At 69.5% G+C, this 55391-nt stretch carries 58 protein-coding genes, 1 pseudogene and 1 riboswitch (1 of these 60 running past the window's edge); of the genes and pseudogenes, 20 read left to right on the plus strand and 39 right to left on the minus strand.

All coding sequences use genetic code 11. The features are described from left to right. Positions 1-63: 63 nt before the first annotated feature. A complete protein-coding gene (locus ABXJ52_RS05265; protein ID WP_367039623.1) occupies positions 64-516 on the plus strand; it encodes a hypothetical protein in 453 nt (150 codons plus the stop codon). Between the two features lie 139 nt (positions 517-655). Then, positions 656-949, plus strand: a complete 294-nt coding sequence (locus tag ABXJ52_RS05270) for a hypothetical protein (protein ID WP_367039627.1) — start codon at positions 656-658, stop codon at positions 947-949. Here the strand turns inward: ABXJ52_RS05270 and ABXJ52_RS05275 are convergent. Further along, complete coding sequence (locus ABXJ52_RS05275; protein ID WP_367039630.1) at positions 920-1180, minus strand: hypothetical protein; 261 nt, start codon at positions 1178-1180, stop codon at positions 920-922. The two genes, ABXJ52_RS05270 and ABXJ52_RS05275, sit on opposite strands and share 30 nt — an antisense overlap. Before the next feature lie 249 nt (positions 1181-1429). After that, the gene (locus ABXJ52_RS05280) at positions 1430-1990 is read right to left on the minus strand and encodes a hypothetical protein (RefSeq protein ID WP_367039631.1); all 561 of its coding nucleotides are present in this window, start codon (positions 1988-1990) and stop codon (positions 1430-1432) included. Between the two features lie 469 nt (positions 1991-2459). On the opposite strand from ABXJ52_RS05280, the gene ABXJ52_RS05285 reads away from it, so the two are divergent. After that, complete coding sequence (locus ABXJ52_RS05285; protein ID WP_367039632.1) at positions 2460-3401, plus strand: hypothetical protein; 942 nt, start codon at positions 2460-2462, stop codon at positions 3399-3401. 249 nt (positions 3402-3650) lie between these two features. Here the strand turns inward: ABXJ52_RS05285 and ABXJ52_RS05290 are convergent, their stop codons facing one another. The 8 genes and pseudogenes from ABXJ52_RS05290 to ABXJ52_RS05325 form a co-directional block, all read right to left on the minus strand. After that, a complete protein-coding gene (locus tag ABXJ52_RS05290) occupies positions 3651-3986 on the minus strand; it encodes a fic family toxin-antitoxin system, toxin component (RefSeq protein WP_367048819.1) in 336 nt (111 codons plus the stop codon). 315 nt (positions 3987-4301) lie between these two features. Next, a pseudogene (locus ABXJ52_RS05295) lies at positions 4302-5720 on the minus strand (SAV_2336 N-terminal domain-related protein); the annotation flags it as partial. A gap of 3 nt (positions 5721-5723) precedes the next feature. Then, complete coding sequence (locus ABXJ52_RS05300; RefSeq protein WP_367039634.1) at positions 5724-6752, minus strand: MoxR family ATPase; 1029 nt, start codon at positions 6750-6752, stop codon at positions 5724-5726. Then, on the minus strand, positions 6749-9052 hold the full coding sequence (locus tag ABXJ52_RS05305) for a hypothetical protein (protein ID WP_367039637.1): 2304 nt from the start codon (positions 9050-9052) through the stop codon (positions 6749-6751). The genes ABXJ52_RS05300 and ABXJ52_RS05305 overlap by 4 nt, the downstream gene beginning before the upstream one ends. Next, positions 9040-10392, minus strand: coding sequence for a hypothetical protein (locus ABXJ52_RS05310; protein ID WP_367039639.1), 1353 nt, complete (start codon positions 10390-10392; stop codon positions 9040-9042). Before ABXJ52_RS05310 ends, ABXJ52_RS05305 begins: the two co-directional genes overlap by 13 nt. Before the next feature lie 67 nt (positions 10393-10459). Then, positions 10460-10897, minus strand: coding sequence for a hypothetical protein (locus ABXJ52_RS05315; protein ID WP_367039641.1), 438 nt, complete (start codon positions 10895-10897; stop codon positions 10460-10462). A 345-nt stretch (positions 10898-11242) separates the two neighbouring features. Beyond that, positions 11243-11758, minus strand: a complete 516-nt coding sequence (locus tag ABXJ52_RS05320) for a hypothetical protein (RefSeq protein ID WP_367039643.1) — start codon at positions 11756-11758, stop codon at positions 11243-11245. A gap of 157 nt (positions 11759-11915) precedes the next feature. Further along, the gene (locus ABXJ52_RS05325) at positions 11916-12158 is read right to left on the minus strand and encodes a chaplin (RefSeq protein ID WP_367039645.1); all 243 of its coding nucleotides are present in this window, start codon (positions 12156-12158) and stop codon (positions 11916-11918) included. A 240-nt stretch (positions 12159-12398) separates the two neighbouring features. Between ABXJ52_RS05325 and ABXJ52_RS05330 the strand changes: the two genes are divergently transcribed. Continuing rightward, the gene (locus tag ABXJ52_RS05330; RefSeq protein ID WP_367039647.1) at positions 12399-12713 is read left to right on the plus strand and encodes a DUF6401 family natural product biosynthesis protein; all 315 of its coding nucleotides are present in this window, start codon (positions 12399-12401) and stop codon (positions 12711-12713) included. A gap of 56 nt (positions 12714-12769) precedes the next feature. Here ABXJ52_RS05330 and ABXJ52_RS05335 read toward each other — a convergent pair whose 3' ends face one another. Then, complete coding sequence (locus ABXJ52_RS05335) at positions 12770-13624, minus strand: hypothetical protein (protein WP_367039649.1); 855 nt, start codon at positions 13622-13624, stop codon at positions 12770-12772. Between the two features lie 249 nt (positions 13625-13873). Here ABXJ52_RS05335 and ABXJ52_RS05340 point away from each other — a divergent pair, with 249 nt between their 5' ends. The 3 genes from ABXJ52_RS05340 to lnt all read left to right on the plus strand — a co-directional run bounded on the left by ABXJ52_RS05340 (position 13874) and on the right by lnt (position 16936). Further along, on the plus strand, positions 13874-14053 hold the full coding sequence (locus ABXJ52_RS05340; protein ID WP_367039651.1) for a hypothetical protein: 180 nt from the start codon (positions 13874-13876) through the stop codon (positions 14051-14053). Between the two features lie 416 nt (positions 14054-14469). Next, positions 14470-14997: a nuclear transport factor 2 family protein gene (locus ABXJ52_RS05345; RefSeq protein ID WP_367039653.1), complete on the plus strand. Its 528-nt coding sequence runs from the start codon at positions 14470-14472 to the stop codon at positions 14995-14997. Positions 14998-15118: 121 nt separating this feature from the next. Next, positions 15119-16936, plus strand: coding sequence for an apolipoprotein N-acyltransferase (gene lnt / locus ABXJ52_RS05350; protein WP_367039654.1), 1818 nt, complete (start codon positions 15119-15121; stop codon positions 16934-16936). Here the strand turns inward: lnt and ABXJ52_RS05355 are convergent. After that, entirely contained in the window at positions 16860-17765 is a 906-nt protein-coding gene (locus ABXJ52_RS05355; protein ID WP_367048821.1) for a Gfo/Idh/MocA family oxidoreductase, read from the minus strand. The genes lnt and ABXJ52_RS05355 overlap by 77 nt on opposite strands. Before the next feature lie 256 nt (positions 17766-18021). Here ABXJ52_RS05355 and ABXJ52_RS05360 point away from each other — a divergent pair, with 256 nt between their 5' ends. Further along, positions 18022-18480: a hypothetical protein gene (locus ABXJ52_RS05360; RefSeq protein WP_367039656.1), complete on the plus strand. Its 459-nt coding sequence runs from the start codon at positions 18022-18024 to the stop codon at positions 18478-18480. A 53-nt stretch (positions 18481-18533) separates the two neighbouring features. On the opposite strand, the gene ABXJ52_RS05365 is transcribed toward ABXJ52_RS05360, so the two are convergent. From ABXJ52_RS05365 to ABXJ52_RS05395, 7 genes are all read right to left on the minus strand, one after another. After that, positions 18534-19022: a hypothetical protein gene (locus ABXJ52_RS05365; protein WP_367048822.1), complete on the minus strand. Its 489-nt coding sequence runs from the start codon at positions 19020-19022 to the stop codon at positions 18534-18536. Between the two features lie 103 nt (positions 19023-19125). Continuing rightward, on the minus strand, positions 19126-19809 hold the full coding sequence (gene ung, locus ABXJ52_RS05370; RefSeq protein WP_367039658.1) for a uracil-DNA glycosylase: 684 nt from the start codon (positions 19807-19809) through the stop codon (positions 19126-19128). Positions 19810-19902: 93 nt separating this feature from the next. Next, entirely contained in the window at positions 19903-21489 is a 1587-nt protein-coding gene (locus ABXJ52_RS05375) for an ABC transporter substrate-binding protein (RefSeq protein ID WP_367048824.1), read from the minus strand. Between the two features lie 188 nt (positions 21490-21677). Then, a complete protein-coding gene (locus ABXJ52_RS05380) occupies positions 21678-22433 on the minus strand; it encodes an SDR family oxidoreductase (protein WP_367039660.1) in 756 nt (251 codons plus the stop codon). A 24-nt stretch (positions 22434-22457) separates the two neighbouring features. Beyond that, entirely contained in the window at positions 22458-23219 is a 762-nt protein-coding gene (gene fabG, locus ABXJ52_RS05385; protein WP_363213489.1) for a 3-oxoacyl-ACP reductase FabG, read from the minus strand. 135 nt (positions 23220-23354) lie between these two features. Next, positions 23355-23756 carry a DUF3037 domain-containing protein gene (locus ABXJ52_RS05390; RefSeq protein ID WP_367039663.1) on the minus strand — a complete coding sequence of 134 codons (402 nt, stop codon included), beginning with the start codon at positions 23754-23756 and terminating at the stop codon, positions 23355-23357. Beyond that, a complete protein-coding gene (locus ABXJ52_RS05395; RefSeq protein WP_367039665.1) occupies positions 23753-24556 on the minus strand; it encodes a HipA family kinase in 804 nt (267 codons plus the stop codon). The genes ABXJ52_RS05390 and ABXJ52_RS05395 overlap by 4 nt, the downstream gene beginning before the upstream one ends. A 91-nt stretch (positions 24557-24647) precedes the next feature. On the opposite strand from ABXJ52_RS05395, the gene ABXJ52_RS05400 reads away from it, so the two are divergent. Next, positions 24648-25121 carry a Rieske (2Fe-2S) protein gene (locus ABXJ52_RS05400; RefSeq protein ID WP_367039667.1) on the plus strand — a complete coding sequence of 158 codons (474 nt, stop codon included), beginning with the start codon at positions 24648-24650 and terminating at the stop codon, positions 25119-25121. Here ABXJ52_RS05400 and ABXJ52_RS05405 read toward each other — a convergent pair. Continuing rightward, positions 25108-25749: a cysteine hydrolase gene (locus ABXJ52_RS05405; protein ID WP_367039669.1), complete on the minus strand. Its 642-nt coding sequence runs from the start codon at positions 25747-25749 to the stop codon at positions 25108-25110. The two genes, ABXJ52_RS05400 and ABXJ52_RS05405, sit on opposite strands and share 14 nt — an antisense overlap. A gap of 198 nt (positions 25750-25947) precedes the next feature. Between ABXJ52_RS05405 and ABXJ52_RS05410 the strand changes: the two genes are divergently transcribed. Beyond that, positions 25948-26427 carry a pyridoxamine 5'-phosphate oxidase family protein gene (locus ABXJ52_RS05410; protein ID WP_367039671.1) on the plus strand — a complete coding sequence of 160 codons (480 nt, stop codon included), beginning with the start codon at positions 25948-25950 and terminating at the stop codon, positions 26425-26427. A 31-nt stretch (positions 26428-26458) separates the two neighbouring features. On the opposite strand, the gene ABXJ52_RS05415 is transcribed toward ABXJ52_RS05410, so the two are convergent. Then, entirely contained in the window at positions 26459-27361 is a 903-nt protein-coding gene (locus ABXJ52_RS05415; RefSeq protein WP_367039673.1) for a LysR family transcriptional regulator, read from the minus strand. 74 nt (positions 27362-27435) lie between these two features. Here ABXJ52_RS05415 and ABXJ52_RS05420 point away from each other — a divergent pair, with 74 nt between their 5' ends. After that, positions 27436-28521 (plus strand): DMT family transporter, encoded by a 1086-nt coding sequence (locus ABXJ52_RS05420; protein WP_367039675.1) that lies wholly within the window; start codon positions 27436-27438, stop codon positions 28519-28521. On the opposite strand, the gene ABXJ52_RS05425 is transcribed toward ABXJ52_RS05420, so the two are convergent. Then, on the minus strand, positions 28512-29843 hold the full coding sequence (locus ABXJ52_RS05425; RefSeq protein WP_367039677.1) for an aminotransferase class I/II-fold pyridoxal phosphate-dependent enzyme: 1332 nt from the start codon (positions 29841-29843) through the stop codon (positions 28512-28514). The genes ABXJ52_RS05420 and ABXJ52_RS05425 overlap by 10 nt on opposite strands. Before the next feature lie 35 nt (positions 29844-29878). Here ABXJ52_RS05425 and ABXJ52_RS05430 point away from each other — a divergent pair, with 35 nt between their 5' ends. Then, positions 29879-30601, plus strand: coding sequence for a pyridoxamine 5'-phosphate oxidase family protein (locus ABXJ52_RS05430; RefSeq protein ID WP_367039680.1), 723 nt, complete (start codon positions 29879-29881; stop codon positions 30599-30601). Positions 30602-30789: 188 nt separating this feature from the next. Here the strand turns inward: ABXJ52_RS05430 and ABXJ52_RS05435 are convergent, their stop codons facing one another. From ABXJ52_RS05435 to ABXJ52_RS05445, 3 genes are all read right to left on the minus strand, one after another. Beyond that, positions 30790-31743 carry a DMT family transporter gene (locus ABXJ52_RS05435; RefSeq protein ID WP_367039681.1) on the minus strand — a complete coding sequence of 318 codons (954 nt, stop codon included), beginning with the start codon at positions 31741-31743 and terminating at the stop codon, positions 30790-30792. Positions 31744-31980: 237 nt separating this feature from the next. Next, positions 31981-32997 carry an EamA family transporter gene (locus ABXJ52_RS05440; protein WP_367039683.1) on the minus strand — a complete coding sequence of 339 codons (1017 nt, stop codon included), beginning with the start codon at positions 32995-32997 and terminating at the stop codon, positions 31981-31983. A gap of 52 nt (positions 32998-33049) precedes the next feature. Beyond that, the gene (locus ABXJ52_RS05445; protein ID WP_367039685.1) at positions 33050-33682 is read right to left on the minus strand and encodes a Clp protease N-terminal domain-containing protein; all 633 of its coding nucleotides are present in this window, start codon (positions 33680-33682) and stop codon (positions 33050-33052) included. A gap of 197 nt (positions 33683-33879) precedes the next feature. Between ABXJ52_RS05445 and ABXJ52_RS05450 the strand changes: the two genes are divergently transcribed. After that, entirely contained in the window at positions 33880-34068 is a 189-nt protein-coding gene (locus ABXJ52_RS05450) for a hypothetical protein (protein WP_367039686.1), read from the plus strand. Between the two features lie 28 nt (positions 34069-34096). Here ABXJ52_RS05450 and ABXJ52_RS05455 read toward each other — a convergent pair whose 3' ends face one another. Beyond that, a complete protein-coding gene (locus ABXJ52_RS05455) occupies positions 34097-34936 on the minus strand; it encodes a putative protein N(5)-glutamine methyltransferase (RefSeq protein WP_367039688.1) in 840 nt (279 codons plus the stop codon). A 304-nt stretch (positions 34937-35240) separates the two neighbouring features. Here ABXJ52_RS05455 and ABXJ52_RS05460 point away from each other — a divergent pair, with 304 nt between their 5' ends. Next, positions 35241-35669, plus strand: a complete 429-nt coding sequence (locus ABXJ52_RS05460) for an SRPBCC family protein (RefSeq protein ID WP_367039690.1) — start codon at positions 35241-35243, stop codon at positions 35667-35669. Between the two features lie 138 nt (positions 35670-35807). Here ABXJ52_RS05460 and ABXJ52_RS05465 read toward each other — a convergent pair whose 3' ends face one another. Next, positions 35808-36428 (minus strand): PadR family transcriptional regulator, encoded by a 621-nt coding sequence (locus tag ABXJ52_RS05465; protein WP_367039692.1) that lies wholly within the window; start codon positions 36426-36428, stop codon positions 35808-35810. Between the two features lie 159 nt (positions 36429-36587). Here ABXJ52_RS05465 and ABXJ52_RS05470 point away from each other — a divergent pair, with 159 nt between their 5' ends. Then, positions 36588-36992 carry a hypothetical protein gene (locus ABXJ52_RS05470; RefSeq protein WP_367039694.1) on the plus strand — a complete coding sequence of 135 codons (405 nt, stop codon included), beginning with the start codon at positions 36588-36590 and terminating at the stop codon, positions 36990-36992. Positions 36993-37091: 99 nt separating this feature from the next. Beyond that, positions 37092-37913, plus strand: coding sequence for a PhzF family phenazine biosynthesis protein (locus ABXJ52_RS05475; protein WP_367039696.1), 822 nt, complete (start codon positions 37092-37094; stop codon positions 37911-37913). 85 nt (positions 37914-37998) lie between these two features. Here the strand turns inward: ABXJ52_RS05475 and ABXJ52_RS05480 are convergent, their stop codons facing one another. Beyond that, positions 37999-38799, minus strand: coding sequence for a type II CAAX endopeptidase family protein (locus ABXJ52_RS05480; protein ID WP_367039698.1), 801 nt, complete (start codon positions 38797-38799; stop codon positions 37999-38001). Between the two features lie 166 nt (positions 38800-38965). On the opposite strand from ABXJ52_RS05480, the gene ABXJ52_RS05485 reads away from it, so the two are divergent. After that, positions 38966-40738 (plus strand): substrate-binding and VWA domain-containing protein, encoded by a 1773-nt coding sequence (locus tag ABXJ52_RS05485; protein ID WP_367039699.1) that lies wholly within the window; start codon positions 38966-38968, stop codon positions 40736-40738. A gap of 62 nt (positions 40739-40800) precedes the next feature. On the opposite strand, the gene ABXJ52_RS05490 is transcribed toward ABXJ52_RS05485, so the two are convergent. After that, the gene (locus tag ABXJ52_RS05490; RefSeq protein WP_367039701.1) at positions 40801-42318 is read right to left on the minus strand and encodes a glutamate--cysteine ligase; all 1518 of its coding nucleotides are present in this window, start codon (positions 42316-42318) and stop codon (positions 40801-40803) included. 484 nt (positions 42319-42802) lie between these two features. Between ABXJ52_RS05490 and ABXJ52_RS05495 the strand changes: the two genes are divergently transcribed. Then, a complete protein-coding gene (locus ABXJ52_RS05495) occupies positions 42803-43387 on the plus strand; it encodes a hypothetical protein (protein WP_367039703.1) in 585 nt (194 codons plus the stop codon). 304 nt (positions 43388-43691) lie between these two features. Next, positions 43692-43898, plus strand: coding sequence for a DUF5999 family protein (locus ABXJ52_RS05500; RefSeq protein WP_361843540.1), 207 nt, complete (start codon positions 43692-43694; stop codon positions 43896-43898). Between the two features lie 101 nt (positions 43899-43999). Here the strand turns inward: ABXJ52_RS05500 and gcvP are convergent, their stop codons facing one another. Then, positions 44000-46885 (minus strand): aminomethyl-transferring glycine dehydrogenase, encoded by a 2886-nt coding sequence (gcvP, locus tag ABXJ52_RS05505; RefSeq protein ID WP_367039705.1) that lies wholly within the window; start codon positions 46883-46885, stop codon positions 44000-44002. Positions 46886-47082: 197 nt separating this feature from the next. Next, positions 47083-47180, minus strand: a riboswitch (glycine riboswitch). Positions 47181-47324: 144 nt separating this feature from the next. Here gcvP and ABXJ52_RS05510 point away from each other — a divergent pair. Further along, positions 47325-47705, plus strand: a complete 381-nt coding sequence (locus ABXJ52_RS05510) for a PRC-barrel domain-containing protein (protein ID WP_367039707.1) — start codon at positions 47325-47327, stop codon at positions 47703-47705. A 5-nt stretch (positions 47706-47710) separates the two neighbouring features. Here ABXJ52_RS05510 and ABXJ52_RS05515 read toward each other — a convergent pair whose 3' ends face one another. The 9 genes from ABXJ52_RS05515 to ABXJ52_RS05555 form a co-directional block, all read right to left on the minus strand. Beyond that, on the minus strand, positions 47711-49126 hold the full coding sequence (locus ABXJ52_RS05515; protein ID WP_367039709.1) for a DNA polymerase IV: 1416 nt from the start codon (positions 49124-49126) through the stop codon (positions 47711-47713). 72 nt (positions 49127-49198) lie between these two features. Then, positions 49199-49834: a MerR family transcriptional regulator gene (locus ABXJ52_RS05520; protein ID WP_367039711.1), complete on the minus strand. Its 636-nt coding sequence runs from the start codon at positions 49832-49834 to the stop codon at positions 49199-49201. A gap of 171 nt (positions 49835-50005) precedes the next feature. Then, positions 50006-50479, minus strand: coding sequence for a bifunctional nuclease family protein (locus ABXJ52_RS05525; protein ID WP_006123076.1), 474 nt, complete (start codon positions 50477-50479; stop codon positions 50006-50008). 53 nt (positions 50480-50532) lie between these two features. Further along, on the minus strand, positions 50533-51276 hold the full coding sequence (locus ABXJ52_RS05530; protein WP_367039722.1) for a MerR family transcriptional regulator: 744 nt from the start codon (positions 51274-51276) through the stop codon (positions 50533-50535). Positions 51277-51293: 17 nt separating this feature from the next. Next, the gene (locus ABXJ52_RS05535) at positions 51294-52262 is read right to left on the minus strand and encodes an FHA domain-containing protein (protein ID WP_367048826.1); all 969 of its coding nucleotides are present in this window, start codon (positions 52260-52262) and stop codon (positions 51294-51296) included. Positions 52263-52344: 82 nt separating this feature from the next. Then, positions 52345-53220, minus strand: a complete 876-nt coding sequence (locus ABXJ52_RS05540; protein WP_367048827.1) for a DUF881 domain-containing protein — start codon at positions 53218-53220, stop codon at positions 52345-52347. Between the two features lie 5 nt (positions 53221-53225). Next, a complete protein-coding gene (locus ABXJ52_RS05545; RefSeq protein WP_030794354.1) occupies positions 53226-53558 on the minus strand; it encodes a small basic family protein in 333 nt (110 codons plus the stop codon). Further along, positions 53555-54454, minus strand: coding sequence for a DUF881 domain-containing protein (locus ABXJ52_RS05550; protein ID WP_367039725.1), 900 nt, complete (start codon positions 54452-54454; stop codon positions 53555-53557). The genes ABXJ52_RS05545 and ABXJ52_RS05550 overlap by 4 nt, the downstream gene beginning before the upstream one ends. 88 nt (positions 54455-54542) lie before the next feature. Then, positions 54543-55391 carry the final stretch of a mannose-1-phosphate guanyltransferase gene (locus ABXJ52_RS05555; protein ID WP_367039727.1) on the minus strand. It continues 1647 nt past the right edge of the window, so 849 of the gene's 2496 nt are visible here — the last part of the coding sequence; its start codon lies beyond the right edge, outside the window — the gene reads right to left on this strand; its stop codon occupies positions 54543-54545.

The raw sequence follows: 55391 nt of genomic DNA on the forward strand, positions 1-55391 counted from the left end.
CGACCGCCTTAACGTCGGGCCTGCCGGTCCATGAGGGCCGGCCATCGTACAAGGGGGAAGAACGTGACCGTGTCCACCATGCCCGTACTCAAGCACGTCAGGACCGCGGCCACCGTGGTGGCAATCGCGACCGCCGCCACCCTGGCGGGGCCGGCGCCCGATGCGAGCGCGGTCAGTTCGTGCCAACCCTGGTGTTCTCAGACCTGGAACAACAGCGGGCAGGGCTTCTACGCCCTGAAGAACTGGTGCAAGAGCAGTGGAGGCACCGGCAGTTACACCACCAAGAAGCCGACCTGCAACAACCAGAAGAGGAAGTGGCTCGACCCCGGGGAGCGGACCAAGGGCACTCAGGACTGGGACGTCTTCCAGGTGAAGAAGGGACGCTGCTTCAAGGTCGACTTCGAGCTCCAGCCGGGCAGCGACTTCTCGAAGAAGTACAACCGCAAGAACAAGAAGACCATCTACGTCAAGGTCGCCAACAACGCCTTCGCCAAGGTCCGCAGCTCGATTTGCTGACCCGGCCTCGAGCGTCGCAACAGGTACGTGGGCAAAGCGGCTCGCGATGCCTGCGCCGTGCAACCCTGGCAACCGTTGCGCCCGGCAGGACCACGAGCGAGGCCCGCACGCACGACATCCGCACCGCTACGACCCGGCCATGATCCCGGTGCGGCAGACCGTCCCCGCGCATGCGCCCCCTGACATCGTGCAGACCCAGCGCGCCTGGACCCACACCTACAACGCTCTCGCCCAGGCCCCCGCCACCGGCAACACGGCCCTGCGCCGACGGCTCATCGATCTGTCGCGCCGCCTGGTCCAGGATGTGCCCCGCGCCCAGCTCGCCGACCCGCCCCGCCGCACCCGGCCTGGTCAAGCAGGCATGACGAGAGGCGACCTCCCACCCGAAGGCTACGGGCCGCCGTCAGACGCGGCGGAACATACAGATCCGTGAGACCCGCTCACCGGTCAGAGCTTTGCCCTCGGCCGCAGCCATGTTGGTCAGTTGCCAGCCCTGTTGCTCGACAGCCTGGATCTGGTTGGCCATACCGGTCATAGGCGCGGTGGCCTTGCTGTTGGTGTTGGCCTCGATGAACTTGTAGACGAGGACGTAATCGCCCTTGTCCCGCGCCTCGCGGGCACGCTTGCCGGCCTCGGTCGCCTTGGCGTCGTTGATGAACCCCACGGGTACCCCCTGGTGCGTGGTGATGAGAGGGACTCAGGGTGCCGGAGCCTCGTGGTCATCTGCGCGGCTGTCGCTGATCTGTGACATGTAGAAGGCCCGCACAGGGGCGGGCCTGTTCTTTGCGGGCATGACGGATCTGCGGTTCAGTGTGGGATGTGATCGGTCCGAATGCCACCACGGGCGCGCGGTGCCATGGCATGTCGAAGCCCCGCCCGGAACCACCAAGCGGCGCTAATTCGTGTACGGAAGCTACAGCCCCTGCACCGCGATGTCCGTGATCTTCACGGATACCTTCGTGCCGGCCGATGCCGTGCTGAGCATTGTCTGCGTGTAGTCGAGAGTCGTCCCGTCCGACAATTCGCCCGTCTCAATCACCGGCCCGGAATCGTCACCCGAGATCTCGTATGTGATGTCGTACACCGCGTCAGGATCGAGATTCTCAGTCGGGCCGACGTACGACAGGTTCGGCTCCACCGTTAGATTGCAGCCCGCCGAGCCGAAACACTGCCGCTCCGTCGTGCGCAGCGTCATGGTGAAGTCGTCGATGGCCGGCGTCCCGTACGTCGGCTCCACGTCTGCCTCCTCTGCAAGAGCAGTCTCAGCGGCCTCGCTCGAAGTGCTCGATGCGGTGGCGGTGGCCGCCTTGCCGTCGTCCCTGGACTGCACGACAAAGACGCCGGTCGTCACAACTGCTGCGATGACAGCGGCAGCTGCTCCGATGATGACCGTGTTACTGCCTCGCTCCCGCGTTGGCGGTGCAGGCTGCCGGGGTGGGAGTTCAGGCTGTGGTGGTGGCGCGAGATTGCTCATGGATCCCCCTGCGGTTGTGCCCTGTCTGGGCATGATGAGGCCCTATGCAGGGTGCGTGAAGGTGAAGTGTCTGGTTCGTGACAGAGAGGGAAGCTGTGCCGCACCCGGAAGAAGTACAAATGATCACCCCGATACGAAGTCACCAACCCAGATCGCGCCTGCGCGATTGATACGGCCGCGAGCCCTGTAACACCTGCGCTGGAGGCAGATGCCGCACCAGGCGCCCATCTTCAGGTCGCGACCGTACCGGCTCGACTTCTTGGTGGCGCCGGTGGGACGAGGACGATGCGCCGCCGGTCTGCGCGAGCGGCAAGTAGGCGGCGCCGAACAAGCGTTGCCCGGGCTCGCTGCCGTCGGTGTGACCGCCCATCACAGGCGCTTCGCAGCGCAGCTAAGGCTGAGGGTTGTGATCCCTGAGCTTGTCGGACCCGCTGGACGGGTGAGTCATTGGACTGCATGCTCATCGTTTATGGAAGACGCGTCCGAGGCTGAGCCTCAAGAAAATGCTGGTCAGGCGACGCCCCGAAATGCCCGGACACTACGCATCGTTATCGCCCTCGCGGTCTCGGGCGGCGCGGCCGCAATCATCTGGTGGCTAGCAGTCGATCACCCGGATCTGCTGGAGACCGGCGTGGGGGTGGCTCCCTTAGCGGCGGTGGCCGGTGTGGTCATCTCACTCAGGCAGATGTTTGTCGAACGACGCGCTGAGGCGATGCGGATCTCTGTAGGGCGGGAGCGTGTCCGTGAAGCCGAGGAGGGCCTTGAAGCCGCACTACGGCCGGGCGTAACTTTCGATGGCGGTTTGGTGGTTCACGGGGACCTTGTGCTGCCGCATCCCGATGAGCGTGGCGCCGACGAGGGGCGGGGCGCGGAGGGTATCGACCCGGCGGATGCTGCGGACGAGGTCGCTGACCGTCTCCGCTCTGCGGCTACCGGTACGCCCAGACTTACGCTGCCTGAGTTGTGGACGGTGACCCATCGACGCCTGGACCTGTACCACGAGATTGCACTCGGACAGGCTGCGCGCTCGTTCCGCAACGCTCAGGTGGCCATGGTTCTCGGCTTCGTACTCCTTGTCGCCTTCGTGGTCGTCGCCTTGCAGGCCAGCACAACTGCCGGAAGCGTGGTTGCTGGGGGCCTGGGAGCTGTTGCGGCAGGACTGGCTGGTTACGTGAGTCGTACATTCGTGCGCTCCCAAGAGGCTGCGGCCGGGCACTTGCGTGCCTACTTCGATCAGCCGCTGGAATTCTCCCGGTACCTCGCTGCCGAACGGCTCGTCGCCGATTCGAAGCTCAGCGATGAGCAGCGGGCTGGAGTGGTCACGGCTCTGGCTCAGGCGATGATCGCCGGGCCCAACACACCCCCGGACGCAAGTGGTTCACCGAACGGGAACAGTGGAGGCGCCACCTAGAAACCGTACTTGGCTGCATCGCCGATGAATTGATCATGCTGGATCGATCCGTCGAAGAAGCACGCGCCGGGCTGACGGGCTCGACAGCGAGGAGTACGAGCAGCGGGCTTGCTGAATCTGCTGTGACTCTGCCGTGGGGAAGCTGTTTGTTTCCAAGACAGGAAGCCGCACGAGGACGTGTCCGCCTCATGCCGCAGGGCTTCCGAGAAGGGGCTGCGCCTCGACCGGGTCCGTGAGAAGCGTTGGCAGCTATCTGATCCAGCTCTGCAGAGACCCTGTGATCTCGGAGAGAGTTGCTCCCGCTTTGACCATACGGGCGAGATCTCGGACGTGTTCAGGACTGGTGGTGACCTTCAAGCCGCTCGCCACCAGGTAGGAATAGGCGGCTGATAAGGCGAAGCGTGTGTTGTTGCTCTCCAGGGCCGGAACATGGAGCAGCTGCTGCATGAGGACTGCCGCGCGCTCGGCGGGGGTGCGGTATACGGGTGTGTCGAAGATCTTTGCCTGCAAGCGGCTGACTGCAGCCGTCAGTGATCCCCAGTCAGTGACTTGCGGATCCCCGGGCGTGCTCCGCTCGGCGACCATGAGCAGCCAGGCAAGGTCGATGGCGAGTGGGCCCGCTGTTCTGGGCCGGGCTGGCGGTTCGGGTGCTACGGCCGGTTCGGGTGCCACAACCGGTTCGGGTACTGCGGCCGGTTCGACCGCGTCGGCTGAGTCGGATGCTGCTGCGGCCGGTTCGGGGCTTGGAGTGCTGGGACCGGTATCGCGCCCGAGTCGGATCAGCAAGGACTGCCCGACGTGCGCGAAGGGCTGTGGTCGGGACGCAGGCGTGGGTTGCTGAGAGGACGTCATCAGCCAGGCCGGAAAGTCAGGCGAACGACCCACCAGATATTCCATTTGCTCGCCGACACGGCGACTGCACGAGAGCAGTTCGGTCGTGGGAACCATGTCCAGAAGCAGGTCCTTGGCCTCGGCGGTGACGTCGAAGTAGCGATGTCTGATGTCGGCCGACGGCTGCGCCGCATGGGGAAGGGGGGCCAGCAGGCCGCTGAGGAAGACTTCGGCCAAGGCGGAGGTGGGGAGACGGCCGGGGAGACAGGAGTGGACCAGTTGCATGACCGGCATGGTCAAGGGCGCCATCGCTGCGAGGTAGGCGGCGAGCCGTACGGATTGGGGGGAGGCGGTGCGGGTGAAGGCGAGCGGTGCGGTGGCGGGAGGGGTCCGGGTGGTATTGCGGGGTTCCCAGATCCTCAGCGGAACGGGTCGGCCGAGGGTCGTGACCGCGTCAGCCCATGAGGCGAGGCCGGGCGGGGTCAGTTCGAGCACGGGGATGGGGACTGTGGCGGCTTGTGCGACTGCCGACGGCAGGATCGGGTGGGTCACCTGCCAGTCGGTGTTGGGGGCTCCGGCGCGTGGCGTCGTGATGTGCCAGGTCTCTGCCGTTACCCCGGTGCCTGCCCACAAGGAGCGCGGCAGGACATGGATCAACGCGGTGGGTCCTGCGGTGCCCCAGCTCCGCAGGACGGTCTGCATCCGGCCGTCCTGCCAGGCGGGGGCGGTTCCGTCGGTGACCACGATGACCATCGTGCGCCCGGAGGGGTCCGTCACGCACCGCGGGGACAGGGTCTGGGCGCCGTCGCCGGCCCATGGGCGGGTGAGAGAGATGGACCACGGATTTCCGTGGCGCACCTGATGGACTTCGATCTGTCGGAAGGCGCCGCTGCGTTCGAAGAGGGCGCGGAGTTCACCGACATGGCGTTCCCACAGCAGCATCGAGTCCGCGCTGTCGATGATGAGCGCCAGCCGGAGCCAGCGTTCTGGCCGGGGGCGTAGGACGACCTGGGGCATCTGGGTGTCGGCCTGGGCTGCGGCGGTGGCTTCTTCGGCCAGTTCGGTCGCCCAGGTACTGGGAATGCGGCGCTTGAGCGGGTGCAGGGCACGACCGAAGGCAAGGTCGCTGCCGAGAGCTTTCAGTCCGGGGACTCGCAGCTCAAGTTCTCTGCTGTTCCCGCTGGGCCGAGCGCCGGTCAGAGGAACCAGGCCTGCCGGGTGCGTACTTGACTCCGTGCCGGAGGACGAGGGACCTGCAACGTGATTGCTTCTTCGGGACGGTGGGGCGGGCGGGGTGAGGTCACCGGGCTCGGCGGGAGGGCGGCCAGGGGAACGGCAGGCGGCTTGCTGCGCTTTGGCCCATTGCGCGGCCAGTAGGGTGTTCGGGCCCTGTGGCAGGCGGGAGAGCAGCCACAGAGTGTCCAGGAGTTCCTCGTCGCCGAAGGGGACGCCGGCAGTGCTCAGGACCTGTTGCAACTCCCGGAACATCACTCACTCTCCCGCGTTGAGCCTGTGCAGCACGGTCTTCAGCAAACCCTCCGGGTCGTCGAGGCTGAGTCCTCCCAGACGGAGGAACACGGCGTTGAGCAGTTGGTCGGTGGCGAGTTCCCCCACCGCGCGCCGTGCCATGAAGGTCTCCACCAGATCGCCTACGGCGTCCAGTACGTCCTCGCCGAGATGATGACTGATGATTTCCTTGAGCTGCGAGTCGCTGGGATCGGCCAGGTGCAGCGGCAGGCAACGGCGCCGCAAGGCCGGCGGGAAGTCACGCTCGCCGTTGCTGGTGATCACCACGACCGGAAACTGTGTGCAGGTGATGTAGCCGCGCTCCACGGCCGCGCGTCCGCCGTGGTCAGCGGTGAAGACCTCGACGTTGGGTTGCGTTTCGGGCAGGCGGGACAGCTCGGGGATCTCGAAGCTGCCTTCCTCGAACACCGTGAGGAGATCGTTGGGAAGGTCTACGTCTCCCTTGTCGAGTTCGTCGATGAGAAGAACCCGGGGTTTACCTGCCGGCACCAGCGCAGTGCCGAGCGGTCCGAGTCTCACGAAGTCGCCGATGGGCGGTGGCGCCTGGCCGTCGGTACGGGGAAGATTACTTTCCTGGAGGCGGCCGATGGCGTCGTACCGGTAGAGCGCCTCCTGCAGTGTGGAGCGGCTGTTCACCGACCAGCGAAGGACCTTGCCCAGGTCCAGTTCGTCCGCGATGGCCTGGGCCAGTGAGGTCTTGCCGACGCCAGGATGACCGGTGACCAGCAGAGGGCGGCGCAGGTGCAGGGCGGCGTTGACCACTTCGGTCTCGGGGTGCCCGATGACGTAACCGGCCCTGCGATCCGTTGGGGCCCCGCTCTCCCCGTCACGTCGGGCGATTCGGGCGGCACCGAAACGGCGCCAGGGTGGGGCCGCGGGAAAGGAAACGCCGGTACGTTTCTCGCCGGTGCCGCGGAAGATCTGCCATGGGGTCTCGTCGGCCGGGGCGGACGTGTCCCTGCCCTCGGAGTGGGGGTCGGCCTGGCTGGTCATCGCGTACTCGCTTCGTCGCTCGCGGACTGGCGTGGGACTGCCTGGGCATCAGGAATCTGCTGTTCAGGATCGTCAAGGAGGAGAGCCGGCCGCACCGGGTGCCCTACCGGGTCTTCGCAGACTTTCGCCCAGTACCTGCGGACACGTTCGGGCAGCCCAGGAAGCGTGCCTTCGGGGTCGAGCGGCCCGAAATAGGTGTCGCAGACGGCCTCGGATGCGTCGTGATCCCACAGGATGACGGGGTAGCCCAGATAGAGAGCCTGCTGGATCATTCGCGCGCCGTCGTCGCGGCCGGCGCGCACCACCACACGGGCCACGTCGTGATCCTCTTCCAGCCTGCCGTAGGCGCTCTGCCCCCGGGCATGCTCCTGATCGAGGTAGACCACTTTGCCGTCCGCACGGCCGTTCCAGCGTCTTTCCAGCCTGGCGCGGCGGTCGTCTTCGCGCGCGGTGTTGGCCAGCGGGGCGCAGCGCAGTGCTATCCGGCGGCGCACGGCGAGCAGCAGAGGAACAACGTGGTGTGTGTCCGCGCCGTTCCAGGTGTGCACGGGAACGGAGAGCATGTCCCCGGGCTCCAGCACGATTTCCACCACCGGAGCTTGAGCGTCGCTGACCGACAGCGATCTGATGGCGTGTTCGATCAGGTGGACGGCTTGGGCCGGGGCGAGCGGGATTCCGTTGTCGTCGTGCGAGTGCCGGGCGAGTTCCCCCGTACCCGGGTCGGACCACACTACGCAGGTGAACATCTGTGTGGCAGGGTCGGGGTAGATCTGCACCACGACGCGTGGGCTGGTGCGGGATTCCTTGAGCGACTGGGCCCATATGTGGGCGGTCGCGCGAAGTTCGTCGAGAGTCTCGGCATCCACTCCGAGCCGCTGCGCAACCTGCCGGCCCCACGTGTCAAGTTGCCGGCACCATCCGGGATATTGCTCGAAGACTGCGGCAAGGTGCTGGGTGAAGCGGAGGACGGCAGGAGTCGTGCGTCGTCTCCGGTTGGTGTGGCTGTGTCCTCCTGGGTGTTTTTCAAAGTTCTCCATGTGCGCCAAAAGTTGGGCTCCGCCCATCGTGCCGGCGGTATCCAACTGCACTCCGCTCCCACCGGGCATGATGTGCCGGGTGATCGCGGCCACCGTGGCCGGAGACATCTCGGGGGCCCTCATCAGCAGTTCACGCAGGTCTGCGTAGTCACCTACGGACAACAGGCCCGGCGGGACATGGGCGATAGCCAGTGCACGGAACGGCTCCGCGGTCTTGGATTCGCCATCTGTCGACAGCATGGCGATGAGGGTGGCCATCGCGCGGGGGGTGCCCAGCAGCACCTCGGCAAATGCCTTGACGGAGTAGCCCTCGGCGAGTCGAGCGGCCCCGCATGCCCGGGCCACCCGCGCAGCATGCACCTTGAGCTGTCCCCCGTCGGGGAACACTGACTCCAGAACTCCCATGACTTCAAGCCGGGCTGTGGGGTCGACGGGTCGGGCGTAGGTTTCGGTGTCGTCCTCGGTGCCGTCGAGGGTGAGGTAGCGGCAGGTGACCGGGGTCTGCTCGGGGCCGTTTGCCGCGCACCGCTGCTTGAAGTGCTGTTTGACGTCATCGTGCAGTGCAGACAGGTCCGGGTGCAGATCAGCCGCGTTCTGTTCCAGCCACTGCAGCAGCATCGTGGAGAACGCACCGCTCTCGGCCAAGTCGTCCTGCTCTGCTGCCTGCCCGTCGCGGGACGCGTGCAGCAGGAACTGCTGAGCCGTCTGACGGCGCGGTGGCGGAAACGGCACGACGACCGGCGCACTCTCGCCACCGTGCTCCTCCACGAACGTGGCACAGGCATCGAAGAAGAGGACCTGCTGTTCGAATCCGGAAGAGGCCATCTGCGTGAGAGACCGCCGCAGTTCCTCCACATTGAGACAGAGCTTGTCCTCGGCAGAGGCATCGGGATGGAAGAGCAGCCGGCCGTCCTCTCCGAGAACACCGTGACCGCCCCAGTAGACGTACAGCAGACTGCCGACCGCCTGATTGAGATCTTCGATGAAGACACTTCTCACGTCGTTGAGCGAGGCCACCAAGCGGTAGTCGAACCCTGCGCCAGCGGCAGCCGCCTCGAGGGATTCCCGGCTCTCCTCCATCGGAGACAGCAGAAGTCTGATGTTCTGCGGTGGCACCCCTCCACGGTGCAGCCACCGTGCGAAGCGCAGAGCGTCCTTGCCGGCTCCCGGCAGACTCCAATCGCGCGGGGCCCGCGGGTAGCGCTCCAACCCGACGACGACAGCGTGGATGTCGGTGGCCGCAACGTGGTTCAGCCCAGCCATGTGCGGACGGCGTCCCATACCGTGCCGTTGGTCCAGTAGGCGCTGTGCGCGAACGGAAAAGGCTGGCCGTTGCTGACCTCTACGTCACTGGCACGCCCCGGAAACACCTTTGCCGCGCGGTAGGCCAGCAAATCCCACGGATCGTAGATGTTCAGCCAACGGCGCGGGAAGTGTCCTGGCAGCGTCTCAGGGTGTTCAACGGAGATTAGAGCACCGCACTCGTAGAAGAACGGCGCTTGGGATCCGACCGTGATCAGCTGATCGACCCGCCTGCCGAGGTCCTCCATGGCCAGCAGATCCACACACGCCACACCCCCCAGGCTGTGGGCCAGCACCGTGACCGACTCCCCCGGTGCGTGCTCGATCGTCCGCCTGATGAGCTGTCGCACCCCCTCCCCGCGGGCCTGATAGCGGAGGATGTCCCCGGTCATCGGCAGCACTCCGTCGCTGAGGGCGCCACGCTGGTTCGCCGCTCGCCGCGTCAGGGTGCGTAAGGCGGGTTTGACGGCAGCCTGCCGGACCCTGCCAGTTAGTGCCCGGCTCTGTGAAATCAGGTCGGAACTGAGCATGGCGAGCAATGCATCACGGGCCACACCGTCCACCGCGTCGGCTCCGCGTTCGGCCGCTCCCGACAAGGCGATGGCCACGACCGCACGGGCCACCGCATGCCTGTGCTCGTAGCCGTTTTCATCGACCGTAGCCGCAGCGTCACGCAGCTCAGGTGACGCCCGCACTGCGCGCAACGCTTCATCAAGATCATCGAGCAGTCCGTAGCGACGGAAGACCGCCACGGCATCGGTGGAAGGGCGATAGGTCTGGATCGCATCGAAGAACTTCTTGGAGGGCGGAGATACTCCTCGCCGCACGCCCGATGCCGTGGCAGGCCTCAGACCGAGCAGCCGTAACTCATACCCGAAGTCCGCGTAGAGCACTCCCCATACAGCGATGTCCTCGTCATCGGCCTCGGTCTTGCCGCCCCCCGACGTCCTGTAACCAGGAACCGAAGCCCCGCCGCAGACGAACTTCGCGCCCTCTGCCGCCCCCCAGAAACAGCCACGCACCTCGCGGTCGGGCTCGTCGAGTGCGGCCCGTACCACCTCGAGTGTCGCGTTGTACGACGTGGCACGCACCCCCGTGCCGTGTACGAAGACGATCGAACGCTCCATGGATCCCCCGCCCCCACGGGTGATGTCACGCTCAGAAGAGCACCACACCACCGCCTGATCCGATGGTAGCCACTTTGCTACCCGATTCAGCCAACTCCTGCAGTCTCGTTCCTTGGACGGATGATCCAGCTCGTCCTCGTCGGCGATTCGTCGCATGTCTCTGCGTACAGCCATGGGCTACACCCCCCGCGGGCGGGCGAAGGCCCGGCCCCTCACGGGAGAGACCGGGCCGCTGAGTTGCTCAGCACTCCTCGCTGAGCTTCACCGTGGAGAAGTCGACGGTCGTGTCCGTCGGGTGCTCGCCGGCGGCGGGTGACTGTGAGCAGACCTTCCAGCTCCGGTCGAACATCTGCATGCGGTCGGCGCCTGTGGCGTCGGAGGACGTGAGGGAGTAGAACCCCGCCGCCTGTGCCTCGTCTTGGGCTGCCTGGAGTCCCTTGCCGGTCATGTCCGGAAGCGTTGCCGTCTCCGCGTCCGCGTCCGTGCCGACGTCCTCACCCGGGTCCGCCTCTGTGTCCGCGGCGGGGGCGTCGTCGGTCTTGGCCTTCTCGGTCCTGGCCTTCTCGGTCTGCGTCGTGTCCGGGGACGTGGCGTCGGGGCCGCTGTCCTCGGCGGCGCAGCCTGTGAGTGCGAGTAAGCCTGCCGCGGCGAAAGCGGTGATGGTGGTGCGTGTGCGCATGGTCTCCCCTGGGATGTCGTGCTTGAGGAGCATCCTGCGGCATGTGGAGAGGACGTGAAGGGAGAGTCACGAATTCGTGACATACGGGGGGGTGAGCGGGCGAGTCCAGTGTTTCCGGGCATGCCGGGCGCGCGGCTCCCACCGTCTGACTGCGGTTCCCCACCGTCTGGTCGGTCAGGGGCTCGACGGGACCAACCGCCGCCGTGGGCCTCGACGGGCCACCCGCCACCGTGGGTCTCGACGGGGCCAACCGCCGCCGTGGGCGTACACGTCGGCGATGTCATCTGGCGGGCAAGTGGTCGCGAGGTGTCCCCGAGGGCCAGCCCGGCGGACCAGCGGGCCGGTCTACTTCACTTCGCCGGCCCAGTGCTTCCCGTCCTTGTCGAATTCGGGTCGCACCTCCAGGTCAACCTTGTTCAGCTGGCCCCGCGGAACATCGAATGCGAAGTCGGCCGCACCCGAAGACCCGGGCGACACACTGCCCGTGATTCCCGCACCGAGGTCCCCGTCGAAGATCTGCTCGCAGACGACGCCGTCGCTGCCAGACTTCACATACACGCTCATCAGCGCTCCCTGGAACGCCTCATCTGTTCCGTTGTGCACCTTGATTCGCCATTTCACGGCCTGATTGCCGGACTCGTGGCCGATCGAGTACTCGCCGGGCGTGAACTTGCTCGGCTTGGAAACGGTGACCGTGAGGCCGCCGTCCCACTTCTTCGCCTCTCCCCAGGCGCCCGCCTTCTCAGCCGTGGGCGACACCGAAGGTGCTGCCGCCGCCATGCTGCTTCCTGCGCCCAGGAGGCATGCAGTCATCGCGGCGACCGACAGGCGGGCGACCGCGGATGTGCGTATGCCGTTCATACCTTCAGGATCTACCCGCCGTGGGGCTGGGTCGACACGAGTGCGTGGAGGGACCTCGCGGTCGCCGGGCCGGCAGACCTGCCGCGCCCGTGGTCACCCGGGGGAGATCGAAAAGCCCCGCCGCTGACGTGAGCGGCGGGGCCTTGGTGCGAGTGGGTCAGTTGGTCTTGCACTTGTTGCCGGTGGCCGGGTTGAGCAGCCCGATGACGTCGACGGTGTTGCCGCAGAGGTTGAGGCCGAGGTCGACGGGGACCTGGACGGCGTTGCCGCTGAGCACGCCGGGGGAGTTCGCGACGTGGGCGGCAGCGTCCGGGCCGGGGTCCGCTACGGCGGCGCCCGCTCCCCCGAGGACGGCTGTAGCGGTGAGGGCGGTCGCGGCGAAGATCGAGCGCATACGCATGGGGGTACCTCCTGGTGGGGAAACGGATCGTGCGGCTGTGAGGCCTCACCAGTTCGGGAGGCAGATAAAACGATCATGGCCCGGATGCAGGAACGGATTCGCCCGTCAGAGGTACGCGGGTCACTGCCCGGGGCGGCTCGGGCCGACTGAGGGGAACCGCCGCCGGGCCGGGGGGCGCTGTGACCAATGGCATGCCGAAAGACCCTCTTCAGGAGGGTTTGGCCGCCCTACGGTGAAGGGATGTCGCCCCTCGCCCGCATCAGCGCCTCGTACGCCCCGCGCTTCGCCGAGTTCGCTTTCGAGCCCGGTTTCACGGCCGCCGTGGACCAGCACGTAGCGGAACTGCGGGACCGTCTCGAGATGGGCGGGGCCGGACTAGTACCGCCGACGCCGGACGCCGAGCTCCTCTCGGACTACGCCCTGGGATTCCTCGACGCGCTGTCCGAGAACGGATGGCGGGAGCCGGTCGGCCACGACTACGCGGTGTGCCGCCTCACCGCCATCTCCTGGCTGGTGAGGCGGCACGACCTGGTACCGGAGGCCTCCGGGTTTTGAACTGGTCAGATTTGATCTGACCTGACCTGACCTGACCTAGCCTGATCTGGACCCGGTTACATGCCGTCGCGCGTGTCACCACGCGTGTCGCCACGCAGGTGGCTGCCCGTGTCACCGCGCATGTCGCCGCGCATATCGCCGCGCATGTCACTGGCCTCGCGCTCACCGACCGGCTGGTTGGTCATCGCGTCCTGCCGACCGGCCTGGTAGGCACTGACGCTGCCACGGGCCTTGGCCGTCTCCTGCTCCGCGGTGTTCAGCCACCGCTCCCAGCGCTGCCGCATCGGGCCGATGAGGCCACCGCCCACGCCGACGATCAGGATTCCCGCAGCGGCCGCGAGCGCCGCGTACAGAACGGGCTGGGTGACCGTCGTGGCGATACCCGCCTGACCGAGGGCCGCGATCACGCCGAGGGCGACGATGCAGGCCCAGACGATCGTGCCGATGGTCTTCCCGTACGACATCGAGGACAGGGCACTGGTCACGATGTCGCGTACGACGTTGGCCACCGCCATGGCGACGACCATCAGGACGATGGCGACGACGGCGCGCGGGATCCAGGCGACGATGCCGTCGAGCATGTTGGAGACCGGGTTGCTCCCGAAGACGCCGAAGGCGATCTGCAGGGTGATCAGGAGCAGGGCGAAGTAGACGACCTTGCAGACGATCCCCGTCGTGTCGTGCTTGGAGTTCGCGAACATCCGGGAGGCGCCCGCACGTTCCGCGAGCCTCTCGGAGCCGAGCTTGCGCAGCACCCGGTCGAGGACCCGCGCGATCATCTTCGACACGAACCAGCCGATGGCCAGGACGACCAGGAAGCCGATCAGCTTCGGCACGAACTGCGCGACCTTCGACCAGGCGTCGTTGAGGCCCCGCGTGAAGTCCACGGAGAGACTTATGTACTGGGACATGAGTGGTCCTCCACTCGGTGGGCCCCGGCCGCCACTACGGCGTCAGGGCGATGAATCCCCCACGGCGCGCGGCTTCCGGCGCGTCCCTTTTCCCCTGGATATCAGGAGCCACGGCCCGGTACCGCCCGGTGCTGCGCCGTACGGGTGACGGCGCGTGACTGACCGAGCCGTTTGTGCATCTGCTCACTTGGAGGATTTGTTCGGTAGCTGAGAGTTTCGATTGTCGTAGCTATCCCCTAGGCTCTACGCATGCCCTTAACCCCTCAGCCCCGTGGTTCCGTGCGGTCTGCCGCGGAATTGAACGAGCGGATCCGCAGTCTGTGGATGCGCGCCGGAGGACGCCTCTCGGCCGAACAGCGCCGTGAGTACGAACAGTTGGTGACGGAGTGGGCCGCCGCCGTGCGCGCGGAGGTCGTCGAGGCGGCCTAGGCCGTGGCCGTGAACTGCCTCATGCGGGCGCAGGTTTCCACCGTGTCGGTGTGCACGTGTCCTGCCGAGGGCTCCATGGGGGAGCCGCCCCCCGTCCTGAGCGTCCGCGACGACGGCCAGTCGCTCAGCCCTTGCCCTGACGCGCCTTCCGCGCGATGCGGCGCTTCTGGCGGCCCGTCAGATCCTTGCGGTTACCCTGCTGTTTGTACGCCGCGATGCGCTGCTCGTTCTTCACCGGGCCTCCCAGCTCAACGTGTCCGCGCCCTCCACGGACTGCCAACTTGCCCGCATACTAAGGCAGTTGCCACGCGACCGCCCTCCATCGACCGCACGCTACGCGCCGCGTTCCCGCACCCTTTCCGGCACGTTCCTGCACGCCCCTTGGCTGGGGACCCCCCGTGCCCAACACTGACCCGATGACGCAGCGCGTGGAACTCGCCACCGTGATGGACCGGTTGGCCATCGACTCCCTCATCACCGAGTACGCAGTGACCGTCGACGACGGCGACTGGGACGCGTATCGGCGGCTCTTCACCCCGGACGGACGCGCCGACTACAGCTCGGCGGGCGGAATCGACGCAAGCGCCGACGACGTGGCCGGATGGCTGGCCGGGACGATGGAGCTCTTCCCGATGCGGCAGCATCTGATCGTCAACAGGCTGGTCCGGTTCGGGACACTCGAGCAGGACATCGGCGACACCGCGCAGGTCCAGGCCGACTTCGTGAACCCGATGCGCTTCGCCTCGCAGGAGGGCGAGCGCGTCGGCGCAGGCGCCGACGGGGAGGGGCGTGGCACGGGCTCCTCCGCCCCGGACTTCATCTGCGGCGGCCGTTACGCCTTCACGGCGCTGCGCACGCACGAGGGCTGGCGGCTGCGTCAGGTGACCGTGCAGGAGAAGTGGCGCCGGATACAGGAGCGCTCCACGGCCCGTACCCCCGGTTGAGAAGACGCACGGCGGGCGCGCGCAGGCGCCTAGATCGTCAGCGGCGGGCGCACTGTTCTAGATCGTCGGCGGCGCGCACACTGGAGGGACGACCGGCGTCGGGGACCGAGGGAGGCGCTGCATGGATCCACTCAGCGACGGCCGGACCCGGCGTAACCGAGGCCGACGTAACCGAGGCCGACGTGACCGAACCCGGCGTGACCCGAGCCGGCAGTGGCCACGCCCCTCAGCCGCGTCGGCAGCGGGGCTGCTCGCGTCGCCCCGATGGCGCGGCGCTCTGGCCGTCCTCGCCGGGGCGCTGCCCGCCCTCGCCTTTCCCGCCCCCTCGCTGTGGTGGTTCGCCTACGTCGCGCTCGTGCCCTGGATCCTGCTGGCACGCTCGGCGGACACGGGGCGCAGGGCGGCGCTCGACGGTTGGCTCGGCGGCCTCGGGTTCATGGTGGCGGTACATCACTGGCTGCTGCCGAGCCTCCATGTGTTCACCCTCGTCATCGCCGCGCTGCTCGGCCTGTTGTGGGCGCCGTGGGGCTGGCTGGTGCGGCGCCTCATGGGCGGGGCGCCCACCCCGGGGCGGACCGCGGCAGCGCTGGTCGTTCTGCCGTCCGGCTGGCTGATGGTCGAGCTGGTCAGGTCCTGGGAGGGCCTCGGCGGCCCGTGGGGTCTGCTCGGCTCCAGTCAGTGGCAGGTCGAGCCCGCCCTGCGCCTGATGTCGGTGGGCGGCGTATGGCTGGTCAGCGCCCTGATCGTCACCCTGAACACCGCCGTCGCGGCGCTCGTCGCGGCCCGGGCCCGGCAGGCCCGGGTCCCGCTCCCGGCCCGTGCGGCTCGTACGTCACGCCCCTCCCCTACGTCACACCCCTCCCTGACGTCACGCCCATCCCGTACGTCACGCACGGCCGCCGCCAGGGCCGTTCCCGCCACCGCCGGACTCGTGGCGGTGGCCGCGGCCGCCACATCCGCCTGGGCATGGGCGCCGTCGCCCGAGCCCGCGGGCCGGATGCGCGTGGCCGTCGTGCAGCCGGGGGTGATGGACGGGGCCGGCAGCGCCGACAGGCGGCTCGCGCGTGAGGAGGAGCTGACCCGCGGCCTGGCGGGCCAGGACCTGGACCTCGTCGTCTGGGGCGAGAGCAGCGTCGGCTACGACCTCGCGGAGCGACCGGACGTCGCCCGGCGGATAGCCGCGCTGTCCCGGGAGGTCGGCGCCGACGTCCTGGTGAACGTGGACGCCCGCCGCTCCGACAAGACGGGCATCTTCAAGAGCTCCGTCCTCGTGGGCCCCGAGGGCCCGACCGCCGGCGACCGCTACGACAAGATGCGGCTCGTCCCCTTCGGCGAGTACGTTCCCGCACGCTCGCTCCTCGGCTGGGCGACGTCCGTAGGCAAGGCGGCGGGCGAGGACCGCAGGCGCGGGGAGCGTCCGGTGGTGATGAAGGTGGGGGGCGGCCTGAAGGTCGGGCCGCTGGTGTGCTTCGAATCGGCGTTTCCCGACATGAGCCGTCATCTGACGCGCGAGGGCGCCCAGTTGCTGCTCGCGCAGTCGTCCACCTCGACGTTCCAGTCCAGCTGGGCGCCCGAGCAGCACGCCTCGCTCGCGGCGGTGCGGGCCGCCGAGACCGGCCGCCCCATGGTGCACGCCACGCTCACCGGCGTCTCCGCGGTGTACGGCCCGCGGGGCGAGCGGGTCGGAGCGCCGCTCTCCACCTCGGCGAGCAGCACGGCGACGTACGACATTCCGCTGGCCAAGGGCGTCACGCCGTACGTCAGGCTGGGCGACTGGCCCGTGCACGCCGCACTCGGTGTGCTGGCGCTGCTGTGCGCGGCCGAGGGCGTCCGTTCCCTGCGGGGGCCGGCCAGGGGACGGCTCAGGCAGCCTGCTCCTGAGCCGCGCGAACCACACGCTCGCACAGCTCATGGGTCGCCAGCGCATCCCGGGCGCTGAGCACCTTGCCCGCGCGCACGGCGTCGAGGAACGAGAGCACCACCTGCTCGATGCCGCGCTGCCGGGCGACCGACACCCAGTCGCCGCGCCGCCGCACGCTGGGCTGGCCCTTGTGGTCGATGACCTCGGCGAGGTTGAGCACCTGCCGCTTCGTGTCCTGGCCCGACACCTCGAGGATCTCCTCGGTGGAACCGCTCAGCCGGTTCATCACACCGAGCGCGGTGAACCCGTCCCCCGCCAGCTGCAGCACGACATGCTCCATGAGCCCGTCCTGGATGCGGGCGCGCACACCGACGTGGTCGATCGGCCCCGGCGCGAGGAAGCGCAGCGTGTCCACGACGTGGATGAAGTCGTCGAGGACGAGCGTGCGCACGTCCTCGGGCAGACCGACGCGGTTCTTCTGCATCAGGATCAGCTCGCGGGGGTGCTCGACGCACTGCGCGTAGCCAGGCGCGAAGCGGCGGTTGAAGCCGACGGCGAGGCTGACGGAGCGCTCCTCGGCCAGACGCACGAGCCGCTCGGAGTCGGCGAGTTCGTACGCGAGGGGCTTGTCCACATAGGTGGCCACGCCCGCTTCGAGCAGCCGCGTCACGATCTCCGGGTGGGCGGCTGTCGAGGCGTGCACGAAGGCGGCGTCGATGCCCTGGGCGAGCAGCGCGTCCAGGTCGGTGTGGCAGCGCTCGTCCGGGATGTGGTGGACGCCGGCGACGCGGGCGAGGGTCGCGGGCGTGCGCGTCTGCAGGTGCAGCTCGACGCCCGGCAGGGTGGTGAGCACGGGCAGATACGCCTTCTGCGCGATGTCACCGAGTCCGATACAGCCAACCTTCACCACTGTCCTGTTTCTCCTCTACCACAGCACGAGTCCCGCCCCACGCAGCATACTGCCGGGCAAACGGGTGGGTGGGCGGGAGAAGATCCGCCGCGAAGCGGCAGGGCAAACCAGAGTCAACCCGCAGACAACAACCCACCGCCGGGCACCCCAGCACCCCCGCTCCCCCTGCCGGCCAGAGGCACCCTCACCCATGCGGGCCAACTTCCCCCCGTTCCCTCGCCGAAAGCGCCCCTCACCCCGCAGAGTTGCGCGAATGCACCGAACCACGGCCACCGCCGCCACACTCCTGGCCTCCGTGGCGGTCACCGCCCTCTCCGGCTGTGTGAGCGTCGAGCGGCAGCCCGCGCCGGGGCCGTCCGCCGCGAGCGCCCCACCCCCGGCACCCCGCGCCGACGGCGACTCCCGCCCCCGGGTCGTGGAAGCCCCGGCCCGCGAGGCACTGGAGCTCGTGGGGCCGCCCCGCGACCCGGTGCCCCGCGCCACTGGCACCGCACCGACCGTCCCTGCGCCGGAGCGCCCCACGGTGCTCCCCCCGCAGCGCTCGGACCCGCCCCCGCGCCGCCAGGGCCACCGGCCCGAGGCCGCCGCACCGCCCGCTCTGCCCTCCGCGGTCCCCACGAGCGCGGACCTCTGCGCCCTCGGCAAGCAGTACGGCGGCTGGCAGCCCGGCAGCCCCGAAGCAGTCATCTGCCAGGGCGCCTACGGTCATTGACCCCCACTGCGCACGCCCCTCCCCCCCCGGCCCCCGGCCCGCGGCCCGCGGCCTCACTCCACCTCGCTGCCCTCCCCCAGCCGCAGCTCCAGCCTTCCGATGGCCGCTCTGATCCCGTCCCCGTACCCGTCGTCCCCCAGCGCCCCGACCGCCCCTCGCGCCCGCCGGATGTGATTGCGCGCGGCCTCGGGGCGCCCCAGCTTGGCGTAGTCCGCGGCGAGGTTCAGATGCAAGGACGGATAGAAACCGCGGACCGCGATCGAGTCCTGGTGTTCGTGCAGGCGCTCGTCCGTGAGCTCGTCAGCGGCCGACAACGCCCGCAGATCCCAGGCCAGTTCGTCCGAGGGGTCCTCCTGCGTGTCCGCCATGTAGTGCGCGAGCGTGCACCGATGCAGCGGGTCGCCGTCCTCGCCGATCTCCGACCAGAGACCGAGGAAGCGGCCCTGCGCCTCCTCGCGGTCACCCCCGTGGTGCAGCATGACCGCCTGCCCGATCCGGGTCATCATGGCGTCTTCCGCCGCCTGCTCCTGCTGCTCCGCCACCGGGTCCTCCACGCTCGTACGCCCATCGTGCACACCGCTCTCGACGCTATCCGCCCCCACTGACAATCACGGTCAGGCGCGGTCCAGTGTCGATCAGCCGACCTCAGCCCAGGTCGGGAATGCGCCAGTCGATCGGCGCATGCCCCTGCGCCGCCACGGCCGCGTCGATCTGGGTGAAGGGGTGCGAGCCGAAGAACCTCTTCGCGGAGAGCGGCGAGGGGTGTGCGCCCTTCACGACCGCGTGCCGCTCCTCGTCGATGAGCGGCAGCTTCTTCTGGGCGTAGTTGCCCCACAGGACGAAGACGGCGGGGTCGGGGCGGGCGGCCACCGCGCGGATCACCGCGTCGGTGAACTTCTCCCAGCCCTTGCCCTTGTGGGAGTTGGCCTCTCCGGCACGGACCGTGAGCACCGCGTTCAGGAGGAGGACGCCCTGCTGGGCCCACGGCATCAGATAGCCGTTGTCGGGCACGGGGTGGCCGAGCTCCTCCCGCATCTCCTTGTAGATGTTCCGCAGCGAGGGCGGGGTCTTCACGCCGGGGCGCACGGAGAAGCAGAGGCCGTGCCCCTGCCCCTCGCCGTGATATGGGTCCTGACCGAGGACGAGGACCTTGACCTGGTCGTACGGCGTGGCGTCGAGCGCGGCGAAGACTTCGTCACGCGGAGGGTAGACGGGTCCCTTTTCCCGCTCTTCCTCGACGAACTCGGTGAGCTCCTTGAAGTAGGGCTTCTGCAGCTCCTCGCCGAGGACTCCGCGCCAGGACGCGGGCAGCATGGCGATGTCGGTCACGTCAACAACCTCCGGTGTGCGGTCACTTCTCACCACAGAACCTACCGGCGGCCACTGACAATCGACCCGGCGCCCGCTGCCCGCGGCCTCCCGCTACCAGCTGGTCTTGCGCTGCAACTCCCACATCATCATGATCGCCGAGGGGTCCAGGGCCCGTTCGCCGCCCGCGATCTCCTCGCTCGCCATGATGTACTGCTTGCCCTGCCACAGCGGCAGCAGCCGCGCGTCGTCGACCAGGAGCTTCTGGGCCCTTTCGAAGTCGTCGGCCACCGCGCCGCGATCGGCCTCACGGCGCGAGCGCGGCAGCACCTCGTCGGTGATCTCCCGTGACGGGTAAGGCGTGTTGAGCACGTTCTTCGTGCCGACGAACGGCGCGATGAAGTTCTCCGCGTCGGGGAAGTCGGGGAACCAGCCACGGCCGAAGACCGGGTACTCGCGCTTCTTGGTGCCCGCGTCGAACTCGGTCCAGGGGCGGCCCTTGATCGTGATCTTGAAGAGGCCGGAAGCCTCGAGCTGCCGCTTGATCTCCTTGAACTCTCCCTCGGTCGCCGAACCGTAGCGGTCGGTCGTGTACCAGAGGGTGAGCGGCACGGGCTCGTTGATGCCCGCGCTCTTGAGGATGTTCGCGGCCTTGCTGTCGCTGGGGTCCCCGTAGTCGTCGAAGAAGCCCGTGCCGTGGCCGGTGAGCCCCTGGGGGACCATCGAGTACAGCGGCTCGACGGTGTCCTGGTAGATCTTGTGGGCGATGGCCGGGCGGTCGATGACCTGGGCGAAGGCCTGGCGGACCGGCTTCTTCCTGGCCCAGGGGTCATCGGGGTTGAACACCAGGTACCGGATCTCGGTGCCCGAGCCCTCCACGAGCTGGATTCCCTCGCGCGCGTGCTTGTTGGCCTGCATCTCGACGACGTCCTCCGCCGCGAGTCCGCGGAAGGTGACATCGATCTGCTTGTTCTTCAGGGCTTCGACCATCGTGGACGACTTCTTGAAGTAGCGGATCGTGACGGCGTCGTTCTGGCGGTCGGCCGCACCCTCGTAGTGGGGGTTCTTGACCAGTTCCGCCCGCTCACCGGCCTTGTACGACTCCAGGTCGTACGGGCCCGAGCCCGCGATCGAGGTGCCCTCGCGGAGCTTGTCCGCCGGGTACTCGCTGGGGTCGACGATCGACATGGCGGGGGTGGAGAGCACGAAGGGAAAGGTGGCGTCCGGCTTCTTGAGCCGGAACGTGACCGTGCTCTCGCCCTTCGTCTCCACCTTGTCGAGCGACCCGAGCAGACCGGCGGGACCGCCCTCCACGTCGATGCGCCGCATGCGGTCGAAGGTGTACTTGACCGCCTTCGCGTCCAGCGCGTGGCCGTTGGCGAACTTGAGGTCCTCCCGCAGCTCGCAGGTGAAGACCTGGTTCGTGGCATCCGTGAACTTGCAGGAATCGGCCGCGTCCGGCTCCGGCTCGGCCGCCCCGCTGGGGAAGCTCAGAAGCGTCTGGAAGACGTTGCGGTACAGCTCCCAGGAGCTGTCCCAGGCGGCGGCCGGATCGAGGGTGCTCGGGGCACTCATCGTGCCGACGGTGATCTTCTGTTCCTCGTCGGACTCGTCCGACGAGAAGATTCCACATCCCGAGAGGAGGGATATCGTCACCAGCGCAGCGGCCGGCCGCAGGCCCCGGCGGGGCAGACCGGCCAGGTCACGCAGACCCGCCGCCGCCACCAGGCGAACTTCACTGAACACGCGCACGCTCCTCGATCGGCCATGCCATGGGTCGGGAGACAATATCGCAATGCCCCGCCGGGCCAACTGGCGGCGCCGACGGGGCACTTGATGCGCGTGTACGTCCCCTTTGAAGGGCGTACCTGGCGATTACTCGGCCTTCGTCAGCTGACGCCCGCATTGAGGAAGATGCCGCCATCGACCACGAGTGTCTGTCCCGTGACCCAGTCGGACTGGCTCGACGTGAGGAACGCGGCGGCGCCCCCGATGTCCTCGGGCACGCCGAGCCGCCCCAGGGGGTACGCGGCGGCGGCCTCCTCCTCACGGCCCTCGTACAGGGCCTGGGCGAACTTGGTCTTGACCACGGCGGGCGCGATGGAGTTGACGCGCACCTTGGGCGCGAACTCGTGCGCGAGCTGCAGGGTGAGGTTGACCATGGCGGCCTTGCTCATGCCGTACGCGCCGATGAACGGCGAGGGGGCGACGCCCGCCACGGAGGCGATGTTCACGATCGCGCCGCCGTTCTCGCTCTGCCAAGCCTTCCAGGTCTGCTGGGCGAAGCCGAGCGCCGAGATCACGTTGGTCTCGTAGACCTTGCGCGCCACGTTGAGGTCGAGCTCCGCCATCGGACCGAACACCGGGTTCGTACCGGCGTTGTTGATCAGGAAGTCGACCCGCCCGAAGGCCTCCATGGCGCGCTCGACGGCGACCGCCTGGTGGGCCTCGTCGTGGGCCTTGCCCGCGACGCCGATGACGCGGTCGGCGCCGAGCCTCTCGACGGCCTCCTTCAGCGCGTCCTCATTGCGTCCGGTGATGCACACGCGGTCACCGCGGGCGACGAGCGCCTCCGCGACGCCGTAGCCAATGCCGCGGCTCGCGCCCGTGATGAGCGCGGCCTTTCCGCTGTCCTGCACAGTCATCTCCGCATCCCTCCGGGAACAGAACTAGTTGAGCGGGCCGCCGGCCACGTACATGACCTGACCCGAGACGAAGCCCGCGGCGTCGCCCGTGAAGAAGGCGATGGCGTTGGCGATGTCGTCGGGGCGGCCGACGCGCTGCACCGGGATCTGCGTGGCGGCGGCGGCCTGGAAGTCCTCGAAGCCCATGCCGACGCGGTCGGCGGTGGCCTTGGTCATCTCGGTGACGATGAAGCCGGGGGCCACGGAGTTGGCGGTGACGCCGAACTTGCCGAGCTCCTTGGCGAGGGTCTTGGTGAAGCCCTGGAGTCCCGCCTTGGCCGCGGCGTAGTTCACCTGGCCGCGGTTGCCGAGCGCGGAGGACGAGGAGAGGTTCACGATCCGGCCGAACTTGGCGTCCACCATGTGCTTCTGGCAGGCCTTCGACATCAGGAAGGCGCCGCGCAGGTGCACGTTCATGACCGTGTCCCAGTCGCTCGCGCTCATCTTGAACAGGAGGTTGTCGCGGAGCACACCGGCGTTGTTCACGAGGATCGTGGGCGCGCCGAGCTCGTCGGCGATCCGGGCGATGGCCGCCTCGACCTGAGCCTCGTCGGAGACGTCGCAGCCGACGGCGATCGCCTTGCCACCGGCAGCGGTGATCTGCGTGACGGTGTCCTTGCAGGCGGCCTCGTCGAGGTCGATCACCGCGACGGCGCGGCCTTCGGCGGCCAGGCGTACGGCGGTCGCCGCGCCGATGCCTCGCGCTGCTCCGGTCACGACCGCGACGCGCTGCTCAGTGGTGGACATGCTGGTTCTCCTCGCCCTTGGGATGCGGCTCTACGGTACGCCCCGATGGTGAGCGACCGCTTAGTACCTTCAGCTGAACGAGACGCTAGAAGCCCTGGCACCCGGTGTCAACGGCACACTGGGGCCTGTGATTCTTTACCTCACCAGGAGGTCAAGGAGCCGGTCCACCTCCGCGGCGGGATCCGCCGTGAGACCCGTGTGCACCGGCCCCGGCTGTACAACGGTCGAGCGCGGCGCGATCAGCCAGCGAAAACGCCGTCCGGCATCGTCCCGCTCGGCCTGGCCCGCCCCTTCGCCGCCCGCGCAGATCCGCTCGACGGCGCCGAGCGCGGCCCTGATGCCGTCGAGGTCGGCTGCCGGGTCGAGGGCCCGCAGCTTGCTTTCGTCGAGATGCGTGCGGGCGGCCACGAAGGACCTGGCCCGGCAGTAGACCACCACGCCCGCGTTGAACTGCTCGCCGCGCTCCACGCGCGGCACGACGCGCACCAGGGCGTACTCGAAGACGTCCCGCGCGGTCGGTGTCGGCTGCTCGGTCACTTGGTGGCACCCTTCCGCTGCTGCCCGGTCGGGCTCTGCGGCAGCTGGATCCGTTCGTGGATGGTCTCGGCGCGCGCCAGGAGCGCCGTGACATAGGCGCGGCGCACGGCGTCGGGGTCGTCGAAGCCGGGCTCGTCGACCAGCCACGCGTCGGGCACGTCGGCCGCGGCGGCTGTGAGCAGCTCCTGCGTGACGAGCGGGGCGAGCTCCGCGGCGGCCGTGGCGATGTCGGGCCCGAAGGGGGCGAGGGCGTGGTCCGAGGCGTCGTACGGCTTGGCGGCCGCGGTCTCGGCGGTGCGCCAGTTGTGGTGCCAGATCATGCTCGCGCCGTGGTCGATGAGCCACAGGTCGCCGCCGGTCATGAGCATGTTCGGGTTGCGCCAGGAGCGGTCCACGTTGTTGATGAGCGCGTCGAACCACACGACGCGGCCCGCCTCGGCCGTACCGACGTCGTACGCGAGCGGGTCGAAGCCGAGCGCGCCGGAGAGGTACTCCATCCCGAGGTTCACTCCGCCGCTCGACTTGAGCAGCTCCTGCACCTGCTGATCGGGCTCGCCCAGGCCGAGCACCGGGTCGAGCCAGATCTGCGCGAGGCCCGGCACCCGCAGCCCGAGGCCGCGCGCCAGCCGCCCGCAGATCACCTCGGCGACGAGCGTCTTGCGGCCCTGGCCGGCGCCGGTGAACTTCATGACGTACGGCGCGTACGTCCCCCGGCCGTCGACGGCCTCGACGAGGCCGGGGAGCGATCCGCCCTCCCGCAGGGGCGTGACATAGCGGACCGCGGTGACTTCGGTGAGCATCGCCCCAGGTTAATGCCGCTCCGAACTCGGCTCGCGCAAGAAGTGCTTGAGGGCACTGAACACAGCGGCGCGTGGGCTCGTACCACCGGACATGACCATTTCGAAGGAACAGCTGCCCACCCCGTCCCGCCGTTCGGTCGTCACCGCGGCGGGCGTCGTCAGCCTGGCCGCCGCCCTCGCCGCGTGCGGTGAGAGCGACGACGGTTACGGCTCGGACCCGGCCGCGGAGCAGGAGCAGAAACCCGAGGAGGGCGAGGAGGCCGCCGGTGGCGCCGCCGGGGCCGCGCTCGCCAGGACGTCGGAGATCCCGGTGGGCGGCGGCAAGATCTTCAAGAAGGAGGGGGTGGTGGTGACCCAGCCGACGGAGGGTGAGTTCAAGGCCTTCTCGAACCGCTGCACCCACAAGCAGTGTCCGGTGACGAGCATTGAGGGCGGCACCATCAACTGCCCCTGTCACGGCAGCAAGTTCTCCATCGCCGACGGGAGCGTGAAGGCATCCCCCGCGCCGAAACCGCTGCCCGCCGCGGAGATCAAAGTGGACGGCGACTCGATCACGCTGGCCTAGGTCGTTTCCAGGCGCCGAGGACCTCATCGGTGGTGGTGATGGTGGCCACCAGGGCGAGGGTGTTGCGGATCATCGCGGGTGCATAGTCGGAGGGGACTCCCGCGATGGCGTCCGAGGGCACTACGGCGTTGTAGCCCAGGTTCACGGCGTCGAAGACGGCGTTCGGTATCGCCACGTTCGCCGACACACCTGTCACCAGGAGGGTGCGGCGGCCCAGGTTGCGCAGCAGCGGGTCGACGTCCGTGCCCGCGAGGGGCGAGAGCCCGTGCAGCCGCCGTACGACGAGGTCTTCGTCGGCCACTTCGATGGGCGGCGCGATGCGCACGGCCCTGGTCCCCGAGAGCTGCTGCACGGGCAGCCGCCCCGCGGCTCGGAAGAGGCGGGCGTTGCGGTTGGCTCCGCGCCCGTCGGGCCGCCGTTCGGCTACGGCGTGCAGGACCTGGACCCCGGCCTGGTGGGCGGCGGAGACGAGCCGCGCGACATTGGCGAGGCAGCCCGACGAGCGTGCCTCGTCGGCGAGTTCGGGCAGCGCGCTCTCCGTCCCCACCACACCCTGCTGGCATTCGACGGTCAGCAGGGCGGTGGTGGCGGGGTCGAGGAGTTCCCTGAGCTGTTCGTGCGACGGCATCGCTCCCCCTGTCCGGGTCTCTTGGCTCGGCCGGGGCCACCGGCGCCCGGGATGCGCGGAGGTTAGCCGCCATTGCGCCACGGCGGAAGAGGCCGCATGCTTTCCGGGCGCCGCTTTCTGACGCTCAGTCAGGTCGATCGGTCGGTTGGTCGGTTCCAGTGGCGCGCGCCCACCCTTCCCCATGCCGCAGGAGGACCGATGGCCGTCACACAGCGCCGGGGCCGCAGAATCATGATGACGCCGGACGAGCTCGACGCGTACCTCTGCACGGAGCGCACCTGCCGGGTCGCGACCGTGTCCCCGGACGGCGCGCCGCACGTCAGCGCGCTGTGGTTCGCCTGGGACGGCACGTCCTTGTGGCTGTTCTCGATCACCCGCAGCAAGCGCTGGGCCGACCTCCGTGGCGATCAGCGGATCGCCGTCGTGATCGACTCGGGTGTGGAGTACGGGGAGTTGCGGGGCGTGGAACTCTCCGGGACGGCGGTCTTCGTCGCCGAATCACCGCGAATGGGCGAGCCCTGCCCCGAACTCGAAGTCCCTGAGCGCCTTTTCCCCCAGAAGTACTTCGGGATGGACACGATGCCGTACGACGGGAAGCACGCGTGGATCCGGCTCACCCCCGATGCCATCACGTCCTGGGACTTCCGGAAGCTGGCGACACTGCAGGCCCGCCCCTGATCCCATCGGCCCCGGCCCCGGCCCCGCTTCGCTAGCGCAGCCCCGCCCCCGCCACCTGGAGCGCCTCCACCGCCGCCCTGATCGAAGGGCGACGGTCCGCGTCCGCGCGCCACACCACGTACACATGTCGCCGCACCCGGTGGCGCACCGGGACCGTCCTGACCCCGGCCGGCATGGGATCGCGCCCCAACTGCGGTGCCACGCAGACGCCGAGACCCGCGGCCACCATCGCGAGCTGGGTGTGGTGCTCCTCCGCGCGGTGTGCGATCCGCGGCTCGATGCCCTTGGCGCGCAGCGTGAACATCAGCCACTCGTGGCAGAACTCCCCCTCCGCCCAGGCGATCCACTCGTCGTCCGCGAACTCCTCCAGATCCACGTCGGTGCGGCCGGCGAGGGGGTGCGCCGCGGGCATGGCGATGTCGGCGGGGTCATCCAGGAGGGACGCCTTGACCAGGCCTCCGGGCATCGGCAGCGGTTTGTTGTACCAGTCGAGGACGACCGCCATGTCGATGTCGCCGCGCACCAGGGCGGCGACCGCGGGCTGCGGCTCCATCTCCTGGGAGCGGACGCGCAGGCCGGGGTGTCCGGCACGCAGCGCGGTGAGCGTGGCGGGCAGCAGCCCGCGCATCGCCGTGGGGAACGCGGAGATCCGCAGCTCACCGACGGCCTTGCCGCGCTGCTCCTCCAGGTCCGACTGCGCGAGTTCCACCTGGGAGAGGATGCGGGCGGCGTGCTCGGCGAGCAGCCTTCCCGCGTCGGTGAGGCGCACCCCGCGGCCGTTCTTGGCGAGGAGCTGCTGGCCCACCTCGCGCTCCAGTTTGGTCATCTGCTGGGAGACGGCCGACGTGGTGACGTGCAGCCCGGCCGCGGCGCCGCTGACCGATCCGTGCCTGGCCAGGGCGTCCAGGGTGCGCAGGCGCTCGAGGTTCAACATGTAAGCGATGCTACGCGGTACTGGGCAGTTAATTTCGCTTGTTCTACGAGGTCGAAGGCTTCAATGTGACATACATGCATGTCACCACCCCTCCTCTTTCCCCTTCCCCCGTCACCACTGAGTCCGCATCCGCATCCGCATCCGCATCCGCCTCTGCATCCGCATGCGCATCCGCGTCCGCATCCGCTCGACCGAAGCGTCGTGGTGCCCTCGGCTGGCGCCTCCGCTTCGGCGTCCTCTCGCTGATCTGGGGCTTCAGCTTCCTCCTGATCAAGGTCGGCACCGACGGTTACGCCCCCTTCCAAGTCACCCTGGGGCGCCTGCTGTTCGGCACCGCGGTCGTCGCGGTCGTCCTCGTGATGAAGCGCGAGCGGCTGCCGCGCGGGGCACGGACATGGGCGCACCTCACGGTCTCCGCACTGCTGCTCAACGCCCTGCCGTTCTCGCTCTTCGCCTACGCGGAGCTGACGATTCCGTCCACGCTCGCCGGCATCTGCAACGCGACCTCGCCCCTGTGGGGCATGGCGCTCTCCATGGTCGCGCTCTCCGAGGACCGGCCGACGCGGCGCAGGGTCGCGGGGCTCGGCCTCGGGTTCATCGGCGTGCTCACGGTGCTCGGTGCCTGGCAGGGCTTCAGCGGCATCGACTTCCGCGGCACGTCGCTGGCGCTGCTCGCCTCGCTGAGCTATCCGGTCGGCTGGATCTACGTGCGCCGCACCCTGGCGAGGTCCGGCCACTCGAACCTCTCACTGACCGGCGCCCAGCTGTTGGTCGCGACCGTCGAACTCGCCGTCGTGACGCCGCTGTTCACGTCGCTGCCCACACACTTCCCCGTCGTGCCGCTCCTCGCCATCGTGGCACTGGGTGCCGTCGGCACCGGGCTGGCCTTCCTGATCCAGTACGGCCTGGTCTCCGAGGTCGGTCCGACGACGGCCCAGATGGTCACGTACTTCGTCCCGGTCATCGCCACCGCGGCGGGCGTGGCCGTGCTGGGCGAGTCCCTGAGCTGGTCGACACCGGTCGGCGCGATCATCGTCCTGGCAGGCGCGGCCCTCACCCAGTCCAGCCCACGCACCCGCCGCCCCGCCCGCACACCGGCGGAGCCCAACCGCGCGACAGCCGGTCCCGCCGACCCGGCCGCCGGCCCCCCTCACTCGTAACGCCGCGCAGGCGCACGCCCAGTAGCGGAGGCGACGGCGTCCGCCACCGCCGTGATGTCCTCGTCCCCCAGCGTCGATACCGTGATCCGTACCCCGGGCCGCGCGCTCATGCGGAAACGCGCCCCCGGGGCTACGGCCCAGCCCGCGTGCAGCAGTCTGGCGACCGCCCCGGTCTCGTCCGGCACGGGGACCCACACGTTCATGCCGCTGCGGCCGTGCGCCGTGACGCCACGCTCGGCCAGCGCAGTGATCAGGGCGTCACGCCGCCTGGCGTACGAGGCGGCCACCTCGCCCGTGTCCACCGCACCTTCCGTCCACAGACGCACGACCGCGCGCTGCGAGATGTGGCTCACCCAGCCGGGGCCGAGTCGCTGCCGCCCCTGGACGCGGTCGACGGTGACCGCGTCCCCGGTGAGCAGGGCGAGCCGCAGGTCAGGGCCGTACGCCTTGGCCGTCGAGCGGATGAAGGCCCAGCTGCGGGTCACGCCCGCCAGCGGGTGCAGCGGCAGATCGACGATGGCGTGACCGTGGTCGTCCTCGACGAGCAGCACGTCCTTGTGCGCGGAGAGGACGTTTCGCAGCGCACGCGCGCGTGGAGCACTGATCGCCGCGCCCGTCGGGTTCTGGGCGCGGTCGGTGACGATGAGCGCCCGCGCGCCGCCGCGCAGCGCCTCCTCCACGTCGGCGGGCAACGGCCCGTCGTCGTCGACGCCCACCGGGACCGTACGCAGTCCGAGCACCGGCATCAGATCGAGCAGGCTGCCCCAGCCGGGGTCCTCGACCGCCACCGCGTCGCCGGGCTTGAGGTGGGCCGCCAGCACGCGCTCGATCGCGTCGAGGGACCCGGAGGTGACGGCGACAGGGCCGTCCGGCACCCCGTCCTCGTCGAGGGCCACGCGCGCGTGGCGGGTCATTTCGGGGTCCACGGCCTCCTGCCCGTACAGGACGGGCCGCCGGTCGCCCTCGGCTGCGGCCGCCGCGAACACCCCCGCCAGCGACGGCAGCAGCGCCGTGTCCGGATTGCCGTTCGACACGTCACGCACACCGTCCGGCACGTCCACACGGATCAGCTCACGCACCGTCGTCGCCGGCTTGGGGCGTACGCGACTGCCGCGCCGCCCCGCCGTCTCGATGACGCCGCGTTCACGCAGCGTGCGGTAAGCCGAGGCCACGGTATTGGGATTCACCCCGAGCAGCTCGGCCAACTCTCGCATCGGCGGCAGCAGTTGACCCGGCTCCAGGTCTCCGCCGCCCACCGCACGCTCCACGCTGGCAGCGATCTCAGCTGCGCGTCTGCCTTCGATCCGATACTCTCCTAGCACAAACATGATTATGCACTAGTGCAATGGAGTAAGCAATGAGCGTCGCATCCGAGACCGGCATCGATTCCGGCATCGAGACCGCCACCGACACCGCCTCGTACGCGCCGACCGACCTCACCGTCCCCACCCGCGGGCGGGACCGCGCCACGTACGACCAGGAGTTGGTGCACGCGATACTCGACGAGGCCTACGTCTGCCACCTCGGCTTCGTGCGAGATGGCGCCCCCGTCGTCCTGCCGACGCTGTACGGCCGCGTGGGCGAGCGCCTGTACGTGCACGGTTCGACGGGGTCCAGGCCCCTGCGGATGGCGGCGGACGGCCGCCGGCAGGAGGAGGACCCGGGCCTTGCGGTCTGCCTGACCGTCACCCACGTCGACGGCCTGGTCCTCGCCAGGTCGGCCTTCCACCACTCGATCAACTACCGCTCCGTGGTGATCCACGGCACCGCCCACCAGGTCACGGACCCCGAGGAGAAGCGCGCCGCCCTCGACGCGCTCGTCGACCACGTCGTGCCGGGCCGCTCCGCCGACTCCCGTCCCGCGAACGCGAAGGAGCTCGCGGCGACCGCCGTGCTCAGCCTCGACCTCTCCGCGGTCTCCGCGAAGGTGCGCACCGGCGGCCCGAACGACGACCCCGAGGACCTCGACCTCCCCCACTGGGCCGGCGTCGTCCCGCTCCGCAAGGGCCACGACCCGCTCGTCCCCGCGACCGATCTCGCCCCCGGCATCGACGCGCCCGGCTACCTGATCGAACTGTGACGTAGATCCACCACTTCGATGGAGATCCACCACTTCGAGCAGCTCACGGCGGACGGCCTCGCCCAAGCGCCCCGCAAGGGGCGCGGGGCCGGGCGCGGGGCTGACACACATGCGGCTCCGCCGCGCGGGCGCCATCAGCCCCCACCGGCCCGCGGTTCAAGGCAACGGGCCCCCGTCAGCCCCGTCACTCACTCCGGCCGCGCCCCGTGAGAACCCGCAGCGATCGTCTCCGCGACCGCGAGGCCCGTCACCGCGGCCAGCATCAGCAAAGTGCCCAGCACCGTCGACACGGTGAGCTCCTCACCCAGCAGCACGACCGCGATGACCGCCGCGCTCAGCGGTTCGAGGAGCGTGATCACGGAGACGGTCGCGGACCGGACGACGGCGGCGCCCGCGAAGTACAGGGCGTAGGCGACCGCCGTCGGGATCACGACGATGTACAGCAGGTACAGGCCCATCCGTGCCGGCTCCGCGGTATGCGGGACGAGCCCCTCCACCGCCGCGAGCGGCAGCAGGCACACGGACACCACGGCGAACGACCAGACCGTCGTATCGGACGAGTCGGCGGCGCCGCCCCGCCCCCACCACCGCGTGAGCAGCGTCATCGCGGCGTACGCGGCGGCCGAGAGCAGCCCCCACCCGACGCCCGCCGGACGCACGCTCGCGTCCCCGCCGCCGAGGACGAGCACCACGAGCCCTGTAAGCGCCCCGGCCACCGCCACGACACCGGCGCCTCCGAGCCGCTCCCCCATGGTGAACCGCGCCCCGAGCGCGATGAGTACGGGCCCCGCCCCCATCGTGACCACCGTGCCGACCGCGAGCCCGGTCGACTCGACGGCCGCGAAGTAGGCGGTCTGGAACACGGCGAGGGAGACGCCGGTGGCCACGATCCGCGGCAGCCTGCGCCGCAGCGGCAGACCGACGGGGGCCGCAGCCGTCCGGCGGCGCGAGCGCACCAGACGCAGGGCGAACAGCAGCACGAAGCCACCCGCGCAACGCCAGAAGGAGAGGCCGACCGGCCCCATGTCGCCGGCCGCGAAGACCAGCGCGGCGGCAGCGCCGGCGGTGCCCCATGCCGTACCGGCGACGATCAGATAGAGAAGGCCTCGCCCAACGGACAGTCCCGAGACGGCCGTCGGCACAGGGGACAGGGTGGATGCAGGGGACACAGTGGACCCCATATCGGATGCATCAGACACGCTGGTTGCACTTGACACGTTCGTCACGTGATTTCTCCGCAGAAAGAAATGAAGATCCCTGGCTCCGTCTGCGGGCAGCGTCGTTCCACCCGGCCACCGGCCGGGTGTGTTCCAGGAGGTGCCCGCGCCTAAGCGGCCGGGGGCGGAAGAACGAGCGCGCGTGAATGCATGATCAACACCCTAGACGGCAGTGCCGGTTGACGACAACTGCCCCTCCGGCTCCGGCACCCCGCCCGCTGTCGGCCCCTGCCGGGGCTTGGCGGGCGTGGACGACTGCGCGATGAACGCCCCCGCGAGCACCACGGCGCCCCCGATGATCTGCGGCGCCGACAGGTGTTCGCCCAACAGGACCCAGGCGAGCACGGTGGCGATGACCGCTTCCAGACAGGCCACGACGCCCGCCACCTGCGGCGAGAGCCGACGCACCGAGAGCACCCCGGTGACGTACGCCGCGACGGTCGCGATGAGCACGATCCAGCCGATGAGCACCCATGCGGGCACGGCCGTGCCGTCCATGGACGCGCTGCCGGCGAGCACCGACCAGTCCATGCCCCAGGGCCGCGCCACGACGGTCAGCACGGCGGCGCCGATCAGCAGTCCGTACGCGATGACGCCGAGCGGATCGGGGGCGTCGTCGCCCGCGTCGCTGCCCTGGTCGGACAGGACGAAGTAGCCGACCTGGCAGCACGCGGCCCCCAGCGCGAGCAGCAGCCCCACCGCGTCGAAGGTCAGCCCGGCCCACACCTCGACGACACAGACGAGGCCGCCGACCGCGAGCACCACGCCGACCGCGGCCGCGCGCGTCACGGGCCGCCGCTGCACGAAGCGCACCCAGCCGAGTACGAGCGCGGGCGCCAGGTATTCGATGAGGAGCGCGACGCCGACGGGGATGCGGGAGATCGCCGCGAAGTAGCAGGCCTGGACACCGGCGACGGCGAGCAGGCCGAAGCCGAGCAGGAGTGCGGGCCTGCTCCGCAGCAGTGCGCGGTGGCGCCAGGCGACCGGCAGCATCACCAGGGCGGCGCCCGCCGCCCGCAGCCACACCACGTGGAGCGGGTCGAGGCCCGCCTCGATCAGCGGCTTGGCCGCGACACCCGAGCCGCCGAAGGCAACCGCCGACCCGAGGGCGAGCCCCAGGCCGACGCCTCTTCCGTGGCTCTGCCGCGAGCCTGCCTGTTTCCCTTGAGACGCTTGCACCGGCTCATCATGACAGGACGTGTCATGAGCGTCGCCCCCGAAAGACCCTGTCTCAATCGGCGGACGTTTCGGCGTACGGATCCGCGCGGTGATCGGCGTACGGCTTCGCGTACGGATCGACGAACGCGCCGACGGAGGCCCCGGCGCACGGATCGTCCTCGATCCGCCGGAGGATCACCTGCGCGTCGGCCCCGGCCCGCCCCAGGACCTCGACCGCCCGGCAGTCGGGATCGGCGACGAGCGCCGCCAGGAGGTCGATACCCAGGGCTCGCGGTTCACCGCGGCGGCCGGCCCGCTCGATGGCCGCCTCCATGGCGGCGCTCGCGGACGGCGACCAGCCCGTCTCCTTCACCGTCACGGCTGCGGAGTGCCCCGCCCCCACCAACGGCACCGCTCCGGAGTCCTCGACCGTCCCCTGCCACTGCAGTCCGTACCCGATGCTGCGCTGGACGAGATAGCCGAGCAGCCGCACCACCTGCGCACCGTCGTCGAAGGCCGCCCGCACACCGGGGTCGGTCTCGAGGAGGGAGTGCAGCAGATGCGCGGTGTCGATCTGCCGGTCCCCGTCCCGCACCGCGCGCCGGCGCGCGCCGGCCACCACCGACGTCAGCGCTGCGCTCAGTCGGGAGTCGGTCTCTGCTCGGGTCGGGCCGGGCTCGGCGCCCCGCGAGGTACGGCTTTGCACATCTTCCACCCCATCAGCCCCCGAAGGCCGCGTCATCGGCGGCGGGAAGCATCTTCGCGTCCGACACAGGTTGGGTACGCATGGGCGGCTCCTCCTCCTTACGGATGAGATCGGGCTGTTCTTCCCCGAGGGGCGCGCGCCGCCTTGATTCGCGCCGGGCACGCAACCGTGGCGCACCGGCCACTCGTCTTTCGGGCATGGAGTGCGGGTGCTGGACGGTCGCGCTGCCCGCGATCGACGGAAGGCAGTACGTGTACCGGGTGTACGCACCCGAGAACGCACTGCCCGCCGATCTCTTCTGGGAAGCCTGGCACTGCCACGACGAGAGCCCGCTCCCCAGGGCGTGCGACCTCTTCGACGCGGCGGTGATACGCAGGGTGGGCTGACGCGCCGCGTGAGCCACGACCCGCCTGCCTACGCGGGGCGCGTTCCGATGACGACCGTCGCGTACAACTCCTCGTCGCTCACCGGCCGCGGGACGAGACCACCGTCCGCGACCGCTTTCAGCGCGTACGGCACCTGCCGCTCACTGGTCTCGAACAGCAGCCGGCCGCCGGGAGCCAGCCAGCGCGCGGCGTCCGCGGTCACCCGCCGCAGGACGTCGAGGCCGTCCGCTCCGCCGTCGAGGGCCACACGCGCCTCATGGACACGGGCTTCCGTCGGCAGCAGACCGACCTCTTCGGTGGGTACGTAGGGGACGTTCGTCAGCAGTATGTCGACGCGCCCCCGGAGTGCGTCCGGCAGCGGCTCGTAGAGATCCCCCTCGTACACCCGGCCCCGCACACCGGCGACGTTGCGCCGCGCGCACCGCACGGCGACGGGGTCGATGTCGGCCGCGTACAGCTCGATCCTGTCGACGGACGCCCCGAGCGCGGCCCCGAGCGCTCCCGAACCGCAGCACAGGTCGACGACGACGGCGCCCGGCCGGGCGAGGGCGGCGGCCTCCCGCACGAGGAACTCGGTGCGCCGCCGGGGCACGAAGACCCCCACGTCCACGGCGATCCGCAGACCGCGGAACTCCGCCCAGCCCAGGACGTGTTCGAGGGGCTGACCGATGACGCGCCGCTCCACCATCCCGGCGAGCTCGGCGGGGTCGCGCGCGGTGGCGAGGAGCAACTCCGCCTCGTCCTCGGCGAAGACACAGCCGGCGGCACGCAGCCTGGCGACGATGGCGGCAGGAGCGAGGACGACGGGTGTGATGAGCGGTGACGCGGACGATGCGGGGGTGGCTGGTGACGAAGGTGAAGCCGACATCAGGAGAGAAACCTTTCGGGACGCCTGTGGGGCTCCCTTCGGTCACCTATGCCGGGTGAACCGCGCGGTCGTGAAGGGGGAGCACCCGACCTGCTGCAGCGGTAATGGGGCTCACCTCCTGGGTCCGTCTTCCCGCGTCGGTCGCGGGGAGGGAAACAGTACCCGACCCGCTTGCGGACGGCATCGCCGGAGTGGACACGGCATCTGACGGTTCATCAGTATTGAATGTTCCGGGTCCTGCGGCTACGTTCCGCGACACCGCAGCTGCGCCCCGCCGCAGCGCACGAGAAGAAGGGGTCGTCGCATGGCCGAAGTCAGCGCGGAAGCACGGATCGAGGCGCCCGCCGAGAAGGTCTGGGCCCAACTCACCGACTTCTCCTCGTACGGCGAGTGGAACGCCACGCACACGAGTTTCCCCAACGGCGCCCCCGCGACGCTGGAGACGGGCGGCACGTTCGCGGAGAACATGAAGCTGATGGGCTTCCCCGCCGAGGTCAATTGGACGGTCGAGGAGCTGGAGAGCGAGCGCACCCTCGCGATCAGGGGCAAGGGCCCGATGGGCGTCACGGTCGGCACCCGCTACACCCTCTCCCCCGAGGGGGGCGCGACGAACGTGCGCATAGACGGGGAGTTCACGGGAGCGGCGGTCTCCCTGATGGCGGGCAAGCTGAAGGACTCGGCGACGGCAGCGCTGAACGAGTCACTGCGGAAGCTGGCGGGCCTGGTGACCTGAGCCTCGCCCGGTCCCCCTCCGCCCGGACTCCCTCCGCCCGGACTCCCCCGCACGCGAAGAGGCGCCCCACACATGCAGTGCGGGGCGCCTCAAGAGCGGTGGGGGTCGTCTGCCCCCACCGTCTCAGCCCTCACCGACTCAGTCCTCATCGGCGAGGATCAGATACAGCTTCTTGCGGGCGTCGTTGATGACCGTGAGGGCCTTGTCGCGCTGGTCCTTGCTGCCGGTCTTCCAGACCTGACCGAACGCCTCCATCAGACCGAAACCGGCCTGCCGGATCTCACTCAGGGCCTCCCAGTCGACCCCGCGCCCGGCCTCTTCCCAAGGCGCGTCGGGACCTTCGTCGGCCGCGGTGCGGCCGGCGTCGGTGAGCGAGAAGAGCTTCTTGCCGCCCTCGCTCGCGCTGCTGATCAGGCCCTCGTCCTCCAGGAGCTGGAGGGTCGGGTAGACCGAACCGGGGCTGGGCTTCCATGCCCCGCCGCTGCGCTCGGCGATCTCCTGGATCATCTCGTAACCGTGCATCGGCCGGTCCTTCAGCAGGGCCAGGATCGACGCACGTACGTCACCGCGCCTCGCCCTGCCTCGCGGACCGCCCCTGCCGCCTCGGCCACCCCAGGGGCCACCGGGTCCACCGGGGCCTCCGAAGCCGGGCCCGAAGGGACCGAACGCCGCGCGCCGCCCCTCGAAACCGCCGCGGCCCTCGTGACCGGGGCCGCACTTGCCACGTCCGTGCTCGTGTTCATAACCGTGGGAACGCATCGCCATCACTCCTCTTGTGTCAGTGATCAACCGTGTAGTCGTTGATCAGTCGCGATGCCTCAACGATATATCGGAATACTTCGTTCGGCAAGCCCCGCTCCCCTGCTCCGAAGTTCGATCACCACCAGGGGCGCAATCGGACCGCGTACGCTCGGCCCCGTGCCCCGCGATCCGAGGAAGCCCCGCCGACTGGTCGCAGGCGGGCGGGCGTATCTGTGGACACTTCGTCACAGCCACCGCGTGCTGGACAGCGGCCGGTCCGCGGACTGCCGTCAGACCCCCACCCTTCATCCGCAACCGGCCAGAAGCGGCGCACCGCTGCGTATCGTCTTCGCCGACGGCCCGGGTCGCTACGTCCCCGGCGGGTTCCCCATGGGCTCCGGGGACGTGGGGTGTACCGGGGGCGACTCCCTGAACCTGCACGAACCGGGCGCCGTTCGCGCCCTGCTCGACGTCGCGACGGCCCGCGGGTGGCAGCCAGAAGGGCAGTCGCCGGTGGAGATCGACGGCTGGCCCCTGCTGGCGGCAGCGGTCGCCGCACGAGCCCGCGACGCCGACCTCTAGCGGTCCGTCACGCCCAGGCCGGATCCACGAGGCCAATCAGGCCACTTACCCCGAATTGGCCTTGTCCCGCCCCGGTATTGGCCCGCTACCGTCATCGACATGCCGACTTCTCACCGCATCCGCGTCGTCGACGCCTTCACCGACCGCCCCTTCGCGGGCAACCCCGCGGGCGTCCTCCTCCTCGACGCCTTCCCCGAGGACAGCTGGCTCCAGAACGTGGCCACGGAGGTCAACCACGCCGAGACCGCCTTCGCCCACCCACTCCCCGCGGGCGGCGAAGCCGACTGGGCGCTGCGGTGGTTCACGCCCGCCACCGAGGTCGACCTCTGCGGCCACGCCACGCTCGCCACCGCCCACGTCCTGCAGACCACCGGCGCCGCCACGGGCCCCGTACGGTTCGCCACCCGCAGCGGCGTCCTGACCACGACCGCGCACGCCGACGGCACCGTCACCATGGACTTCCCGACCGCCCCGCTGACCCCGGTCGAGATCCCCGACGGGGTGGCCGAAGCACTCGGCGCCGAGCCGCTCGCGGTGTTCGACGCGGGGGCGAGCCTCGGTGACCTGCTGGTCGAGCTCGCCGACGAGAAGACGGTGCGCGCCCTGGCTCCGGACCACAAGGCCCTGATCCGGCATTCCGAGCGCGGCATCATCGCCACCGCACGCGCCGAAGACCCCTCCCGTGGCCACGACTTCGTCTCCCGGTGCTTCTTCCCGCGCGTCGGCATCGACGAGGACCCGGTGACCGGCAGCGCCCACACCGCCCTCGCCCCCTTCTGGTCCCAGCGCCTGGGCCGCACGGAGCTCACCGGCCTGCAGGCATCGGCCCGCAGCGGCCTGGTCCGCACGGAACTGCGCGGCGACCGCACCCTCCTGACGGGCCGTGCGGTCACGGTCATCGAGGGCGACCTCTACGCCTGACACCGCTGGGATACGTACAACTGTGGGGACGTACGACGCGGTCGTACGTCCCCACAGAACCACCGCGGCGGAACCGCCCACCCGCCTAAGGCGTCGGCAGCCACCCCACCTTCCCCGCGAGCAGCGCGTACCCGACGAACGCCCCGATATCCAGGAGCGAATGGGCCACCACCAGCGGCCCGACCCGCCCCCAGCGCCGGTACAGGAGCACGAAGACCACCCCCATCGCCATGTTCCCGATGAACCCGCCGATGCCCTGATAGAGGTGGTACGAGCCGCGCAGCACCGAGCTGCCGACCAGCGCAGCCATCGGCGTCCAGCCCAACTGCCCGCACCTGCGCAGCAGATAGCCGACGACGATCACTTCCTCGAGCACCGCGTTCTGCACCGCGGACAACACGAGCACCGGGTACTTCCACCACACGTCGGGCAGATCCTCCGGCACCACCGTCAGGTTGAACCCCAGCCCGCGCGCCGCCAGATAGAAGGCGATCCCGGTGCTGCCGATCACCGCGGCGATCGCCGCCCCGCGCCCCAGGTCCGGCCACGGCCGGCTCCGGTCGAAGCCGATCGTGCGCAGCCCGGCGCCCTCGCGGATCAGAAAGTGCGCCACCAGCGCCACCGGCACCAACGCGGTCGAGATGCCGAACAATTGCCACGCGAGATCAAGCCACGGCCGCCCCGGAGCGGCCGACGCGTTCATGGTCGCGGCCTGGTCCTTGAGACCACCCGGTTTGGTGACCGATCCGACAAAGCTGATCAGCGCGGACACACCGCTCGCGCCCAGCGAGAGCGCCAGGACGAGCAGCGTCTCGTCCCGCAGGATCCGTCGCGATGGCCCCTCGCCCCGAAAAGAACCGGCCAACGGCCCGGACTCCGCTTGCACTCCGCCTCCAGTTGAGTAATCCCGCCTCATCACCACCCCTGCCCCGCTAGGGTCTCGAAAGAAGTTACGAAGACCGTGCGCGACAGGCCGAGGGGGACGGACGCCGATTGCGGTCATGCCGCCCCCTCTTTCCTTGCTTCATCGCTCAAGGAGGGGCACCACCGCCATGGGACGTCACAGCTTGCCCGATGAGTACGGGACGGACGCACCCGGCCCTCGGCCACGGACCCGCGGCCGCAGCGTGGCCATCGCGACGGCGCTCGTCCTGACGGTCGCGGCGGGCACGGCGGTCGCGGTCCGCAGCGACCTGCTGACCTTCGGCGGTTCATGCCAGGAGGACACGGTGAGCCTGGATGTGGTCGCCGCCCCCGCCATCGCCCCCGCCCTGCGCGCGGCGGCAGACGAGGCGCGCGAGAAGGACGTCACGTCCGACGGGGCGTGCATCGACGTACGCGTCTCGGCCCGCGATTCGTACAAGGTCGCCGACGAACTGCGCACGGGCGAAGGCGATCCCGGCTACGACGTGTGGGTGCCGGACTCCGAACTGTGGGTGCAGCGTGTAGGACTCAGCGGCAAGCAGAACAAGGTGGCGCCGGCGGGGAACATAGCCTCGTCCCCGGTGGGCATGGCCATGATCCCCTCCGCCGCCAAGACCCTGGGCTGGCCCAGAAAGACGTACAGCTGGCCGGAGTTGACCGGCTCGGCGACGAAGGGCGACAAGCTGCGGCTCGGCGCCGCCGATCCCGCGCGCAGCGCGACCGGCCTCCTCGCGCTGGCGAAGCTGAGCACGTCGGCGAAGAAGGCGGGCGGCAAGGACGGTGACACCCGGGCCGCCGGGATGGCCAAAGCGCTGTCCGCGCGCACGTCCGACAGCGACAGCCAGCTCCTGGACACCCTGGCCCGCGACTCCTCCGGCACCGAGCAGGGCAACCCGCGGCGCAACCACGCGCTGATCCTCTCCGAGCAGGCCGCGTTCGAGCACAACGCGTCGGCGGGCGAGGAGAACAGCCTGGACATGTTCTATCCGAAGGACGGCTCGCCACGCCTCGACTACCCGTACACGCTGGTCCAGGAGGACGAGCTGTCCACGGACCAGAGCAGGGCCGCCCTGCGCTTCATGACCCTGTTCAGCGACGAGGGCGGCATCGCGATCCTGGAGAAGCACGGCTTCAGGACCGGCACCGAGGGCCCCTCGGAGAAACTCGTCACGGCGGCCGGGGGCCGCACCCCGCAGCCGTACGACGACGAGGCGAGCGAGCCGCCCTCCGAGAAGGAGATCCAGGAGACGCTCGGCATGTGGACGATCACCGTGCAGAGTGCACGGCTCAGCACGGTCGTCGACGTCTCGGACTCCATGGGCGAGTTCGTGCCCGGCCAGGGCCGGACACGGATGGAGGTCACCAAGTCCTCGCTGCTCCAGGCGCTCGCGGGGTTCACCGACGAGGACGAGATCGGCCTCTGGGAGTTCGCCACCCTCCTCGACGGTGAGCGCGACTACCGCAAGCTCGTGCCGACCGAACGGCTCGGCGACCGGAAGGGGGAGGGCACCCAGCGCGACAGGATCTCGAAGGCCTTCAGCGACCTGACCCCCATCCCGGGCGGCGCGACCGGCCTGTACGACACCACGCTCGCGGCGTACAGGGAAGCCACGTCGACCTACGCGAGCGGCAAGTTCAACGCGCTCGTGGTGCTGACGGACGGCGCGAACCAGGACCCCGGCTCCATCGCGCGCAGCAACCTCATATCGCAGCTGGAGAACCTCTCCGACCCCAAGCGGCCGGTGCCGCTGATCGCCATCGCGGTCGGCCCGAACGCGGACAAGGAGGAGGTCGTGCAGATCGCGGAGGCGACCGGCGGTTCGGGCCACCAGGTCGACGACCCGGCGCAGATCCACGCGGTCATCCTCAAGGCCATCATGGAGGCGGGCAGCCACGGCTGAGCCGGTCGCCGCACGCTTCCACTCAGGTCACCTTCGCTCAGGTCACCTCAACTCAGGTCACCTCAGCTCAGGACGGCGGGCTCGGGCAGCCCCACCGGCCAGGTGTGCACCGGATCCCCCGCGTGCATCAGCTCGGCGTAGCGCCGTGTCGTCGCGGCGAGCGCGGCGTCGCGTTCAAGGCCGGTCTCCAGAGCCTGGTGGTAGGTCGCCGCCTGCCAGGACGCCCCGTTCACCCGGCGCCTGCACCGCTCCTCGATGACGCCGAGGTAGTAGTCGCGGTCGGCGGGCTCGACACCCCACGCGTCGAGTCCGGCCGCGGCCAGCGGCAACAGCTCGTCGCGTACGAGAGCCACCGCCGGCACCTCCACGATCCCGCCGGAGCGACCGCGCCGCGGCCACTTCAGCCGGGCCTCGATGCCGTCGCGGCACGCGGTGTCGAAGTTGGCGGCCGCGGCCTCGAAGGGCAGCCGGGTCCACACGGGCCTCGGCTCCTCGGCGAGGGCGCGTACGACGCCGTAGTAGAAGGCGGCGTTGGCGATGACGTCGGTGACGGTGGGGCCCGCGGGCAGGACGCGGTTCTCCACCCGCAGGTGCGGCACACCGCCCGCGATGCCGTACACGGGGCGGTTCCAGCGGTACACGGTGCCGTTGTGCAGGACGAGTTCGCCCAGTTGCGGCACCCGCCCGGCGTCGAGCACCTCCAGCGGTTCCTCGTCGTCCAGGAGGGGGAGCAGCGCGGGGAAGTAACGCAGGTTCTCCTCGAAGAGCTCGTACGCGTCGCTGATCCAGCGCTCACCGAACCAGGTCCGCGGCCGCACGCCCTGGGCCTTGAGTTCGGGCGGGCGCGTGTCCGTGGACTGCAGGAACAGCGGCGGGCGCGACTCGCGCCACAGCTCACGCCCGAACAGGAACGGCGCGTTGGCGCCGACGGCGACCTGCGCCGCGGCGACGGCCTGCGCGGCGTTCCACACATCGGCGAACCTGCCCGGCGTGACCTGGAGGTGCAACTGCACGGACGTGCACGCCGCTTCGGGCGCGATGGACGCGGACGTGCAGGTGAGCCGCTCCACGCCCTGGATGTCCAGGACGAACTCCTCGCCGCGCGCGGCGACGATCTGGTCGTTGAGCAGTGCGTAGCGGTCGACGTCGGAGAGGTTTCCCGAGACCAGGTCGTGATGTGCGAGTGTCGGCAGAATGCCGATCATCACGATGCCGGCGTTCACCTCGTTCGCTTTCCGGTGGGCATAGGCGAGGCCGGTGCGCAGCTCCTCGGCGAGCCGGTCCAGAACGCGGCCGCCCAATCGGTGCGGTGCGATATTGACTTCAAGATTGAACATTCCGAGTTCTGTCTGGAAGTCCCGGCTCGCGATCCGTTCGAGAACCTCACCGTTCAGCATTCTCGGCATGCCGTCCGGCCCCGCGAGATTCAGCTCGATCTCCACGCCCATGAGGTTCTTGGGCCGGTCGAACCGCTCCTCGTCCAACAGTCTCCGCAGCCCCGCCAGACACTCCTTGAGCTTGGCCCGGTACCGGTTCCGGTCGGCCAGATCGAACGATCCTGCTACGACCTTCTCCCCCATCGAAGCGTCCCCTCCTCGGATGGGCAGCCAATGATCCGGCCGCTGTGTCTCGGTGGATGATGCCCTGCAATGTGATCGATAACGCCCCGCACATGCCACCGGCCCAGTACGCTCTACGCCATGTACGGGTGGCACATTCACCAGGCATGAGATGCGCCGGGGAATCATCGCCTCGGAGCCTGGTGAAAAACACCGATGGGAATCGGCCGTCCGCTCCTGCGAAGAGAGCCGAGGTCACACGTCCGGGCCTTGTCACGAATCGGGTTAAAGCCCGCAAAATGGCGACCGAATAACGCCTTGCAGGCAATATCGGGTGCGGTTAGACGAAACACTGCCTGAACACGTGTCGTATAAACTCCGCGAACGAGGCAGAGAGTTGGCGCTCGCGGTCCCCTGGCCCCGCCCCTCTGTCCCCGGAGCAGACAGCGACGTCCGCACCTGTCCTCGTTCCACCGTGCCTGTCGAATGAGAGAGGCGACTCATCATGCCGCTGCAAGTCCCCCCGGCTCCCGCGCCCGCCCTGCGCAGCGTCCTCGCGGCACTCGGTTCACCCACGGCCGTACGCGAAGCCCGCACCCCGTCCCTGCGCGCCGTGCAGGGGCCCACGAGTCCCGAACTCCCTTTGCCGGTGCACGTACTTGACCGGATCAACCCGACGGACGCCTCGCCCACCCGGCTCACGGGGTGGCGCTTCTTGATCCGCTCCGGTGAGCGAGCCGTCGCCGCGGCGGAGACGATGCTGACCCCTGACGGGTGGACCTTCTCGCACTTCTTCGAAGGTCCGTACATAGCGTCCACCGAGCGCGCCCTCCGTCATGCCGAAGCGATGCCAATGCCGTACCAGCCACGACTGTTGTCCGTACCCGAGCTTTACATGCTGACACTCTGGCTGCACGGTGACTGCACCGCGGACGGCGCGAGCGGCCACCTCGCGCCCTCCGACATCCTCGTGCCCCTGGCGCCCGCGCCCCCGGGCATCGCGGCGCACCGCCCGCATCGCGCCGCGGAGCTCCTCAAGGTCCTCACGCATCGCATGACCCCGGCACCGCTGCTCGGCTCGCCCGCCTGACCTCGCCGTACGTTCCCGTGCCCCGCCGCCGCCCTGGCCGCGGGGCTCGGCGCGTCCTGCGCCCATACGGACTAGCCCGGTATGACCACACCGAACCACCCGAAGGGACAGTGCAGTTGGGCTGAACCGTCCGGGCGGGTGATACGTCATTAAGCAGTAAGGAGCGCTGCCGCTAAATCCCTGCGGATTGACGCCCGTAGGGCAACACTGGGACCGACCGACTAAACGGGGGGCGGCCATGAACACCGCATCGAGCCGCAAGGCAGACGTCACAGCCATCACATCGCAGCGAAAGAACCCTTCCATGTGCCAGCACCAACCACCGTGCCCGACAGCCGACTCCGCCGACCGGGAAGCCGCGCTCCTCATGGCGAGCCACCCGGAGCAGGGCTGGAGCCTGCTGTGCAACGGCGTCCTTCTCTTCGAGGACACCGGTGAACTGCTGCCGGACGGCCAGATCATCGCCCCGCATCGACCGCTGGGGACGGACAAGATCATGACTGCCGCCTGACCGACGGCAGCACGGCACGGACAACAAAGGGGCCGACCCGGAGAGACACAACTCCGGACCGGCCCCCACGCATGTGCCGACCCCGATAGCCGACCCCAGTATCAGTCCTCGTACGCATCCAGCGGCGGGCAGGAGCAGACCAAATTCCGGTCGCCGTACGCCTGGTCGATGCGGCGCACCGGCGGCCAGTACTTGTCGGCGGCCACCACACCCGCCGGGAAGACGGCTTCCTCACGGCTGTACGCGTGCTCCCACTCACCGCCGAGCGCGGCGGCGGTGTGCGGGGCGTTGCGCAGCGGGTTGTCGTCGGCGGGCCAGGCGCCGCCGACCTTCTCGATCTCCGCGCGAATGCTGATCATCGCCTCGCAGAACCGGTCGATCTCGACCAGGTCCTCGCTCTCGGTCGGCTCGATCATCAGCGTCCCCGCGACCGGGAACGACATGGTCGGCGCGTGGAAGCCGTAGTCGATGAGCCGCTTGGCGATGTCGTCGACGCTGACACCGGTCGCCTTGCTCAGCGGCCGCAGATCGATGATGCACTCGTGCGCGACGAGCCCGCCGGGGCCGGTGTAGAGCACCGGGTAGTGCGGCTCCAGGCGCTTGGCGATGTAGTTCGCGGAGAGCACGGCGACCTGCGTGGCGCGCTTGAGTCCCTCGCCCCCCATGAGGCGTACGTACGCCCAGGAGATCGGCAGGATTCCGGCCGAGCCCCACGGCGCGGCGGAGATCGGGCCGACGCCCGTCTCGGGTCCCGCGGCGGGCTGCAGCGGGTGGTTGGGCAGGTACGGCGCGAGGTGCTCGCGCACACCGACCGGGCCGACGCCGGGGCCACCGCCGCCGTGCGGGATGCAGAAGGTCTTGTGCAGGTTCAGGTGCGAGACGTCGCCGCCGAACTTGCCGGGCTGGGCGAGGCCCACCAGGGCGTTGAGGTTCGCCCCGTCGACGTAGACCTGGCCGCCCGCCTCGTGCACCTGGGCGCAGATGTCGGCGACGTGCTCCTCGAAGACGCCGTGCGTGGACGGGTAGGTGATCATCAGCACCGACAGCTCGTCGCGGTGCTTCTCGATCTTGGCGCGCAGGTCGTCGACGTCGATCTCGCCGTCGTCGGCGGTCTTCACGACGACGACCTTCATGCCGGCCATCACGGCGCTCGCCGCGTTGGTGCCGTGCGCGGAGGACGGGATCAGGCAGACGGTGCGCTGCTCGTCGCCGTTGGCGCGGTGGTATCCGCGCACGGCGAGGAGCCCGGCGAGCTCGCCCTGCGAACCGGCGTTCGGCTGCAGGGAGACCTTGTCGTATCCGGTGACCTCGGCGAGCCGTTCCTCCAGCTCACGGATGAGCGTCAGATAGCCCTGCGCCTGCTGGGCGGGGGCGAAGGGGTGCAGCTGTCCGAACTCGGGCCAGGTGACCGGCTCCATCTCGGTGGTCGCGTTGAGCTTCATGGTGCAGGAGCCCAGCGGGATCATGCCGCGGTCGAGCGCGTAGTCGCGGTCGGCCAGCTTGCGCAGGTAGCGCAGCATCGAGGTCTCGGAGCGGTACTGGTGGAAGACCGGGTGCGTGAGGTACTCGTCGCCGCGCAGCAGGCCCGCGGGAAGCGTGTCCTCGGTCTCCGCGTCGAGCGCCTCGATGTCGGCCTCGACCCCGAACGCGGTCCAGATCGCGGTCAGTTGCTTGCGCGTGGTGGTCTCGTCGCAGGCCAGCGAGACGTGGTCGGCGTCGATCTGGTGGATGTTGACGCCACCCTCGCGGGCCGCGGCGACGAGCTGCTCAGCCTTGCCGGGCACCCGCACGGTCAGGGTGTCGAAGTACGCGCCGTGCACGACCTCGACGCCGCCCGCGGTGAGCCCCGCGGCGAGCACGGTCGCGTATCGGTGCGTACGCCGCGCGATGGCCTTGAGGCCCTCGGGCCCGTGGTAGACCGCGTACATTCCAGCCATCACGGCGAGCAGCACCTGAGCGGTGCAGATGTTGCTGGTGGCCTTCTCGCGGCGGATGTGCTGCTCACGGGTCTGCAGCGCGAGGCGGTAGGCCTTGTTGCCGTCCGCGTCCACGGAGACTCCGACGAGCCGCCCGGGAAGGCTGCGCGCGAACTTCTCGCGCACCGCCATGTAACCGGCGTGCGGACCGCCGAAGCCCATCGGGACGCCGAAGCGCTGGGTGGTGCCGACCGCGATGTCGGCGCCGAGCTCGCCGGGCGAGGTGAGCAGCGTCAGGGCCAGCAGGTCGGCGGCGACGGAGACGACGGCACCGAGCTCGTGCGCCTGATCGATGAGGGGCTTTATCTCGCGTACGGCGCCGGAGGCACCGGGGTACTGGATGAGCACGCCGACGACACCGCGCTCGGCGACGTCGGCCGGGATGCCCTCGCTCAGATCGGCGACGACGACCTCGACACCGGTCGGCTCGGCGCGGGTCTGGATCACGGCGATGGTCTGCGGCAGCGCGTCCGCGTCGACCAGGAAGACACCGTCCTTGACCTTGCCCATGCGGCGCGAAAGGGCCATGGCCTCGGCGGCGGCCGTCCCCTCGTCGAGCAGCGAGGCGCCGGAGGTGGGCAGCCCCGTCAGCTCGGCGACGACGGTCTGGAAGTTGAGCAGCGCCTCCAGGCGGCCCTGGGAGATCTCCGGCTGGTACGGCGTGTAAGCGGTGTACCACGCCGGGTTCTCCATGACGTTCCGCAGAATCACGGGCGGCGTGAAGGTCCCGTAGTAACCGAGCCCGATCATGGAATCAAGGACCTGGTTACGGTCCGCGAGGGACTTGAGCTCGGCGAGGACCTCGGCCTCGGTACGCGCCCCGGGCAGGTTCAGCGCCTCGGCGTTCTTGATCACATCCGGCACGGCGGCGGCGGTCAGCTCGTCGAGCGAGCCGTATCCGACCTGCGCGAGCATCTTGGCCCGTGCTTCCACGTCGGGACCGATGTGCCGCTGCTCGAAGGGAATGCCCTGTTCGAGCTGGGAGAGCGGGATGCGAGGAGTGGCGGTCATTGCGGAGGCCTCCTGGTCTGACGCGACCTGCGAGGGGCACCACGGCGCGGGTACCCGGACGGCCTCCCCCTCTGTCATCTCAACCTGAGAGTTTCACCGGTCCGTGCCCCGCGAGAGGCGTCGCACCGGCTTTCACCGTCGGTGAGGAAGGGATTCGAACGTACCCGCCCGACGCCCGCCCTACTTTCCAGAGTGACCTCGTCCGTGCGGTACAGGGGCCTGAGAGATTCCGGGGAGGAGTTGCTCCTTCGGCGCCTCCGGTGTCTTGACCGGAGAGCTCTCCCGCACGGGGTCAGCAGCCAAGCGCCAGCCTACCAGCGAGGGCCACGGCCGATCCCTCGAGTGGCCGCCCGCCCCGAAGTGCTCTTTCGTAGTGATGACGAACGAACGAGGATGAGTTACGCCCAACTTCGACATGCCTCGACCAGTTGGAGGGCCCGTGCAGACCGATATCGATCCGCGCAATCTGATCGGCCGGAAGGCGTTCGACCGGAACGGGGCCAAGATCGGCACGATCGACGAGGTCTATCTCGACGACGCCACCGGCGCCCCCGAGTGGGCGGCCATACGCACAGGTCTGTTCAGCCGGGACACCTTCGTGCCCCTGGAGCCCAGCGAGCTCACGAGCGACGGCACCCTGCGCATCCCCTTCGAACGCTCCCTGATCAAGGACGCCCCGGACTTCGGCGTCGGCCGCCACCTCTCCCCCGAGCAGGAACTGCAGCTCTACCACCACTACGGCCTGGACATCACACCTCCCGAGACAGCTCCGCCGCCGGACCAGGACTTCGGCAAGATCGCGGGCAAGGGAGACTCCTGACCGGATCACCGCCGCTCCAGCTCCTCAGGAGACGCCACCAGGGGCAGGGGCTCCGCGGGTTCCAGGGCCGGATCATCCGTACGGAACGTTCGCACCCGCCCCGGCGCCGTCGACTCGGGCGTCTCGAAGCGCACCGTGACCCGCCCCAGGCCACTGCCCTGCACCCACCCGTGCCCGTACTCGGCGTGCCGCACGTCGAGCCCGGCGGCCCATCGGCGCTCGACCGGGACAACCGGCTCCGCCACCGTCTCCCCCACGGGCTCCGCCGCGGCCTCCCCCGCCCGCTCCTCCTCCGCCTCCCGCTGCGTCTCCTGTGCCTGGACGGCTTCGGCCTCGGCCTGCGCCTGCGCCTGCGCCTGCGCGAACAGGTCCTCCTGCGTGTAGTCCGCGAGCCCCGTGACGCCCACCCCGAGGAGCCGCACGCCTCCCGTGGTGTCCACGGACTCCAGGAGCCGCGCGGCGGCCTCCCGCACCACCCCGGGGTCGTCCGTGGGCCCACGCAGCGTCTCGGAGCGCGTCAGCGTCGAGAAGTCGAACCGCCGCACCTTCAGGACGATGGTCCGCCCCGAGTGCCCCGCGGCCCGCAGCCGCTCCACACACCGGTCGGCGAGCCGCGCCACCTCGCCCCTGACCCGTACCCGGTCATGGATGTCCACGTCGTACGTGTCCTCGACGCTGACCGACTTGGATTCCCGCTCGGCCACCACGGGCCGTTCGTCGCGCGCGAGCGCCATCGCGTACAGCGCGCTCCCGTGCGACTTCCCGAGGAGCCGTACGAGCTCGTCCTCGCCGGCCTCCGCGATCTCCCCCACGGTCGTGATGCCGCCCCGCCGCAGATGGTCCCCGGTCGCGGGACCGACACCGGGCAGCGTCCGGACCGGCATCGGCCCGAGCAGCTCCCGCTCGGTCCCCGGCACTATCAGCCGCAGACCGTCCGGCTTGGCCTCCTCCGAGGCGATCTTGGCCAGCATCTTGGACGCCGCGAGCCCCACCGACCCCGCGAGCCCCGTCACCGCCTTGATGTCCGCCCGCAGCCGCTCACCCACGGCCAGCGCGGATGCCTGGTCGTCGGCCACCCCGCCCGCATCGAGATCGACGAAGGCCTCATCCAGGCTGAGCGGCTCCACCAGGGGCGAAAGCTGCCGCAGCAGCGCCATCACCTGGTCGCTGATCTCTCGGTAGAGCCCGAAGCGCGGCACCAGATAGGCGGCATTGGGCGCAAGACGCCGCGCCTGCCCCATGGGCATCGCCGAGTGCACCCCGAACTTCCGCGCTTCGTACGACGCCGTCGCCACCACACCGCGCGGCCCGAGCCCGCCCACGACCACGGCTTTCCCACGCAGACTCGGCTTCGCGGCCTGCTCGGCGGACGCGTAGAAGGCATCCATGTCGAGATGCAGAATCGTGGGCGCGGTTCTCACACCTCTGATGCTGCCCTACGCCACTGACAACGCCCCGGCAACAAGCCCGGACACCACGGCGCCCGACCCGCCTCAGACGGCTCTGTTGCGCCGCCTGGCCAGCTCGTCGGCCGGGTTCTGCCGCACCAGCGTCTCCCCGGTGTCGATACGCTCCCCGTGCAGCTGCGAGAGCGCCGCGTCCACATCCCGCCATACGACACCCACGGCGATCCCGAAGACCCCCTGGCCGCCCTGGAGCAGATCGTGGACCTCGTCGGGCGACGTGCACTCGTAGACCGTCGCGCCGTCGCTCATGAGCGTCATCCGCTCCAGGTCCCGGAAACCACGGTCACGCAGATGCTGGACCGTGGTCCGGATGTTCTGCAGAGAGACGCCGGTGTCGAGGAAACGCTTCACGATCTTCAGGACGACGACGTCCCGGAAGCTGTAGAGCCGCTGGGTCCCCGATCCGCCCGCGGCCCGCACACTGGGCTCGACGAGTCCCGTACGGGCCCAGTAGTCGAGCTGTCGATACGTGATGCCGGCAGCCGCGCACGCGGTCGGCCCGCGGTACCCGATCTGTTCCTGTTCGGACTGTCCGGACGTGGCGTCCCCGCTCCCCTGAACGCTCTCCTGAACCACCATCGGCCTCTGCGGAGAGTGACCGGCCGTGCTGCTGTGCATCGGATACGGCCCACCCATCGCCGTACCGTCGCCGCTGCTTCTCACGCCGACCTCCGTCCTTGACCTGCCTTCACGACGGTAGGCAGTCGCCAGGGGCTCGTCAACGATCGCCACACTCGGCACGCCGAGTGATAATCACCCTAAGAGTGGTTTGCCGTTCCGCATCGCCGGGAAAGGCTAGCCGAATGGTCGGCAGGCCCCTCGGGAAGCGACGGCCTACTGGCTGTTGGTACCGAAGTCCTCGGGCGAGATCTGGTCGAGGAACTCGCGGAACTTCTCCACCTCGTCCTCCTGCTCGTCCGGAATGGCGATGCCCGCGTCGTCGAGTACACCGTCGCTGCCGTAGATCGGCGTTCCGGTGCGCAGCGCGAGCGCTATGGCGTCGGACGGCCGGGCGCTCACCTCGACTCCACTGGCGAAGACCAGCTCGGCGTAGAAGACCCCTTCTCGGAGGTCCGTGATGCGCACCTCGGTGAGCTCCTGACCCACCGCCTCCAGCACGTCCTTGAACAGGTCGTGGGTCAGCGGCCGCGCGGGCGCCATCCCCTGCTGTGCGAAGGCGATCGCGGTCGCCTCACCTGGTCCGATCCAGATGGGGAGGTAACGATCGCCTCCCACTTCACGCAGGAGCACGATCGGTTGGTTGGAGGGCATTTCCACCCGGACACCTACGACGTCGAGCTCGTTCACACAGCAACCCTAGGACGTGCCCGGCCGGTTTGGGTAGTCGGGCACCCCCTGAGTCAGGGCAACCGCACCCCGAGGGCGCTCTGCACGAGTGCAGAATGCAGCTTTCCGGTCAGCCCGGCCAGTTCCTTCGTACGGGCTTCCGCATGGGCTCTGGTCTGCGGATTGCGGTGCCGGCGCAGCGGCGCCACGACCTGGTCGATCAGGCCGGCCTCCCGCTCGGCCGCCGACTTCATGGCGCGCAGATGCCTGGGTTCGATGCCGAATCGCCCAAGTTCCACGACGAGCGCGGCGACCGTCACGGCCTCCGCGTCATAACCACCGTCCGGCAGGGGCACGATGAGCCCGTACGTCTCCCAGTCGGCGAGCTGCTCCGCGTCGATCTCGGCGGCGGCGAGCAGCTCCAGACGGCCCACACGGGCGACGGTCGGCTCCCCGGCGTCGCTCACGCCCCAGGCGTCACCGGGCTCGCGCGGCTGCCCCAGTGAGGGCGTGGAGACCCCCTCACCGCGCTCCAGGGCGTCCAGGTGCTCCCGGATCACCTTGAGCGGCAGATAGTGGTCCCGCTGCATCCTCAGGACGTGACCGAGCCGCTCGACGTCCTCCGGGCTGAACTTCCGATAGCCCGAGGGGGTGCGCTCCGGCTCGATGAGCCCTTCCGACTCCAGGAAACGGATCTTGGAGATCGTGACCTCGGGAAACTCGTCACGCAGCGCGTTCAACACAGCGCCGATGCTCATCAGCCGACGGTCCTCGGCGGCGGTGCCGTTGCCGGCACCGCCCCTCGGTGTTTGAAGCATGGACCTTCCCTGCCGGATCAGATACCGATGCCCCGCTGGCTCGCGTAGAAGACCAGGCGGTACTTGCCGATCTGCACCTCGTCGCCGTTCGACACGGCGACCGAGTCGATGCGCTCCCGATTGACGTACGTGCCGTTGAGGCTGCCCACGTCGGCGACGGTGAAGGAACCGTCCCCGAGGCGACGGAACTCCACGTGACGGCGCGAGACGGTCACGTCGTCCAGGAAGATGTCGCTCTGCGGGTGACGCCCGGCCGTGGTCAGCTCGCCGTCCAGAAGGAAGCGGCTGCCCGAGTTCGGCCCACGGCGCACCACGAGGAGTGCGGAGCCGAGCGGCAGTGCGTCAACGGCGGCCTGGGCCTCCGGCGAGAGGGCGGGCGAGGCGGTCTGCCCCGTCACCTCCGCGTCGTAGGCCTCCAGGCCCGAGATGGAGATCGTCGAGGTCGTCTCGGACGGACGCTCCGGCGCGGCCCCGGCCCGCAGCGGCGCGCCGCAGTTGGAGCAGAACCGACTCGCCTCGGCGTTGCGGTTCCCGCACCTCGTACACACCAGGGCCATGGACGGATCCTCCTGCCGCGGCTGCCCCGCGGGGGCATTCGATGCGTACGGATCGGGGGTAAACCCTCCACCCGTACTTGAGGTTGACGGTTCTCCGAAACCTATGCGGCCCGGACCGGCAGGGTCAACAGACGACGCGCCCTGCGCGCCCGAAATGTCACCGCCCGGCCCACCGACCTGGTCACGGAACATCGGGCGCTCGGCGCCCTGGTCCTCGGCATCTCCATGGCGCGGGGCGCGGTGCCGGGCGGTGGCGGGATTGCCACTGTCCTCACGTGCGCTCTTGCCGAACAACTTCGCAAACAACTTCACGGGCGATTCCCCTTGACCGAAACAGACCCGCCCGTGGGGCAGGACGAACCCTGATTGCACACACCGGCGTACATCGGCAGTACAGACATCCTCACAACGTCCGCACCCGCCAAACAGTTTCCACCACGCACCACGCTTACGGTGCGCCGACCCCCCGCAACCTCATGCCCTCGACCGGCGGCCCCCATGCACCCCCGCCTCACTGGGACGACGACCGAGCGTAGTCAGGCCGCTTCGCCGCTCGCAAGGCGTCCACCACGATCTTCTCCGCTCGCGCCACGGTGACGGTGGCCTGCTCCTTCTCCAGAGTCTGCACCACTCCACCTGGGATGTTCAGCGCCGGCTCGAGGTCCTGCGGCTTGCCGATGACCTTGAACCGGTAGGGCTTGCCGACCGCGCGGCCGTCCACCCGGACACCACCACTGTCCGTATCCGACAGATAGGTGCTGGCCACCACGCGTACGTCATTGATCTGGATCGCCTCGGCCCCCGCGGCACGCAACTCCTGAATGGCGTCGAGCAGCATGTCCGCCTCGACCGACCCCTTCTTGTCATCGATGGTCAGCGTGATTCCAGGACCCTGCGCCGCCACGGTGCCCGCGAGAATGCCGAGTTGACGCTCCTTCTCGACAGTCTGCTTGCGAGCCTCCTCGGCCTGATCCGAGCTGTTCTCCAACCCGGTGCGCTGGTCCTCGAGACGCTGCTTCTCACCTTCCAGACGCTGTGTACGGTCATCCAGTTCATCGAGGATGCGTACGAGATCTTCCTGACGTGCGCCGCGGAGCGCGCTGCTGTCGTTGTTGGAGCGCACCTGGATGGCGAGACCGAGCCCCAGCACGAACAGCAGCAGGGCCACGATGAGTTGCGGACGCGTGACGCGAGGCGGCCACAGCCCCTCTCTGAGCCGCTGACGGCCGGTGAGCGACGCCTGCTCATCCCGCTGCTCGTCCTGCCGCTCGGTCTGCTCGGGCGCCGCGGTCTCCCCCGGCTCCTCGGGTGCCGTGGGCACGCTCCGGACCTCCGCGGGCAGCTCCCCGCCCCGGTTCCCGCCGCCGCGCGTCTCTTCCGTACCCATCCGCGTCACGCCCTGAAGATGTGTCGGCGGATGGCGGCGGCGTTCGAGAAGATCCGGATGCCGAGGACCACCACCACACCGGTGGAGAGCTGGGCGCCCACGCCCAACTTGTCGCCCAGGAACACGATCAGGGCGGCCACGACGACGTTCGAGAGGAACGACACCACGAAGACCTTGTCGTCGAAGATGCCGTCGAGCATCGCGCGCAGGCCTCCGAACACCGCGTCGAGCGCCGCCACGACGGCGATCGGAAGGTACGGCTCGACCACCGCCGGAACCTCGGGCCGGACCAACAATCCGGCCACGACTCCCACGACGAGGCCCAGTACGGCGATCACGATGTGCCCTTTCCTGCCTTCGGCTCTGCTGTACGTACGGTCACACTCGGTGCTGCCGGCAGTCGGACATCATCCTGGACGGAAATGCTGGTCCTGACGCCGAAGTTCTCCTGCAGAGCATGCAGATACTGACCGTCGCGACTGTTCTGGAATCTCGTGCTCAAGCGCTGTCCGTCCCCCACGGCAAGCACCGTATACGGCGGCACCAGCGGCTTGTTGTCGACCAGTATCGCGTCACCCGCGGCCCTGATCGCCGAGAGTGCCGTCAGTCGCTGGTCGTTGATGGCGATGGCCTCGGCGCCGGACTGCCACAGGCCGTTGACGACCCGTTGCATATCGCGGTCGCGCACCCGTCCGGTGTCGGAGAATCCCGCGCTCTCACGCGGCCCGCCCCCGCCCTGATCGGCTTGCTTGGCGTCGTCCACCACCAGCTTCACACCGGGCCCATGGGCCTTGGTGGCACCGGAGAGCAGGGACACCAACTCGCCCTGACTGCCCCCGTGTTTCTTCAGCGCCTCGCGCTGCCGCTCGCCCACGTCGTCACGGAGCGTCTCGACGTCCTCTTCGAGCTCATCGGCGTCCGAGGTCGCCGACTCGATCCGGTCGATGAGCTCCGTGCGCTCCTTGGCGACGACCGGAGCCGCTATCCGCGCCTGCGCGGCGCCCACCGTCACCACCAGGGCCGCGAGCACGAGTCCAAGAGCAAGGCCGAGCTTCGCCCGCAGCGGACGCGGCACTCCACCTGCGCCCTTCGCCTTCTTGCGGGCCGCCGCCTCGGCGTAGCCCTCGTCCAGGCTGTGGTCCATGACCGTGGTCAGCAGCGACATGGACGCGTCCGGGCGCCGGGGGCGCGAGGGTGTGCTCCGAACGGGGGGCTGCTGCGGCATGCCGCACATCGTCGCACGTCGCGGGCCCTACCTCCGAATGGCCCCACCGGTGTGCCGGACGGCACCTGTCAAGGTGCCGTCCGGCCCGTGTCGCCGGTCAGCGCCCGGCGCTGTCCACCACCGCGGACCACTCGTCGAGCAACGCCTGGGCGGAAGCGTCGTCGGGGCCTTCCGCCCACAGATGAGTGACGGCCTCGGCGGGGTCGGGCAGCACCAGCACCCACCGCCCGTCGGACTCCACGACCCGCACACCGTCGGTGGTGTCCACCGAACGCTCCCCCGCCGCCTCCACCACGGTCCGCATCACGAGCCCCTTGACCGCCCAGGGCGTCGCGAGGTCCCGCCGCAGCACATGGGCACGCGGGATACGCGCGTCGATCTGGCTCAGCGTGAGCTGCGTACGCGCCACCAGACCGATGAGCCGCACAAAGGCCGCCGTACCGTCGAAGACGCTGCTGAACTCGGGAATGATGAATCCGGCGCGGCCGTCCCCACCGAAGATGGTCGACTCGTCACGTCCCACGCGCGTCAGATCGTCGGGCGACGTGGTCGTCCAGTCGACCTGCGTGCCGTGGTACGCGGCGACCTGCTCGCCGATGCGCGTCGTCGTGACCGGCAGCGCGACCCGACCACTGCGGCGTTCCGCGGCGACCAGGTCGAGCATGACGAGCAGCGCCCGGTCATCCTCGATGATCCGCCCCTTCTCGTCGACGAGCGAAAGCCGCTCACCCACCGGGTCGAACCGCACACCGAAGTCGGCGCGCGACGACGCCACGATCTCGCCCAGCCGCACGAGGCCCGACCTGCGCGATTCGTAGGTCTCGGTGGGACGCGACTCATCGAGACCCGGGTTGATCGTCAGCGCGTCGACGCCCAGCCGCCCCAGGAGACTCGGCAGCACAAGACCGGCGCTTCCGTTGGAGGCGTCGACGACGACCTTCAGATC

This window comes from Streptomyces sp. Je 1-332 (assembly GCF_040730185.1).
In the GTDB taxonomy this organism is placed as follows: domain Bacteria; phylum Actinomycetota; class Actinomycetes; order Streptomycetales; family Streptomycetaceae; genus Streptomyces.

Bases quoted from the DNA above. Each gene is read 5' to 3' on its own strand.
- gcvP (WP_367039705.1), bottom strand. From the start codon at position 46,885: ATGACCGCCACTCCTCGCATCCCGCTCTCCCAGCTCGAACAGGGCATT.
- ABXJ52_RS05340 (WP_367039651.1), top strand. From the start codon at position 13,874: ATGCCCTTAACCCCTCAGCCCCGTGGTTCCGTGCGGTCTGCCGCGGAA.
- ABXJ52_RS05420 (WP_367039675.1), top strand. From the start codon at position 27,436: ATGCATGTCACCACCCCTCCTCTTTCCCCTTCCCCCGTCACCACTGAG.
- ABXJ52_RS05485 (WP_367039699.1), top strand. From the start codon at position 38,966: ATGGGACGTCACAGCTTGCCCGATGAGTACGGGACGGACGCACCCGGC.
- ABXJ52_RS05475 (WP_367039696.1), top strand. From the start codon at position 37,092: ATGCCGACTTCTCACCGCATCCGCGTCGTCGACGCCTTCACCGACCGC.
- ABXJ52_RS05530 (WP_367039722.1), bottom strand. From the start codon at position 51,276: ATGCTTCAAACACCGAGGGGCGGTGCCGGCAACGGCACCGCCGCCGAG.
- ABXJ52_RS05430 (WP_367039680.1), top strand. From the start codon at position 29,879: ATGAGCGTCGCATCCGAGACCGGCATCGATTCCGGCATCGAGACCGCC.
- ABXJ52_RS05290 (WP_367048819.1), bottom strand. From the start codon at position 3,986: ATGGTCGCCGAGCGGAGCACGCCCGGGGATCCGCAAGTCACTGACTGG.
- ABXJ52_RS05460 (WP_367039690.1), top strand. From the start codon at position 35,241: ATGGCCGAAGTCAGCGCGGAAGCACGGATCGAGGCGCCCGCCGAGAAG.
- lnt (WP_367039654.1), top strand. From the start codon at position 15,119: ATGGATCCACTCAGCGACGGCCGGACCCGGCGTAACCGAGGCCGACGT.
- ABXJ52_RS05490 (WP_367039701.1), bottom strand. From the start codon at position 42,318: ATGGGGGAGAAGGTCGTAGCAGGATCGTTCGATCTGGCCGACCGGAAC.
- ABXJ52_RS05465 (WP_367039692.1), bottom strand. From the start codon at position 36,428: ATGCGTTCCCACGGTTATGAACACGAGCACGGACGTGGCAAGTGCGGC.
- ABXJ52_RS05400 (WP_367039667.1), top strand. From the start codon at position 24,648: ATGACCATTTCGAAGGAACAGCTGCCCACCCCGTCCCGCCGTTCGGTC.
- ABXJ52_RS05315 (WP_367039641.1), bottom strand. From the start codon at position 10,897: ATGCGCACACGCACCACCATCACCGCTTTCGCCGCGGCAGGCTTACTC.
- ABXJ52_RS05495 (WP_367039703.1), top strand. From the start codon at position 42,803: ATGCCGCTGCAAGTCCCCCCGGCTCCCGCGCCCGCCCTGCGCAGCGTC.
- ABXJ52_RS05550 (WP_367039725.1), bottom strand. From the start codon at position 54,454: ATGTGCGGCATGCCGCAGCAGCCCCCCGTTCGGAGCACACCCTCGCGC.
- ABXJ52_RS05360 (WP_367039656.1), top strand. From the start codon at position 18,022: ATGCACCGAACCACGGCCACCGCCGCCACACTCCTGGCCTCCGTGGCG.
- ABXJ52_RS05310 (WP_367039639.1), bottom strand. From the start codon at position 10,392: ATGGCTGTACGCAGAGACATGCGACGAATCGCCGACGAGGACGAGCTG.
- ABXJ52_RS05305 (WP_367039637.1), bottom strand. From the start codon at position 9,052: ATGGCTGGGCTGAACCACGTTGCGGCCACCGACATCCACGCTGTCGTC.
- ABXJ52_RS05345 (WP_367039653.1), top strand. From the start codon at position 14,470: ATGACGCAGCGCGTGGAACTCGCCACCGTGATGGACCGGTTGGCCATC.
- ABXJ52_RS05330 (WP_367039647.1), top strand. From the start codon at position 12,399: ATGTCGCCCCTCGCCCGCATCAGCGCCTCGTACGCCCCGCGCTTCGCC.
- ABXJ52_RS05455 (WP_367039688.1), bottom strand. From the start codon at position 34,936: ATGTCGGCTTCACCTTCGTCACCAGCCACCCCCGCATCGTCCGCGTCA.
- ABXJ52_RS05450 (WP_367039686.1), top strand. From the start codon at position 33,880: ATGGAGTGCGGGTGCTGGACGGTCGCGCTGCCCGCGATCGACGGAAGG.
- ABXJ52_RS05395 (WP_367039665.1), bottom strand. From the start codon at position 24,556: ATGCTCACCGAAGTCACCGCGGTCCGCTATGTCACGCCCCTGCGGGAG.
- ABXJ52_RS05380 (WP_367039660.1), bottom strand. From the start codon at position 22,433: ATGACTGTGCAGGACAGCGGAAAGGCCGCGCTCATCACGGGCGCGAGC.
- ABXJ52_RS05410 (WP_367039671.1), top strand. From the start codon at position 25,948: ATGGCCGTCACACAGCGCCGGGGCCGCAGAATCATGATGACGCCGGAC.
- fabG (WP_363213489.1), bottom strand. From the start codon at position 23,219: ATGTCCACCACTGAGCAGCGCGTCGCGGTCGTGACCGGAGCAGCGCGA.
- ABXJ52_RS05335 (WP_367039649.1), bottom strand. From the start codon at position 13,624: ATGTCCCAGTACATAAGTCTCTCCGTGGACTTCACGCGGGGCCTCAAC.
- ABXJ52_RS05415 (WP_367039673.1), bottom strand. From the start codon at position 27,361: ATGTTGAACCTCGAGCGCCTGCGCACCCTGGACGCCCTGGCCAGGCAC.
- ABXJ52_RS05320 (WP_367039643.1), bottom strand. From the start codon at position 11,758: ATGAACGGCATACGCACATCCGCGGTCGCCCGCCTGTCGGTCGCCGCG.
- ABXJ52_RS05300 (WP_367039634.1), bottom strand. From the start codon at position 6,752: ATGACCAGCCAGGCCGACCCCCACTCCGAGGGCAGGGACACGTCCGCC.
- ABXJ52_RS05280 (WP_367039631.1), bottom strand. From the start codon at position 1,990: ATGAGCAATCTCGCGCCACCACCACAGCCTGAACTCCCACCCCGGCAG.
- ABXJ52_RS05285 (WP_367039632.1), top strand. From the start codon at position 2,460: ATGGAAGACGCGTCCGAGGCTGAGCCTCAAGAAAATGCTGGTCAGGCG.
- ABXJ52_RS05325 (WP_367039645.1), bottom strand. From the start codon at position 12,158: ATGCGTATGCGCTCGATCTTCGCCGCGACCGCCCTCACCGCTACAGCC.
- ABXJ52_RS05540 (WP_367048827.1), bottom strand. From the start codon at position 53,220: ATGGGTACGGAAGAGACGCGCGGCGGCGGGAACCGGGGCGGGGAGCTG.
- ABXJ52_RS05270 (WP_367039627.1), top strand. From the start codon at position 656: ATGATCCCGGTGCGGCAGACCGTCCCCGCGCATGCGCCCCCTGACATC.
- ABXJ52_RS05405 (WP_367039669.1), bottom strand. From the start codon at position 25,749: ATGCCGTCGCACGAACAGCTCAGGGAACTCCTCGACCCCGCCACCACC.
- ABXJ52_RS05500 (WP_361843540.1), top strand. From the start codon at position 43,692: ATGTGCCAGCACCAACCACCGTGCCCGACAGCCGACTCCGCCGACCGG.